The sequence below is a fragment of the Vibrio breoganii genome (assembly GCF_001677275.1).
Taxonomy (GTDB): Bacteria; Pseudomonadota; Gammaproteobacteria; order Enterobacterales; family Vibrionaceae; genus Vibrio; species Vibrio breoganii.
Genome location: NZ_CP016178.1, coordinates 1 through 57671, shown reverse-complemented (window position 1 = coordinate 57671; position 57671 = coordinate 1). Strand labels below are relative to the sequence as shown.

Sequence of the window (57671 nt, the reverse complement as noted above, 5' to 3'; positions counted from 1 at the left end):
CCTTGATCAACACGCGCATAAAGGCTGGCATATGGCAGTTTTTGTAATCGCTCATCAGCAACAACAACATCCTCAGCACCCCATACCGACTGCTCAACTGTCACTCCTACATCTTGAAATTTCTGCGAACACCCTACGATTGATGAAGATAGGATAAAGAGCAGTAATATCCTTTGTGTCATCTTGCCATCCCTGCAAAGTCCAAAGAAATTCTCATTAACAATAGATTACAGACAAAAAAAAACCACTTCCTGGCTGGAAGTGGTTCATATGATTTTTTAGGCGTTACCGATTTTGAACCGTTGTGGAAGGAGAATCATCTCCGGCATCGGCTATCGCTACACCTGCAACAATAACAACAGCACTCACAGCCACAACGGCCCCTATAACCGTGCCCGAGGCGAGAGTTGTGGCGGCAGTCCCTGCAGCAACCCCTCCAGTAGTGGCACCCGTTGTTGACGCAGAGGTTGCGGCTCCAGTTGAAGTGCTCGCACCTTCGGTGCCCGTTGCCACCTCTTCAGCGGCAAAAGATAAACTTGCAAAGCTCACCAGCAATAGTGCTAAAAAACTCTTCACAGTACCTACCTTATATTTGAGCAGGCGCACTCTATTTAGAGTGCTCGTTGAAATCAACGTGTTCAGACATGCTTCTCCACATCTTGGCTTTTTCTGCATCAGCTAACGGGTTTTCCGGCGATTTATACCAATCAGCCAAAAACATCTGCGCTCTAACACAACGCCTGTTTGCTGCGTGCTCAATAAGCTGAATCCCTTTATCCATATTACTACGAATACCGAATCCTTCGAACAGAGCGATACCCTGCTCATACTCGGCTTGCTCATCACCATTCAATGCATCGAGAGCGTTTCTCCAGTAACGATACTTATCTTGAGGAACAACATCATCCGCAGATGCCTCACACACCCTCACAAAGCCTTCTATACCATCTCTGCTATCTTGCAAAGCGGCTTTTTCATACCAATACACAGCCTCTTTAGGGTGTACGTGCTCATTTTCTTTAGCTAATTCAAGTTGCTTAGCCAGATGTCCATTATCAGCAAGAGCGACCTTTTCTTTATGAATTCTTACACGCTCTGCTTCAGCTAAGTGAGCTTGCTGCTCAGCAGCTTGTCGTCGTCTCTCTGCCCGTTCTGTGCGACTTGAAAACCATTTCGCAACACCTAAAAACACAATCATAAAGGCTAAAATCGAGCCGACGGTAGCAATCATCTCAGTAACTGTATCCATACAGTATCTCCGTGCGACAAAAGCTTGGTCTGTCATTCCATCATTGTGATGGTTTGGACATACCAAGCGCGGGTATCATTAGACTAGTATGTTCAACCTAGCCACTAAGATACCGTTAAATTATAGTTCAAGATCTCACTTTCTCAGTCTTAACCATACTTAATTCAACCTTTGTAATCACAAAGTCACCAATACTCGCTATTCTTCATTGTTTAATAACGCAGATCTTTCATCTCGGATTCAGAGCTATGGCACCCAATAAGCTCAATATTTATCAAGTATTTACACGATTGTTTGGCAACAAAAAGACAGCGTATGTACCTTGGGGAACAAAGGAAGAAAATGGGCTGGGGAAATTCAGTGATTTTTCGGATTTAGCGTTATCGGAAATCCGAAAATTGGGCATGACACACGTTTGGTTTACGGGAATTCCGCATCACGCCGTTATTGCTGACTATACGAATATCAACGTTCAAAACGATCATCCACTTGTAGTCAAGGGGCGTGCGGGTTCGCCTTACGCAGTTAAAGACTATTACTCTGTAAACCCAGATCTAACAGACGATCCCGAAGTGGGGTTATCTGAGTTCAAGCAACTTATTCAGCGGTGTCACAAACACAATCTAAAAGTCATCATTGATATTGTCCCCAATCATGTAGCGCGCCAGTACAGAGGGTTAAATAACCCCAAAAACGTCACCGACTTTGGTGTAAATGATGATGCAAGTGTTGAATACGCTCCAGATAACAACTTTTACTACATTCCAAAGCAAAGCTTCGTGATTCCTAATATACCCGCGGAGTTTGAACCTCTAGGGGAAGAACCCCACTTTACTTCACACCCAGAGTTTTGCGAATATCCAGCCAGATGGACAGGCAATGGCGCACGCACTGCTCAGCCTAGTTTTAATGATTGGTATGAAACGGTAAAAATAAATTATGGAATCCGCCCTGACGGCAGTAAGGATTTCGAGGAGCTTCCAGGTCACTACCGACGCCTAAGCTATCAGAAACATTACGAATTTTGGCAAGACAAGCAAGTACCTGATTCGTGGAGAAAGTTTAGAGATATCGCACTCTATTGGTTGGCCCTTGGCGTTGATGGCTTCCGCTACGATATGGCAGAGATGGTGCCTGTTGAATTTTGGAGCTTCATGAACTCCAGCATCAAAAGGCAATTTCCTGGTACTTTTTTATTGGCAGAAATCTATCAACCTAGCCTTTATCGCGACTATATCGAGCTAGGCAAGATGGACTACCTGTATGACAAAGTTGGCCTCTATGACACCCTCAGAGCGGTTATGCGGCGAGAGCAATCGACATCTTCAATCGATAGTGTACAAAAAGAATTGTTCGATATAGAACAGCACATGCTGCATTTTCTTGAAAACCACGACGAACAGCGAATTGCATCGCCGCAGTTTGCTGGCAAAGCAGAATTGGCAAAGCCCGCGATGGTAGTCAGTGCCCTAATGAGCTCAGCGCCTACCATGCTGTATTTTGGGCAAGAAGTTGGCGAACCCGCTAACGAAGATGCCGGCTTTGGCAAGCCTTCACGAACCTCCATCTTTGACTATATCGGAATACCCCACCACCAACGCTGGATGAATGATGGTAAATTCGATGGCGGACAACTCACAGAGCAAGAGAAATCGTTGCGAGACTTCTACTCAAAACTAATGAACTTCACTTTACAGTGTAAATCTCTAGTTGGAGATTTTGATAGTCTACAACAAGCCAATGAAGACCAACTGACCGAAGGCAGAGACCGTGTCTACTTGTTTACTCGCACAGCTGTAGCTACGAAATCCGTTGAGTTTTTAATTGTGGCGGCAAATTTCGACGATGAAAATACCTTTAATAATTCCATCACAATACCGCGAGAACTCATAGCTAAGTGGAGGCTTGACGATGGTAGCTATACACTCCTCGATAACTTAGGAGAGGGCCCGATCTATAAAATGAAGGTACACAATGGTGAAGGTAGGATTAACCTGCAGTTGTCACCAAGTGGGTCTGTAGCGCTGACCTTGGCTTAATTGACTCACCTACTGCGTCAAAAACAGACGTCATACTGGCGAACGCTGGAATGCCAGCCCAGCAGTATCTTAGAGCGCACATACCCAATCCCGAGCCACCTAAGATTCCAGCTCAAGGCTGGAATGACGGACTGCTGGAGGCCACATCACTTCGACCCGATAACCCGTCATGCTGGCGGACGATGGAATGCCTGCCCAGCAGTATCTTAGAGTGCACATACCCAGCCCCGAACCACCTAAGATTCCAGCTCAAGGCTGGAATGACGAACCGCTGGATGGAGCGTCAACATCTGCATTGTTTCAATCATGAAGACAAAAAAAGCCAGAGTAAGGCTTGAACCTTCTCTGGCTAACAGGACAAATACACAAAGTATTTCGGGTTAAAATTTAGTTGGCTTGGCGAGCCTCTAGTGCATCAATGTACACTTGCTGAGCACCTTCTACGTTAAGCTCTTTTGCTTCGTCTAGTAGAGCCAATGCTTTTGGCATGTTGTCTTCTTCTACCGCTTTACGGATAGCGTTGTGATAGTAATCTTGAGTCGACTTCTCTACCGTTGCATCTAGATTTTTGGAGGTTTTGTCTGCTTCTTCTTTTGCAAAGATACCAGCACTTGCACCTGCTACTTCAACAACCAATTTACCCGTTTTAGAGTGCGGAGTTGGAATGTCTTTCAGCTCAGGCATGTAGCCGCCCTGACCTTCTACCATAGCGCGGTACGGGTCAACACGGTCGGTTGTTTTGGCCAGTTCTTCCGGAGTGGTATAGATCAACATTGTGACCGTCTTTTGATCTACCGGCGGTGTAAATCTGATTTCGGCAACTAGACGGTCACCCCACGCTAAACGCGGACGACGATATTCAAATGCTGATGAATCGTATTTTTCAATCACTTCACCATCGTTAGAAACGATCATGATCTCAGGTGAAAAGAACTTCTTGTCTGAAGTCATGTTGCTCGTTACTGAAATATCCAATGGGCCACGGTTTGATGGGATTTCGAAAGCAGCAACAGGGCTATCAATGACATCATTGTTTAATACTTGAGTATTTTGATCAATGGTCACTAATGCTTGACTATCAAGAGCAAAAGGTGATTTAACTAGTGATGCTACTGAAGTGGCGACGGTATCTGATTGCCCCACTTGATGAATAGTATCTTGGGTTGCACAACCAGCAAGAGCCACACAACAACTTAACACTAAGGCTCGTAATTTCATTGGATGTTTCCTTTGTTATTTTTTTAATGACTTTGAAATCTGACTGCCAGTTATATCAAATAGTTCAGAGTAAAGCCCTTAAAAAAATAGCCGACTGAACGTCGGCTATTTGATAAACCTAATTCACACTAGAACGGTTTGATTACCACCATGCTTCAGCTTGGATACCAACAACGTACTCAGTATCGTTGCCTTGACCAAATGCATTGTCATCTTCAGTATCTACGATGTAAGAACCGTACACACGGATTTCAGGACGAGCCCAGAAGCTGCTACCCATTGCCCAAGCTTGAGCCACAGTTACCTTACCGTTACCGAAGTCTTCAGTGCCACCAAGGTTGTCTAGCTGTTCACCTGCGTTATAACCCGCTTCGAATACTGTACGCATAGTGTCATTCCACTTGTACATAGGACGAACAACTACAGAGTATTGGTTAGTGTCGTTAGTAGCACCAGTGTCATCACCGATGTCTTGGCCAGCCATGAATGCTAACTGGTGACCCATTTCCCAAGAGTCGCCCATTGAGATAACACCCCAGTTCAATAGACGGTAACCTGCAGAATCGTTGTAGTTATTAGTACCACGTGCGTAGTATGCGCCTGAACCCCAGAAGTTAGCCGCTTGAACACCATAACCGTTAGTACCGTACTGGAATACAGTTTGGTTAAAGCCGTTGCTTAGGCCTTGTTGAAGAATAAATGTAGCTAGCAAGCCATCATCAGCTTCTTGAGAACCGCCATCTTTTTCATTTGCAAAGTTGTATGCAAGAGCGATTTCAAGATTAGCATCAGACCATAGGCCGATGTTTGCTAGACGAGCATCGAAGATGAAGCCAGCTGAATCATCAGTTTCGCCGTCTTGAATAAGCGCTAGAGAAAGTTTTTGATTACCTACAGATAGGTTCTCAATACCACCACCAGTACCTGATGTGTTCAAGTAGTAGAAGTCAGTGATGTGGATGTCTTTACGTTGGTAGTATGTTTTACCAGCCCAAAGAGTTGCGTCTTTATCAGAAGCAATGATGCCTTTTGCTTTAACAGCAAACTGAGCAACGTTGAAGTCGCTATCTTCCCAGCCATTTGCACCTTCAGTACCAGATGCAATCATTGACTCTAGACGCCAGTTTACTTCACCTGTTTGTAGGTCTTCAGCAAAACCGAACTCATAGTAGTTGTCGTTTTCGTTACCTAGACGACCGATACCGTTCTTGTTGTAAGAAACATCATCACCGCTATTGCCACTGAGACCAGTACCAGCACGCATGTAACCATTGAAATCTACTGCTAGTGCAGAAGTAGATAGTAGGGCAGCTGTAACCGCTGCTGTTAGTAGGTTTACCTTTTTCATTATTCGTTAACTCCCGAAACGATTTTTTTTTGTTTTTCTAATACATTCTTAATTGCTTAACAGTCCATTCCGTTAATACAGCCAACCAAAAATGTAAGTGCGAAAACTGTTCTTATTCGACAGGAGAGATAATAGTTCTAACGATAAAAGTCGGAGTCCTCCTCCTTTGGTTAAATAGCGGGGGAAGTAGGGAGGGGGTGAGGGGGCGTAGATCTAGCTACTTGTCTAGTTGATCACACAATTAAGGAGGAGATCCCTCATTGCTAGAGATAGCGGTCACAGTTGATTGTGTGCAGAGTTAGATCTATGTCTCTATTTAAAAGTTCCATATGATTTTGATTTAATTTCGTTAAATAGTATATTTCGTGATATAGATCTCAATCCCCCTTGTCTAAAGCTCTTTTTAGAGCTTTATTAGTGAGCCCTCCCCTACCAGCCCAATAAAAATGGGTAAGTTAGCCATCCTATAGATAGTGTACGCTGTTCAATATTTTGAATTAAAACCTGCTCAGAACAGGCTTCATCCCACAATCCACTATTGCGTTAACTGGCCAAACCTTTTAACTTAACCCTCAAACCATTCACAAAATAAATAAAAAACAAATGAGTAGTAAGAAATCGCGCCCCTATCCACTAGGCGCTGAATTAGATAAAAGTGGATGTAACTTCTCTATTCATGCACCTAGCTGCAAAGAGATTTCTCTAGCGCTTTTCGACTCCAAAGGTGAGTTCAAAGCCTACCCAATTACCGAAAACTACGCTGGCATTAAACACATCTATATAGAGGGTGTTACTGCGGGCCAAGAATACGGCTACATCGTCATTGACCCAAATGGCGAAAAGATCCTGCTGTCAGACCCATACGCCAAAGCCTTAAGCGAACCTCTCAACTATAAGACGCCATTCTCTAACGAAAAAAGCTGGTCAATGGCCAAGTCTGTCGTCACCTCATCAGAATTTGACTGGCAAGAAGTCGAGCACCCTCGTTTAGCGCGCTCTGAAATAGTGTTGTTCGAGACTCATACAAAGGGACTGACAAAGCTTAATAAGAAGGTTCCTTCTCAGCATAGAGGCAAATATCTAGGCCTGGTAAGTGACGAGATGCTTGCGTTCTACAAAGAACAAAACATCAACTGCTTACAATTGCTACCTGTGGCCGCTTGCATGCATGAACCGCATCTACTTGATATGGAAAAGGTCAACTACTGGGGTTACAACCCGTATGTGTTTATGGCGCCCGATCCACGATATGCAGATACCGATGCGGTTCAAGAACTAAAAACCACGATTCGTGAGCTACATAAAAATGGCATCGAAGTCATTTTAGATGTGGTTTACAACCATACTGCTGAAGGTGGAGATGGTGGCCCTGTCTTCAACCTCAAATTACTAGACAATCAATACTACCTTAAGCATGGTTGCCACTACGCTAACTTCACTGGCTGCGGTAATACGGTCGATCTTAATTACCAACCCGCGCTCACCTTGGTGATGGACACTCTTCGTTACTGGGTACAAGAGTTTAAGGTTGATGGATTCCGCTTTGATCTTGCGGCCACTCTGGGTCGCAACGGCGATAACTTCAATCGTGAAGCTGCTTTCTTTAAGGCGGTAGCACAAGACCCTGCTCTTAAAGAAACGAAGATGATTGCGGAACCGTGGGATATCGGTCCAAATGGCTATCAAGTGGGTAACTTCCCTGATGGTTGGAATGAGTGTAATGATAAATTCCGCGATATTACACGTAGCTTTTGGCGAGGAGATCAAGGCTTCTTGAAAGAGTTTGCCACTCGCATAATGGGCTCACGTGACCTGTACGGCGCCAGTCGTTGGCCGCATAAGATGACCATCAACTACATCACCTACCACGATGGCTTCACCATGCAGGACTTAGTGTCTTACAAAATGAAGCACAATGAGGAGAACGGTGAGCATAACCATGATGGTCATGGTGACAACCGCTCCGATAACATGGGTGTAGAGGGTGAAACACCAAGCGCTGATGTCATAGAGTTGCGAGAAAAGCGCAAGCGTAATTTCATGAGTAGCCTGCTGTTCTCTTTCAGTATTCCTCATATTCTTACCGCAGATGTGGTGTCACACACCCAAAAGGGCAATAACAACGCCTATTGCCAAGACAATAAAACCAGTTGGTTAGATTGGGAACTTGAAGCCCATGAAGAGAGCTTCAAATTATGGCTAGCGAATATGCTACAAGCACGCCGCGAACACATGATCCCATTCATTGAAGCATTTAGCGGAGAAACCCGTAACGACAACCGAGTCAGCTGGCATCGTCCAGATGGCAACTTAATGGAAATGGATGACTGGAATCAACTGAACGCTGTTTCGTTGAAGTTAGGTATCGGTAAAGATGGTGCAGAGCTGCTGTACTATATCAACCAATCGCAAACACCTGCTCGCTTCAAGTTACCTGATGGTGGAACCGATCATTGGACATTGATTTGTAATACCGGGGAATCAGAAACTGGCAAAGGCACCATCAGTCGAGATATGTTGCTCAAGCCTCAGTCTATGGTGATTCTGAAGGCTAAAGGGCCAGCAAAGATACTGCCAGTTAAACAAGAAACCTTAGAAGCCTAGTAGCACTCATCCCTTACACTTAGCCTCAGCCTTTGCTGGGGCTATTTTTTGTCTTCAAAATACATACACAACGAACAACAACCCCTATCCATTTACCAATACTTTATCGCTCTGGTATCAGTCATTCGCCGACAAAAGAGCCGAGATACCCGACCTCACCCTGTTTTATATCAAGGCTACAAATATGGAAACACGTTTTAATATGGCCTTTGTCATTATATGCCAACAAAAAAATGAGAACTTGATCACACATTAAATTGATATACAATCGCCCTTCGTTTCAAAGCGGACAAAAAGTAACCGCGAAACTTAATGGCGTTCAACGCTCAACTAAATTAACAACAACGAACTCAGTATGGCTTTACCAAGAACTATTATTCGGCTTATGCGACCCTATGTGGTTGTGCTCAGTACAATTTTGATTTTCGTTGCTTATCAGCACTATGCCAGTGTTAAAGATGATGCGCTGAAACAAACACAAGCTAACCTCAGAACAGCTTCAAAGCTGATCCAGGCGCAATTGAAAAATAGCGTCAATATTTTCTCATCTCTAAATCGCTCCGCTGAACTCGAAGACTCTAGTGCCGCAAACCTCAATGCTGTCGATATCATCCGTAATACCGAGAATTACAATGATATTTTGCGCTATGACCCAAGCACAAACTCAGCGATATCTGAAACTGCCATTTTTAATGCTAGCATGTATAACAGCGATGCTACTGCGTTTGATATGAAGGACGCTAGCTGGACCGATATCAGTTTTATGGACAATCGATTTCAGATATCGAGCCTTTATCGCAGCCAGAACCGTCGTTGGGTTGTTGGTTTACGTGAGACTAATCCTGCTGGCATTCCACAATACATTATTGAATTTGATCTGATGTATGCAAGTCAGGCGTTCATCGATCTGCGCACCCTAAACAGTGGCAATGTGTTTATTGTTGATAGAGCGACTGGCAAGGTGATACTGCACCCTAATCCAAATAGGATTGGAGAAATAGCGGTTGTTTATAAGTATTCAATAGCCGGTGAGCTCTCTCAAGATGAAAGAACTCAACCCGTTAGCTACTACTTTTCCGATACACCAAGCTACGCCTTTAACCCAGACAGTGCATTGCCGAACAATCAGCTGTACGGTTCAATCAACTATTTCTTCCATGGTGATGCAAAATTGGCATCCTACAACGCTAGAAATAGCATGAACTGGATCTATTTCTCGTCAATATCTCGTTCTGATCTGTTTGCTCACAGCTATTCAGTACTGCTTATTGGCTTCGTAGCACTGAGCTTATTGCTATTCGTATCTATCTTTCATTACCTGAACAAGCAGCTACAGGTAGCACTCGCTGACTTGTCAAAAGCAACTACTTTACTCGAGTTCAAAAAGCAGGTTCAGACTCTATTAGAAAGGTTCTGCACACGTCGACGTGTTCAACTGTGCCTTTACAATCACGAGAGTCAGACGTTTTACACTGTCGACTATCATGGACAAGAGCAATCGCTACTCATTGATAAAGAATACGCTCTAGACTTACTGACAAGTGAAGTGAAGTATCAACGTTCAGGAAGCCAAGATCCGCTGGCCAAACAAATTCAGTTCAGTGCCAAGTATTACCGTGTACCTTTGCATGGACACAATGGGCTTACTGGCGTGATATTCCTTGAGAGTAGATTCCAGACATTCCCAAGTTTGATGAAATTACTACAGAATTTCATCGAAACGTCTCTGTCTAACGTATTGTTTCAACAGCAAGTTCTACAGCGTGATGCGACAACAAATCAAGATAACTTGTTTACACTGCGCAATAAGATCAGTCGCTACAAGGGTCACAGTGATGTGTACCTGCTAACTATTGATGTCGATGACTTGAAGCTGATTAACTATAAGCACGGCTATACCTGCGGCGACCAGTTGATACTGGAGATGTCGAGTGTGATTTCGAAGCACTTCCCTGCCTCATCCACACTATCAACCGCTAGAACAGGCGGCGACGAGTTCTGTGTGCTTTATCATGCAGTGGATCAGCAACACGCATTTAGCTTGGCTGAAAACCTTCGTGAAGCCATTGAAAGGTATAAGCTTGTCTTTGATACCGTCAACGTTAACTTTACTGTCAGCATTGGTGTATCTCACCTACGTGACTCCGTAGACAAGACGCTTTCATCGTCACTACAAGCCACTGACAGAGGCAAGCAAAACGGCAAGAACCTTGCCATCATGAGTGCCGCTTCTTGATGACTGTTTAAGAGATAGGGTAGACCTCTTCAACTACTGAACTCATTAGATCCCCGATAAAACCACTCGGGGATGACAGAGCCCCAACTTTGTCATGCTCGAAGTGTTCTATCGAGCATCTGCTGTTCAGTCTAACTAGCCATGTAATAACTAGATCTCCGATAAGAACACTCGGGGCTGACTATTTTAGCTCTAAACTGATCGCTGAAGGCTGTAAGCTGACAGCTATCAGTTCAAAGATAAAAGAATCATTCTTCAGATGTTCTTTCCCCCATCATCGACTATCCTATGTATCTAAGTGTCTGTTTAAAAAACACTATTTAAGCCTTGCTCTCGCTTTTCTTACCGTCTCTCAGCAAGGTGTATTTTAGGATTGATGATGTATGTATAAAATCTTCGAAGGATTCACCAAAGCCTTCCCAAAAAACGAACCTGAACAGCCGCCGAATACGGTTTTCGCATTTTGTCGTTATTACACCAAGGGATTTGAAAAACCTCTGCTATTGATGGCACTACTCAGTACCATAGTCGCCATTGTTGAGGTGTCCCTATTTGGCATGATGGGTAAACTTGTTGACTGGCTAGGGTCGAGCAATCCTGACACCTTCATGCAGGACAATGCCAGTACGCTGATCACCTACGGTGTGTTGGTACTGATCATTATGCCAATTTTAGTCACCTTGCATTCACTGGTTCAACACCAGACCTTGCTAGGCAATTATCCAATGTCTATACGCTGGATGGCACACCGTTATTTGCTTAAGCAGAGCTTATCGTTTTACCAAGACGATTTTGCAGGGCGTATAGCCACTAAGGTAATGCAAACCTCCCTTTCTGTAAGAGAAACAGTGATGAAGACTCTGGACGTATTTGTGTACGTCTGCGTGTATTTTACCTCTATCATAGTGCTTCTCGCTCAAGCAGATTATCGCTTAATGCTGCCTATGCTAGCTTGGCTGCTCGCGTATATTGGTATTCAGATCTACTTTGTACCTCGCCTAAAACAGGTCTCTTCAGAGCAAGCAAATGCACGCTCAACGATGACGGGACGCATTGTCGATAGCTATACCAATATCGCAACGGTTAAGCTCTTTTCTCACAGTAAACGTGAGACCGAATATGCCGAAGAAGGCATGGAGGGCTTCCTAGATACCGTTCATCGCCAGATGCGTCTTGTAACCGGCTTTAACGTGATGGTTGAAGTGGTGAACTATGTATTGGTGTTCGCTATTGCGGCCATCTCCATCATGTTATGGATGGACAATGCCATCAGCATTGGCGCCATTGCCATCGCAATCAGTTTGGCCCTGCGCTTAAACGGTATGTCGATGTGGATCATGTGGGAAGTGGGCGCACTGTTTGAAAACATGGGCACCACGGTTGATGGTATGGCGACACTTTCGAAACCTATAGACATCAAGGACAAACAAGATGCGAAACCTATTCAAGTAGAGAACGGTGGAATACATTTTGATGACGTTAGCTTTCACTATGGTGAAAATAAGGGCGTCATAAGCAATCTCAGCTTGAATATTAAGCCTGGAGAAAAGGTAGGCTTAGTTGGACGCTCCGGCGCGGGTAAATCAACCTTAGTCAACCTTCTGTTGCGTTTTCACGATGTAGAGGGAGGCAAGATCAGCATCGACCAACAAGACATCTCAGCCATTACTCAGGACTCATTGCGCAGCAATATCGGCATGGTGACGCAGGATACCTCGCTGTTGCATCGCTCCATTCGAGAAAATATCTTGTATGGCAACCCGACAGCAAGTGAGGAAGAGTTGATTGCTGCAACCAAGCAAGCGCATGCCCATGAGTTCATAGAAACACTCACCGACCCGTTTGGTAATCTTGGTTATGATGCTCAAGTGGGAGAACGAGGGGTGAAGCTCTCAGGTGGACAGCGTCAGCGAATTGCCATCTCTCGTGTGCTGTTAAAAGACGCGCCGATATTGGTACTGGATGAAGCAACGTCCGCTTTGGATTCAGAGGTTGAAGCTGCTATTCAAGAGAGTCTGAATGAATTGATGAAAGGGAAAACCGTTATTGCCATTGCGCACCGTCTATCAACCATCGCCGCTATGGATAGACTCATCGTTCTAGATAAGGGGCACATAGTGGAGGAAGGAACCCATCAAGAACTCATACAGGGTAAGGGCATCTACGCACAGTTGTGGGCACATCAAACCGGCGGGTTTATTGCGCAGTAGGTTTATTACGCTTTAAATTATTCGACTCTTCAGCAAATCAGGCCTAGAGAATTTCTAGGCCTTTTCTTTTTACCCTGCCTGCTGAAAGCCTTCTTCTTGAATCGACTGAGTATTGAACACAAAAAAAGCATCAATCCAATGCAACACAATGGCTGAATCGGGCGCTTCTTTTAACTGTTCAAAGGTGGAACGATAATGCTCTTCACTAATTAGGTGTTTACGCATTTCGATGAGTTCGGCGGTAAACTCCATAGAAAACTCAGGGTGCCCCTGAACGGTGAATATGTGATTGTCCTTTGCCAGCATAAAGTTTGGACAAAAATCATTGGAGGCAACAACGCGCATCCCTCGAGGCACGGTAATCACCTGATCTTGATGACTCACTAACATTCTTAGCCTATCGATAGACAGGTTCATCCAGCGCTTTTGGGCAATAATGTTCACGTCATAGTTGCCCAGTCCCCAACCTTTGGATGATTTCTCCACTGTACCACCAAGTGAACGAGCGATGAGTTGATGACCAAAGCAGATACCCACCAAGGGTTTACGCCTTGCTTCACAGCGTTGAATCCAGTCTATTAATCCTAAGATCCAGGGGTCATTATCATACGCATTACAGACACTCCCTGTGAGTATGTAGCCGTCGCAATCTTCTAGCTCAGGCAGCTGCTGATTGAATGCATCATATTCGTAGAAGGTGATTTCATTGTTGACCGCTTTGAATACCGACGCGATCATATTTGAGTACTGACCGTAATTTTCAGAAAGTGCTGGCGCTAAATGCCCGCATACTAGAATCCCTATTTTCATCCATCGCCCTCGCTTATCCTATGAGAATTCCGCCTAGTCATTAACGAGTATAGGCGCTTATTTCTCTCCACTGCGATAAATTGGCAAAGAATCAAGCTCAAAAAACAACCACAAAACCAAAGCACAAACTTGACGACAGATCACACTTTCGGAATGGAATTTGAAATTATTGCTCTATTTATGGGATCTCATAAATAGTCACTCGCTTTCTATAACGTCAACCCTTTAAATCGACAATAACTGAATACCTAGATACCCAAACTGCATAAGGAGTGAATAAATAAAGGGGTTATTCAATCACAATGAATATTTGAGGCTTGCTAAGCCCTTCTAAGCCTGTATTGTGACTTCTCATTTTAGATTGCAAGGGATGCATTTATTATGCTGTTGATACGTCCAATTACAGCAAGCGATCGTCAAGGACTGGCGGAATTAGCGAAACAAACAGGTACTGGTTTCACCTCAATGCAGGATGATCCAAAGCGCATCGACCAGATGATCGAAGATGGCTGTGCTGCGTTTGAGAGCGATACTCCTCTGGAAGATGGATACTATTTGTTTGTTGCTGAAGATCTAGAACAACAAGCATTAGTAGGGACGTGTGCAGTTCAAGCCGGTGTCGGCCTACAGGACCCTTTCTACAGCTATCACCTAGACACTACTGTCCATGCCTCTCGTGAACTTGATGTATACAGCAAGGTGCAAACCCTAAGCCTCAGCAATTTCCATACAGGATGCACTGAGTTGTGCACTCTGTTTTTGCTTCCTGAATCAAGAAAGGGCTACAACGGCCATTTGCTTTCTAAGAGTCGTTTTTTGTTCATGGGACAAAACCAAGAACGCTTTGATTCTACTGTTATTGCTGAAATGCGCGGCTTTAGCGACGAAGAAGGGAGCTCACCATTTTGGGAAGGCCTAGGACGTCACTTTTTCAACCTAGACTTTGCAATCGCGGATAAGTTATCGATGCACGATAAGGTGTTCATCGCTGAATTAATGCCAAAGAACCCTATCTACACCAACTTGCTTCCAGAAGAAGCTCAAGAAGTGATTGGTCACACACACCCACACACTCTGCCAGCACGCAAGCTTCTGGAGTCAGAAGGATTCCGCTTCAATCACTACGTCGATATTTTCGATGCAGGCCCTATGTTGGAATCACAAGTCAGGGATATTAGAGCGGTTCGAGAACAACGCTTAGCCACGGTAAAAGTGGCTGAAGACATCACTCCAAGCGAGATACCTTATCTAGTCAGCAATGGCAAAGTGAAGCACTTTAGAGCCCTAGCAACCAAAGCGATTCAGTTTGACGGTAATACCATCATTATGGATACCAAGCTTGCAGATACATTGCAGCTAAAAGAAGGCGATTCTGCGCCGTTTGTTCCACTGTTTAACGCTCTAGCAGAGCAAGAGTAGAATCCATTCAAGGAGTGAAGATGAACAACTCAACCCAACATGTTGAAGCCAATTTTGATGGTCTTGTGGGCCCTACACACAACTATGCTGGTCTTTCTGACGGAAACCTTGCCTCGAAGAACAATCAAACCAAGGCGTCTAGCCCTAAACTAGCGGCCAAAGAAGGCCTAAAAAAAATGAAGGCGTTGCACGACCTTGGAATGGTTCAGGGCGTAATCGCACCTCTTGCTCGCCCTGATATCGGCACACTTCGTCAATTAGGCTTTACCGGTGATACCGCTTCCGTGTTAAAACAAGCCGCTAAGCATTCTCCTGCACTTTTGGCTGCTTGCTGCTCTGCATCAAGCATGTGGACAGCAAACGCGGCGACTGTGTCTCCAAGCAGCGATACTCACGATGGCAAACTGCACTTTACGCCTGCAAACCTAATCAACAAATTTCATCGCTCGATTGAACACCCACAAACGGGTCGAATCCTAAAGGGGATGTTCAGTGACGCTAACCACTTTGCTCACCATGATGCGCTTCCATCTAGTAACTATTTTGGTGACGAAGGTGCCGCAAATCATACCCGCTTCTGTAATGAGTACGGTGACCGAGGTGTAGAGTTCTTTGTGTTTGGTGAGAGTGCGTTTAATGGTGCTATGCCAAAACCAAAACGCTTCCCGGCACGCCAAACGTTAGAGGCAAGCTCTGCTATCGCTCGCATACATGGCTTAGCGGAAGATAAGGTAGTGTTTGCTCAGCAAAATCCTGATGTTATTGACGCGGGTGTATTTCACAATGACGTAATTGCCGTGGGTAACAGAGACGTCATGTTCTGCCACGAACACGCCTTTTTAAACAAAGACGCCGTTTATAACAGCCTAAGTACCGCGCTAGATAAGCCATTAAATGTCATAGAAGTTCCTGACTCTGCAGTATCGGTTGCCGACGCAGTAGGAAGTTACTTATTTAACAGCCAATTGCTTAGCCTACCAAACGGCAAAACAGCGTTGGTCGTTCCTAGAGAATGTGAAGAAAGCCCGCAAGTCTCTGATTACCTGCAAACCTTAATTGCCAGCAAGCAAGGCATCGATGAATTACTCTGTTTTGATTTGAAGCAGAGTATGCAAAATGGCGGTGGTCCAGCGTGTCTACGTTTACGTGTAGTTCTTTCTCCTGAGGAGCAAGCGGCGATGAACCAGTCTGTCATTATGAATGACTCGCTATTTGCCACGCTAAATCAATGGGTAGATGCGCATTATCGTGACTCTATTTCAGCGCAAGACCTGGTAGACCCTGCATTGTTAACAGAGAGTCAGTCAGCACTGGATGAACTCACTCAGATACTGAAACTAGGTTCGGTGTATGACTTCCAGAAGACAGGAGCATGACCGGAAACGCAAAATAGAGTGCAACAAAGTATGAAATTAGTTGCACTCTATTGATATACCTCGATTTGTTTACAAATTGAGTAGATTTGCGACTAAAATCCAGATAGGATTATTTTGTAGTCACCATTCTCAACGACTACAAAATGAGAAGGCTTAGCTTAAAGCCTCATAAATTTGGTCTTATCTGTATCAGTTGGCTAACTTACATATATCAGACCCACTCTCCATACCCAAGGCTATCCACCTTGGGTTTTTCTTTATTAAAAATAGCTGTCAGCTGCAAGCTTAAAGCTGTCAGAAAAAGAATCTTTTTGAGAGCGGTCATTGCCAAGACTTTTATTGGCAACCTCTATGTCCCAGCATTCCTAGATTCCCGATAGAAACATTCGGGAATGACCTCGTTGAGCACGTCGCTAACTGTAAGCTCGTCATCCTCGAGGTCTCTTATCGAGGATCTCAATGCGCCTTCGTTCCTAGATTCCAGCTAGAAGCACTCTGGAATGACCTCGTTGAGCACATCGCTGACTGTAAGCTCGTCATCCTCGAGGCCTCTTGTCGAGGATCTACATGCACCTTCGTTCCTAGATTCCAGCTAGAAGCACTCTGGAATGACCTCATTGACCACGTCGCTGACTGTAAGCTCGTCATCCTCGAGGTCTCTTGTCGAGGATCTACATGCACCTTCGTTCCTAGATTCCAGATAGAAGCACTCTGGAATGACCTCATTGAGCACGTCGCTAACTATAAGCTCGTCATCCTCGAGGGCTCATATCGAGGATCTACATGCACCTTCGTTCCTAGATTCCAGATAGAAGCACTCTGGAATGACCTCATTGAGCACATCGCTGACTGTAAGCTCGTCATCCTCGAGGGCTCATATCGAGGATCTACATGCACCTTCGTTCCTAAATTCCAGATAGAAGCACTCTGGAATGACCTCATTGAGCACGTCGCTGACTGTAAGCTCGTCATCCTCGAGGGCTCATATCGAGGATCTACATGCACCTTCGTTCCTAGATTCCAGCTAGAAGCACTCTGGAATGACGAAGTCATATTAGTCTTCTGGCTGAAGGCTGATAGCTGACAGCTAAAAAAACACAACCCAACAACAAAACCGCAACAACATTGATCTAGATCATTTTCTGAAATGCTCAGCTGAATTAAGGTGAAGTTGTTAACAAAGTGTGAACAAAGGAGTATTCGCATGGAACTAAAACAAGACCCAAGATGCTACACCGACGTATGCGTAAACGGACTTTGGTATCACTATGATCACTGCGGGACAAAGGCTTATGTACTCAAAGGAGGGGCTTCACCTTCGGTGGACTTTCATAAAGAGCCCAAAACTGAGGACGAGCTGGTAGATATGATCAAAGCATTGGATCAGGCCAAATAGCTAAAGCTACAACTAAATACCAATAAAAAACGCCCTGACTCACATCAGGGCGTTTTATTTTATTCGAATGTTTAGGGTCTGTTGCCCCTAGAAAGCTTATGCGTTGCGACGTGCAGTCACAGCGTCTGCAAGTTGGTGCAGTACCTTCTCAGTGTCTTCCCAACCAATACAAGCATCAGTAATAGACTGTCCGTATGTTGGCGCTTTGCCGTCAACTAGGTCTTGTCTGCCTTCCACTAGGTGTGACTCAATCATAACACCGAAGATAGCTTGCTCACCGTTCGCTAGTTGCGCTGAAACGTCGTCAGAGACGTTGATTTGACGTTGGTATTGCTTACTGCTGTTCGCGTGGCTGAAATCAATCATCACCTTCTGACGTAGCTTAGAGGCTTCTAGCTGTTGCTTAATATCAGCAACGTGCTCAGCACTGTAATTTGGCTCTTTGCCGCCACGAAGAATGATATGACAATCTGGGTTACCACCGGTTTCCACAATTGCAGAGTGACCGTATTTGGTTACCGATAGGAAGTGGTGCGATGCCTCTGCACTGCGAATCGCATCTGACGCAATCTTGATGTTGCCATCGGTACCGTTTTTGAAGCCAACTGGGCAAGATACGCCTGATGCCAGCTCACGGTGAACCTGAGATTCTGTAGTACGAGCACCAATAGCGCCCCAGCTGATCAAGTCACCTACATATTGAGGCGTGATCATATCTAGAAACTCACCCGCCGTCGGTAGGCCCAAATCAGTTAAGTCTAGAAGCAGCTTACGAGCCATTCTTAGGCCATCGTTAAGCTTGAACGTATCGTTCATGTACGGGTCGTTGATTAAGCCTTTCCAGCCAACTGTGGTACGAGGCTTTTCAAAGTAAACACGCATAACCACTTCTAGACGATCACCTAACTCATCACGAAGAACTTTTAGACGCTTGCCATACTCAAGTGCCGCCTCTGTATCGTGAATCGAACAAGGGCCGACGATCACCAATAAACGGTCATCTTGGTCATTTAAAATGTCGTGAATCGCTTTTCGTGAATTATATGTGGTCGCAGCAGCCGTTTCTGTTGCTGGAAAGCGTTCCAAAATAGCAATTGGCGGTAGTAGTTCTTTTACTCTTTTGATGCGAACGTCATCGGTTTGGTACATAGTAGATTATCCTTAAATTCTTACCGCTTACAGAATAAGCACTTAGCATTCTAATTGTATGCAGTGCAGTAACGGCATCTGTTTTGCTTGTGTCCATGCAACTTAACTAAGAAGAAAACGAGTTTCAATCACTTTTTTAATTAAAAAGCAATATTTCGACAATATATAAATTTTACGCAAGATGTATAATTTGGTTTACACCCATTATTAGGGAGTATTTAAGAGGCCTAATACACTCTTTAACATACTAATTTATAATGACTTAACAATAATTCAGCACTACGCTCCGCGTGTAAACACTTTTCTTCTTGCGTAGGGAAATCTCTCATTCCTACTAACAACGGCCAGAAATAATATCCTTTTATCAATGCATAGGCTTGCTCAGTAAATAAGCTAACCTCGCACTCCTTCAGTTTACCATCTGCCATCCCTTGTTTTGCCCAAACCGCGATCGCGCTATCTTCTTTGGAAAACTTTGCCACCTGCAATTGCAGCTCTTCAGGAGAATAAAAATAATGACCGATAGCAACACGAGCCAGCTCAATATAGTCAGGCCCGCAACTCGCCTCAATTTCTGCCAGTAACACTTTTTCTAGCTGCTCTTCCAGCGGCATATCTGGCTGATAGTCGAGGTTAATCTCTTGGACCGCTTCTCGCCACATAATGCCCACCAGCTCTATCACCAATGCTTCTTTAGAACTGAAGTGATTGTATACGGTGCGCTTAGACACATTGGCAAGGCTAGCAAGCTTATCCATGCTGGTGTTCTTAACGCCAAACTCAAGAAAGGATTGCTTTGCTGCGGTAAGGATCGCTTCGCGCTTTAATTCACTACGTGTCTTTTTCATTATTTATCAGAGTCTTATTTATGGTGGAGAAATAACCATTACTTTATTTTACACTAAGCAGTTTACTTTTAAAGCACCGCATGTAAACTACACCGTATAGTTTACTTTAACTAGTGGCATTTACATGAAACGATTTGTATTAGGAGCACTGCTTATGTCTGCAACAACCATCAACGCAGCTGAATTTTCATCGGTTGAGAAAAACGGTAAATTTCAAAACAGCGAGATCGAATACAAAAGTGGTTTTGGTGATCTTTACGGCATCATTAAATCCTATGTTACTGCCGATCGTGAACACCCAACTCCGCAACAGGCTTTGCCAAGCGTTCCCCTATCCCGAGAGGAGATTGAGAATACCACTAACCCTGCAGTTGCACGCCTAGGCCATAGCAGTATGCTCATTCGCCTAGATGGTAAAACGATTCTCACTGATCCCGTATTTAGTGATCGTGCATCACCAGTGCAATGGGCTGGCCCCAAGCGTTTCCAACCTGCGGCTATCACCATTGAAGCGCTTCCCGCTATTGATATGGTTGTCATCAGTCATGATCATTACGATCACCTAGACAAACACGTCATCAAATCGATACACACCAAGGTTGAACATTTTTTGGTTCCACTGCGTATTGGCAAAATCTTGCAAAGCTGGGGCGTTCCACAAGAAAAGATCACAGAATTAGATTGGTGGCAGGAAAAGACGATAGGCTCAATTACCTTCGCCGCGACACCAACCCAGCATTTCTCTGGTCGCAGTCTGTTTGATAGAGACCAAACCTTGTGGGCCAGTTGGGTAATAAAAGGCGAGCAAGCAAACCTATTCTTCAGTGGCGACTCTGGTTACTTCTCTGGATTTAAGGCTATTGGAGAAAAATATGGCCCCTTTGATCTGACCATGATGGAAACGGGTGCCTACAACGATGCCTGGAGTGATATTCATATGACGCCAGAGCAAAGTGTTCAGGCGCACATAGACCTTAAAGGCAAGGCAATGCTACCTATCCATAACTCCACTTTCGATCTTGCTCTGCATGATTGGTTTGAGCCACTTGAGCGCGCTCTTATCCATGCCAACAGTAAGCAGGTTCAATTGGTCACTCCACTATTTGGCCAAATGGTCGATGTAGAGTCACCAAGTAGTCATGCTCAGTATGCATGGTGGCGCGAATTGAAGCCTTACAAAGAAGAGTTCAAGACAGCGCTAGCAAATACCCACTAATATTGAGCAAAGAGCAGAAGCTAGGAAGCGTTCTGCTCTTCTTCTAAACGTTGCTGCAAGTACTCTAGAAACAGTCGGGTACGCGTATGCTCATAATCAAGCTTAGGGTAATATGCGTACACCATAGTGTCTTTTGCTTGCACATCTGGGAGGATCTTAACTAGGCTTCCCTGCATCAATTCTTGTTGAATCATCACGGCATTGGAAATCAGAATACCCATTCCACTCTTGGCAGCGTGAAACATCGCCTCCGGATTAGTCGAAGCAAAATTTCCATTGAGAGAGAGTCGTTTCCCATCAGCAAGTTTCAACTCTCGATGAAGCTGCTCACCAAAAATCAATACATTGTGCTGTTGCAGTTCAGTGGTATCTTGCGGCTCGCCGTGCTCGAGCAAGTATTTCGGCGAAGCATAAAAACCCAAGCGATCTTCAAATAATGGCTTAGATTTGAAGCTCAGTGAATTCAGATGTTCGAGCTCTCGGGTGATAAACAGATCTAGACTCATTTCCGGCATCTGTCCGGGCGTCGTGGTAATGAGTTGAATTCGAATATCTGGGTATTTCTTCAAGAATCCATCAAGGTAATGAACTAAGAATTTCGAACCTACTGCGATGGTCGCCCCAATCTTCAGCATCCCATTCGGGCTTTCACTAACAGAACGAGTTTCGTCTACTACCGACTGGAGTTGGTCGAGAAGTTGCTTGGTTCTATCATAAAACAAGGCGCCCGCTTCTGTCTGAGTGACCGAACGAGTGGTGCGCTTCAATAGCTGCACGCCTATTCTATCCTCTAGCCATTGTATGCGCTTGCTTACGGCAGAACTGGTCGTCGATAAACGTCTGGCAGCCCCATTAAAGCTCCCCTCTTCAACCACCAGCACATAGCTTTTCAGGCTCTGAATCCAATCCATATTATATCCTTACAGGAATCAATCTAATTCCTAATCGGGCAATTATCATCCACTGCATTTTAATCTAAACTATTCGGCATGAAATTAAAACACTCTTCAAAGATGAAACTAGGCCCATTAGTCTTGGCAATGATGATCATTGCTACAGGACAGATGGGGGTGAGCATTTACTTACCGTCACTGCCTTTAATTAGCGAAAGCCTGCAGGTGGACAAATCTCAACTGCAGTCGATCGTTACCCTATTCTTGGTCGGTTTTGGTGTCTCACAACTCTTTTATGGTCCCTTATCAGACGCCATTGGCAGACGTCCAGTATTCTTACTTGGGCAGTTTATCTATCTTATCGGCACCGTGATCTGTCTTGCGTTCTCCGATAGCATCACTACTCTTGAGGCCGGTCGATTATTTCAGGGACTAGGAGCAGGTAGTGCTTCAGTACTGGGCCGTAGTGTGCTTAGAGACAGTTATGACGGCGGACAATTAACAAAAGCCTTGGCTTATTTGTCTGTAACAGCATCTATCATGCCAATCTTCTCCCCTGTGCTTGGGGGATGGATCGCCTTCCATTTAAGTTGGCATACTGTCTTCGCTTTCGTACTGGTTTATCTCGGCGCTACCTTTGTTATCGGTTGGTATGTGATGCCAGAAACCTTGCCGTATGCTAAGCAAAAATTCAGGCCATCTTCAGTTCTTAGTAAGTACTTACAACTCATTAAAAACCCGCAAGTCATTGGCTCTGCATCCTACAATTGGTTCAGCTATCTGGCGGCAGTGGTATCGCTATCCATCATGCCTTACTTGATGCAGCAAGAAATGGGGATGAGCGCCGCTGACTACGGCACCCTAATGATCATACCCTCGGCCGGTCTGCTTGGTGGCAGTCTGTTGCTGAACATGCTGAATAAGCGATACAGCGCCTTTCAATTGCTCGCTCTCAGCATTGGGCTATTCTTCTTTGCTGGGCTTTGGCTACTCATTACCCCATTTACTGTCTTCAATCTGATCTGGGCATTTACCTGGCTCACCGTGGCGCAGGGGCTTTCCTTCCCACTGTCAATCACGCTACTGCTACAGCCACACAAAAAAGACGCAGGTTCAGTTTCAGCGCTTTCTGGGTCGGTGCAGATGTGTATTGCAGGCTTTTTTGGAAGCTATCTAGTGGGTAATTGGGTGACGAATCAGATGGAGCTTGGGGCTCTTTACTTGTGCATTGGGGCAAGCATGGGCGCCGTATTGCTGTGTTCAGTGCTGAAGAAGAACCTTCAAGATAAAGCTCTATTGCAAGAAAAATAGTGGTATTAATTGGTCGCTAACGTATTGCGACCGTTCTGCTTGGCCTGATACAAAGCGTTATCAGCATCAGTAATAAGCTGCAGCAGTGAGTTATCTTCACTCGGTACGACACTTGCAATACCTAAGCTCACAGTCACATGGGGTGCCACGTCGCTCATTGGGTGTGGCAGTTGCATAGCTGCAACCTTGTCCAATACCGTCTTAGCCAGATGTGTGGCACCATCAAGACCAGTACTCGGCAATAAGATAACAAATTCCTCTCCCCCGTAACGAGCAACCAGATCCGCTGGACGGGCCACACTGTCCTCCAGAGCTTTCGCAATACTGACTAAGCACTGATCACCTTCAACATGCCCGTAATGATCATTGTATTGCTTAAAAAAGTCCACATCGCACATGATGATTGAAATAGGCAACTGTTCACGCTGCATCCGGCGCCACTCCATTTCAGACACTGAATCAAACTTTAAACGGTTAGAAATTTGAGTGAGGGCATCGGTCATTGAAAGCTCTTTCAGCCTCGCTAAAAGCTCCTCTAGGCTTGCCTCTCTATTCTCAATAACATCGAGCATTTTGTTGAGTTGTCGAGACAATTCCCCTATCTCGTCACTTGTTTCTACCTGTGCACGCTTTTTATAGTCTTTAGTATTAGTGATTGCCGTCGCTTTCTGTGTGAGGTGAGTTACTGGCTCCAGCACTACCTTCCGCAAAGTAATCCACAATGCAAACAACAGTAAAAACCCAAGTAAAACACTCGTAAAGAGAGCCGATTGGACCGCCACCTTACCCTGCGCACTGATGTCTCTAGGGAAGAAGGATTCTACTAACATAATCGGCACGTCATAACTAAACACGTAACTAGAAACCTCAATGGTTTCATCATCAAGTTCAGTCACAACAATTTCATCACTGTAGGTTTTAGTCCTATCCGCAACAGGCGTTATCTTAAATCTTACATGAGTTTGTTTGATGAAGTTCGAAACAAGGCTTGGGTCGATATAACGTCCACGAAGGACAAAGCCCTTAGAGGGACCAGTCTCTTGAGAGGTTAGGATAGGACGAATAGAGTAAACAACAGGTTTGTTTTCCAAAAGAACAAGCCCAGTGTAATGAGCTTCTGCACTGAACAAATCCAGATCTGTTTTTATCAATTTATCTTCTAAGCGATCAACAACACGCTGTACAAAACTACCATCATAAACAAGTGAATCAGTATCAGGGTCATAAATGCCATGCCAATGCAGGTGTTTTGCAAGGTCGAAGAAAAATAAGAAATCAAACTGACCATTTCGAAATGACTCAACGCCTAAATTTGCATCAATATAATCGAGGTTTTCTCCCTGGATAAACTCATAAGTATCATCCCAAGCCCCCCAATCTTTGTTTTGTAGGTCTAGATCAACAATATCCTCATTGAAACGAGCCGCCACTCGCTCAAAGTTTGTAATGGCATCTTCTCTTTCTAGCTGTTTAAAGACAGGAAAAACGTACTGCCAGTGCGCAAAATAGCTCACAGCTACCATGGCAGCTAAAAGTGGCAACAGTATGTAGAGGATTTTTTTTGATAAGGACATTTAGTGCTTAAATACCGTTGTATGACGAAAAACACCAACTATCTAGATAGATTTATCAGTTGGATCAAGGGATTATGAACATTATTACTGTGCTTATAATAGACTAAAATTATGCAAATGGGTGAATGAGCGCCCCTGAAGCAAGCACATCACACAAGGATCGTTATGTCTCGAGTCAACATCTACAATGTACAGCCTGCCGCTTATAAAGCTTTTTTTGCGGTAGAAGCTTATCTAAAGCAATGCGCTTTTGACCCTATTATCGAAGAGATCGTTCGCGTGCGTACCTCTCAGATCAACGGTTGCGCCTACTGCATACACGTTCACACAAAAGGGGCACTGCAACATGGGGAGACACAAGAGCGTATCTTTGCATTGTCAGTGTGGAAGGAATCGAAGCTATTTACCGGTCAAGAAAGAGCCGTGTTAGCGCTGGTTGAAGAGATGGTTCATATCTATGCGCAGGGGATTACCGATGACACCTATAAAGCGTTAGAGCAACACTTTTCGGAAGACGAAGTTGCTCAACTCATCGTTCTTTGTACCATGATGAATGCTTGGAATCGCTTAGGTGTTGCAACCCATGCTAATGAGTTGACTATATACAAATAGTAGAGAAAGGAAATCGAGGCCTGATGCTACTCTCAGGCCTCTGAAAATCGGCTTTATAACACTATAGCGATAGCTTCACTGCAGGCTCAGCTATACCTTTACCCACTCCGGTCAATACCAAAGTTTTACCTTCATTGGCCGAACGGTCTTCAATACCGACTTTAGCTGAGGTCACATACAGCGTATCGAGGTTCTCTCCACCAAATGCAGGACAAGTGGGTTGTTTAACGGGAACAGGATAACGTTCAACAATCTCACCCTCCGAAGAATAACGTACTAGCTCTCCAGCGCCCCAATGCGCACTGATCATATCACCATTGGCAGCCACAATTGCTCCATCAGGCTCTCTAAAGTTTTCTGAATGATCGATAAACAGCTCCGGCTCAGCGATAGGCCAACCCGTGTCTTGATCTAGCTTCATTCTCATTATCTGCGCCGTAGGAGAATTCGTGAAATAGACCCAATGTTTATCCGCAGAAAAGCAGCAGCCATTAGGTATCGTGATATTTGAAATAACCTTGGTAAGCTTGCCCTGAAAGTAGCGATAAAACGCTGCTTCTCCCTCAATGGCATCGCGATGCATCGTACTTATCCAAAAACCGCCCCAAGGATCTGCGCGTCCATCGTTGCTGCGGTGCGTCAATGGATCATGCTCAAAACCAACAACCAGCTTAAGCGACTGTTGTTCAATATCCAGCAAATGAAGACCAACCTCATCGGCTAAAAGTAAAGAGTCTTTATCTACCCATCCAAGAGCTGATGGAGTTCGTTCTAGTGGGGTATCGACAATTTCTTCACCCTTAAGTGATAACAATCGATGCTCAATAATATCGATCCAAAACATTTGTTGACGTTCAGGGTGCCAAAGAATCCCCTCCCCTAAACCACAAGGGACATGCTGCAGTGCAGAAACCGTGATCATAACTTCCTAGCTTTTCATTTTTATAGTGGGATAGAGGAAACCATAAACAAGTAAAAAATGCCGATAGACGGCTCGCAGTTATTTATTTTCTTACAAACTAACTTGATTTAAGCGTGGCGCAAATTGGACATCATAATAAACCTCAAAGGTTAAAATGCACGCAATTCGAACAATCTAACCCGTTTGCGAGTGAGTCATACTATGCCGATATCCATCAAAAAAGCCGCCACTACAGTCGCCCTACTTTCAACGCTGTTTGCGCTTCCTGTATTAAGCAGCGAACAAGATACCGACAAAAAAGCCTTAGCGGATGAGGTGGCTAAAGAGTTAGCCAACCCAAACACTGCGTTAGCAAGCCTGAACTTTAAGTTTCAGTATTATTCTGGTTATGAGGGTGGCGGCGATAGCTCAACTATCTTATTCCAACCTGCACTGCCCTTCCCGATGGATAACGGCGACAAGGTGATATTCCGCCCTGCACTGCCTTATGTCATCAACAACGATGTGGGCAACTTGAACAGGGACGACTCAGGCTTTGGCGATATCTCTTTCGATCTGGCGTATGCACCAAAAGCAGCACCGGGAAACATCACCGCCTTTGGTCTTATCGCGCAACTACCTACAGGTAGTAGTGGCTTTAGTTCAGAGCAGTTTGCTGTGGGCCCTGAGATGCTGTTAGGTAAGGCAAGTAAAGAGCGTATCTTTATCTTCTTCCCTAATCACCTATGGGGGGTTTCTAATAGTTCTGACAAGATAAATGGTGAACATGTCATTGAAGATATTAATCGCACCTCTGTGCAGATTGGCTGGGTAGAATTGCTGGGCAATGGCTGGACTATCGCCTCCTCTCCAACAATGACTTATGACTGGAACACAGACCAAGCAGAGATCCCGCTGAACTTTCAAGTGAGCAAGACCGTCATTATGGGCAGTCGCCCTTGGAAGATTGGCTTAGAGGCTAACTACTACATCGAGAAAGACGAGAAGACACGTCCAGACTTTATGATTGGCTTGAATATTACGCCGGTGGTAGAGAATAAGTTTGCTGGGTTGTTTTAGGGGTAGTATTTAGACCCCCGATAGGAGCGCTCGGGGGTGACGGAATTTGGGGCTCGGGAGGATGGGGGACGGGGTTATAGCTTCTGGGTTCTGGGTTCTGGGTTCTGGGTTCTGGGTTCTAGCTTCTAGCTTCTAGCTTCTAGCTTCTAGCTTCTAGCTTCTAGCTTGTAGCTTGTAGCTTGTAGCTTGCTAGTATTATTTTTCACAATTGTTCACGCATACTCAATTTAGTAAGCTAGGGTAGAATAACGTCATCCCCGAATTGTTTTATCGGGGATCTCGCCGACTTTAGTTGAATACGAGACATAGCAGGAATAACCCGTGAACAGCACAGCCCATACCGACATCCCCCTGATCAGAGTCGAAACCATTAGGCTGGTATTGAACTGTGCTCAAGATTACTTTCCTGCGCCTCTGATGGCTAAAGCAATAGAATTGTTACCTTCAAATCTTGAACGCCCCTATTTAGAGTCAATTCCTGAATACGCCTTCATTCACTTTATGCAAACCTTGTATCAAGAGTCTGAATCTCAAACGTTTGTTGATTACTTGGTCGACTGCACCGCGCAGTTGAGCTTTATGTGGCCTATCCCTATTGCTCCTAAGCACAGCACACTGGTCTCAGTTCTCAACCAAGTCACAGAGCAATTTAAAACTCGCTCTAGTCAGTCAGAGATCCAGCTTGAACTGGAGGGCTATCAAAACCAAGTTAAAATCCACATCTCTACGGCTAACCACTATGAAAATCGTTATCAAGGCTCTGCATTTTGGCTAGAAATGAAGAGTTTATTCTTCTTGGTTCAATACATTCGACGACTGTTAGGTAAGGATTGGCTTCCCCTTTCTGTAGGCTTACAGCATGTGGATATCAATAGATTAGGCGGTGAGTTGAAGTTAGCAAAACAAGGCGTGTTTGTTGATAGAGAGAGTACGTACATTATCTTGTCAGAAGAAGAAGCCTATCAAGAGCTCAATGTGACCCCTTACCAGTATTCTCTGCCAGAGTACGATGTGCTCGCCACCTATCATGAACAGTTTGCATCCGCGTTAATGCCTTACATTGGTGAGCGTAAACTCGACCTTGATAGCGCCTCTGAGATCCTCAATACCTCCAGACGCACTATTCAACGAAAACTAAACAATGAACACATCACATTTCGAAAGGTCATTGAACAGCTGCATATGCAGTTTGCAATTCGAGTACTAGAAGATGGTCGATTCAGTATCTCTGATATTGCCTCGCACCTTGGGTATGCCAACTCGTCAAAGTTTATCCGTGCCTTTAAGCGCATTACCGGTTTGCCACCCATGCAGTATGCCCAACAAAATGGGCTGAGCCCGCGTCCAGCAGCGAACGCGAGCAAAGCCTCTAACTAGCCTAAACCTTAAAAGACCGAAAGTAGAACGCCATAACCAATGAAGCTTGCTACCAAGGCGACAATCGGCAGTTTCATCTGTTTTAGCAAGAAATAGCCAATAAGCACGATAGCAAAATCTTGCGCGCCGCTTACTGCACTGACAAAAATGGGTTGGTATAACGCGGCAATCAATAGTCCTACCACACCTGCGTTCACGCCTTTTAGTGCAGCAGAAACTCTTGGAATAGAGGCCAGTGCCTGCCAGTTGTTGATCACACACAACACCAGTAAGAACCCCGGTAAGAACACCGCCATCGTCGCCACTAATGCTCCGACGATAGGTTGCTGAGGCAATAATTCATAACCTAGGTAAGTAGCGAAGGTAAACATAGGCCCAGGAACTGCCTGTGCGGCCGCATAGCCAGTTAAAAAGCTATCCGTTGTGAGCTGATCACCAATCAAGTTTTGTAGCAATGGAAGGACAACATGCCCACCACCAAATACCAAAGAACCTGCATAAAAGAAGTCATGGAAAATCTTTAGTATAGGGGTTTGGCTTGCAACAAAAGGACCAATCAACAGCACAGACACAAAAATCACTAATGGCGTAACAGAAAGCTTACCTTTGACTGAGCTCGTTTCAGGTTGATTCTGTTGTTTGAACCACACCGAACCCAGCATAGCACACAGCAATAGCACAACAATTTGAGCCGCAATACCGCTGAACAACAACATGGTGACCGCCACAAAGAGACACAAGCCAATAGACTGTTTGGTCTGACAAAAATTCTTGTACATCCCCACAATAGCGTCAGCAACCACCACAACAGCCAGCAATTTAAGAGCGTGAATAATGGCAATAAATAGCGACGTTTCTAACAAGCTACTGCTTAGTAGCGCCAGTGCTAACATCAAGATCACAGATGGCAAGGTAAAGCCGAAAAAGGCAGCAAAAGCACCACCTATACCGCCTTGCTTATAGCCGAGAGCAAAGCCTACTTGGCTAGAGCCAGGGCCGGGAAGAAACTGACTCAGCGCAACCAGCTGCGCATATTCCTCATCCGTTAACCATTGCTTCTGCTCTACAAAGGTTTTTCTGAAATAACCAATATGTGCTGCGGGCCCGCCAAAGCTAACCCACCCCAATGCAAAAAATATTTTAAAAATAGAAAACATAACCAATCACCAGCGATGAAATTTGTTGATACCCTAAGCGAAGCAACTCTATGACTCAAATTAATAGTATTGATATATTTCATGAATGAAATAGGATTAAAGAAACAAAGCACATCATGGAGGCTCAATGGCGGAGATAAATTGGAAAGGCGTTGACCTGAACTTGCTGGTCGCGTTTCAAGCCCTGCTAAGAGCTCGCAGTGTTTCTGCAGCGGCAAGCGAGCTGCACATTAGTCAATCGGCGATGAGCCACAGCCTATCTCGACTTCGCACTTTATTAGGAGATCCACTATTTCATCGTAGTGGACATAAAATGGAGCCGACAGAAAGGGCTCTCAACTTGGGGAGTGATGTCGAACAAGTTCTGTCTGTGATTAAAAACAATATCCTGTCACCAGAAAAGTTCGATGCTGAAACCTTTAGTGGCACCTGCCGCTTGGGGCTCACCGATTACGCCGAGTTTGTCTTTGCCCCTCTTATATTCGACGCATTAACTGAGCAGGCCCCTAATGTTAAGGTCAGTTTTATCAATGTAAATCGGCACAACTTTGTCGACATCATTGAAAAAGAGCGCTTAGACTTGGTTATCGGAAGCTTTCCTGAACTCGGCGAGGGCTTTGAATCTCAAGAGCTTTACAAAGAAAGCCACGTTTTCTTATTCGATCCAGTCGCAACAGGGCTGAGTACACCGGTGAGCTTAGAAGATTTTTGTAGTCTTCCGCACGCATTAGTGAGTCCAGATGGTCGATGGGTGACCCCGACTGATAGCATGCTAGCAAAGCAAAACCACCAGCGAAACGTGCAGGTGATTTCTCGAAACTTCTTAACCATTGGTCAGTTAATAAAAGGGCGAAATCTCATCTGTATTGTGCCAAAACTGATGTCGATGATCCCCTACATTTCTGATGGGCTCACTCGCGCAAAACCCGCTATTGAGGTGAGTGACTTTACCATTAGCATGGTTTGGAAGAGCGGGCTGGCAAGCAATGATAAGCAACAGTGGCTACAATCTCGAGTAGCAACGGCAGTGCAAAATAATCAACTCAAGGAAAACAAGCAATAATGGAACATACCAAAGCTGAATGGCTTAATCTCTTCAAGTTAACCGACAGTGCAATCATCAATGAGATAATTTTGATCACCACCCTGAGCTTAGTTTTCTGGTTGGTTTGGAAGTTATTAATTGGAAGACTCGAAAGCATTGCTGAAAAAACTAAGATCACGTGGGATAACGCCGTTATTCACGGTCTTAAGGCTCCTGTCAGTACCTTAATCTGGCTCTGGCCTGGTACCGTTTCTATGGGATTATTCCTTGAAGAAAACTTTACCCATGATTTTAATTGGCTCTCTACGCTTAAGCTAATTCTGGTTATTTGCATTGCGATTTGGACTCTATCTCGAATCATTACAAACTTTGAAAACCAGCTGCTTGAGAAAAAAAACCGAGACGTCACTACAGTGCAAGCAGTCGCTAAACTCGCGAGATTGCTGGTCGTCATTATCGGTGTGCTTACGGTAATGCAAACCCTCGGACTGAGTCTTTCTGGCCTACTTACCTTTGGTGGTGTCGGTGGCTTGATTGCGGGTCTTGCTGCAAAAGACCTGCTCTCTAACTTCTTTGGCGGCATGATGATCTACTTTGACCGCCCATTTAAGGTAGGGGACTGGATTCGCTCGCCAGATCGCAGTATTGAAGGCACGGTTGACCGTATTGGCTGGCGAATGACCAAGATTATCACCTTTGATAAGCGCCCACTCTACGTACCCAACTCTGTGTTTAGTAGCATCGTGGTAGAGAATCCTTCGCGTATGACCAATCGCCGAATCTACGAAACCATAGGGCTTCGCTATAGCGATTCAACTAAGGTCGATAAAATCATTGAAGATGTGCATCACATGCTAAAGAACCACCCGGATATCGATGCCAATCAAACATTAATTGTGAACTTCAATACGTTTGGTGCGTCGTCCTTAGACTTCTTTGTCTACACCTTCACTAAGACAGTAAACTGGGTTCGATTCCACGAGGTGAAACAAGATGTGCTACTGCAAATTATGCAGATTATTCGCAACAACGGCGCTGATGTCGCCTTCCCTACTCAGACCTTAAAACTGGATCATCCACCTGAGCAGGCACTTATGCAGAAGTCATTGTAACCAGCAATACGTAACAAACCTAAGTGATGCCCTCGGGCATCACTTAATCAATCCCACAATCACTCTTCCATTTTCATTGATCGACCTACGCAAGCTAAATTGCAACGTCAGCGTGACCGAAATACTCATCATCACAAAGATAGCGATCAGTATCATCATCTGATATTTAATGGCGACCATAGGTGAAGCGCCGCCCAATATCTGACCCGTCATCATGCCTGGTAAAGTCACTAAGCCTGTTGTTGCCATCGAAGCCAGTATCGGAGCAAACGCCTTTTGCATAGCCGCTCTCACAAAGGGCAGCGCCGCAAATAAAGGCGGAGCACCCAACGCAATAGCGACCTGATATTCTTCATTTCTCTCGTCAAAAGCGGTATAGAGATTCTGCAATGCGACTATGTTGCCACTTAAGCTATTTCCAAGAAGCATCCCCGCCAAAGGGATCATATATTGCGCACTGTAGATTGGAGTGGGTTGAACCACCAGCCAACACAGAATGAAAAGTATAGGAGCAAGGCCAATAACCAAGCCGCTCACAACAGGCGTAAACAGTACCTTACGAGGGAGCTTTGCTTTACCCACAATTGCACTGGCACCCACTCCAAGCATCACTGCAATCCAAGCTAAATTTAGCCATAGATTATTGGTCGAAAATACAAACTCTAGGTACGCCCCTACAAGAGTCAACTGCACAAACATTCTTGCGACAGACACTCCCATATCTTTTCCTAGCTCAAGCCTATAAAAGCGATTAATAGCAAAAGGGATAACAAGAAGAAGAGAAAAGGTGGCGAGGTGCCACCAATCAATATCGTGAGAAGGCTGCATAGTTGAGACCGTTGTCGAAGCTAAATTAACTTGGCAGGTTAGATAAAAAGTCTTTGCCTGCCAATACACCTGACTCATAGTCTGCAAAGATATCGTCTTTGTGGCTCAACAAACCTGTGCAGTTAAGAGGCTTATGTGGTGCGATCTCTCTGATGGTAACCCCCTCTGGAGGCTGATTCATAAACTCAGAAATACTGGAATGATTCATGTAATGAGCAAATAACATTTCCATCGAGCGGGGTGCATGTGCTTTGAACTGCTTATGTGATTGATGGGCAATCATTTCTGTCAGTTTCTCTGTATCCGGCAGCCAGTTTTTAGGCAAGGAGTTGAGCGCGGGAAACTGATGGCTTTGCTTAAGCTGACTGACTCGATTTAGGAACACGTCACTCAATTGTTTCATGCGTTCATTCTTGCTTAAAGGAGCAATTCGATTGATGTAGGGCTCTATACCTCGAGCCAATTCTAGTTTGAGCTTTTCAAGTGGCTCTGCTTTTATCGCTAATTTACTTGCAGACGTTTTTTCAATCATGGGCTCTGTGGTAATCACCACCATGTTACACGCTCCACGTCGATATGCCTCGTGAACAGGAACAGTGGCGGTAACACCGCCATCAACCCAGTTTGCTCCATCTATATTAATCTCTTGATGGTATAACAGAGGGATAGCACAGGTGGCCCTTAGTACGTCATACCAATTTTCAGAAAAGATAGGAAAGTAATAGTCCTTCATCTCTTCAACATGGGTAACACAGGCCAACGCCTGTTTTTCTGAACCTAGGTTCTTAGCGCCCTTTTCCAGATCTAATGGGAACTCACCGCTGTGCACAAACTGAAAGGCCCAGTCGAGATCCATAGCCACCAGCTCCTTGTTAACCAATCTATTAAAGTCAAAGAAGCGATTTTGCGTGGTGTAATTAAGGATGAAATCTAAACCTAAGCCAGGCTGTTTGGTCACAAATGAAGAGACATTGAGCGCGCCAGCAGAAGTGCCCAAATACAAAGAAAACGGGTCATAGTTGGCGGCAATAAAGGTATCCAAGACGCCAGCAGCAAATGCCCCCTTTTGTCCCCCGCCCTGAACCACTAGCGAATACTTATTCGTACACTCAATTTCCATGTTCCAATTTCCTTAAATACGCCAGATAACAAAATACCGAGTGAAGCCAAAGGTTTCAACTCGGTATTATGGTATTTGAGCGTTGCCGTTACTTCTACATTATAAGACGGGTATACCGACCTTAATGTTTAGCGCTAATGTTCAGCACTGCCTAACTCTAGCAAGGTCGCATTTCCGCCAACCGCAGTAATATTTATCGTTCGTGTACGCTCTGTAATGTAGCGAAGTGACAATTTAGGATCTTGCGCTACTGGCATATTGTACAAATCAATCTCAGCCACTAGCGGAGCAATGGCTCCAGCCTTACCCGCCAAGCGACGATTAACTGATTGCACTAGCACTTCTTCACCCAACACGCAGACAACACGAACATCGCTATCCAACAGTTGAGCATACTGATCATATTCCACCAAGCTAAGCACACCCGCTGGAAGTGATAGATTGTTGATAAGCGTCAATACTTGCTGAGCTAACTCACTGTCTTGCACACACAGCAACACACAATTTCCCGACATCAACGCGACCGATAACTGTGCATAGAGTGCTTTTGCACAGCCGAGATCCACCGACTTATCAGCAACGATCAGCGCGACGCCACGACCTGCAGTATACAACTCATTGGTTTCACCCGTAGGACCCGGCATCAATTCAGGTTCAGTTAATAACTGAGCGCTGTGCTTATGGTGAAATGCCAGTGGAACCTTAAAGCTCTCCAAAGCAAGTTCAGTAGCTACCGAATTAAGAAGTTGGTAGCGAGTAGCGTATGGCGTTTGATTCCACAGTGCCCATGCGTGTTGTGCTTCTGAGAAGCAAATAGATGCTTTTTTCATTGCTATACCCCTTGCTCATCAGTTTGCGAAGATTGTTGCGTCTGTGCTGAATCCGCCACCTGGCGGTTTCGACATACATGCTCCGTAAAGCGATACAAATAGTTTGGCCCACCCGCTTTTGGACCTGTGCCTGATAGCCCTTGTCCACCAAAAGGTTGAACGCCTACCACAGCACCCACCTGATCACGGTTGATATAGCAGTTGCCCACTCGAGCATTTTCCTCAATCCAACGATAAGTGGTTTCATTGCGAGAATGAATACCCATGGTTAGACCAAAGCCCGTAGTGTTAATCTTGTCTACGACCTCTGCGATCTGGCTCGCCTCGAATTGTACGATATGCAAGATTGGACCAAACTGCTCTTCTTCCAACACAGAGATATCACTGATCTCGATTGCGGTAGGTGGTACATACATACCGGCATTGCATTGCTCGTCTAATTCAACTTCAGCAACCACTTTCTGGGTTTTGCGCATCGTCTCGATATGTGCGAGTAATTTCTGCTGTGCAAGCTCATCTATTACAGGACCCACATCTGTACTGTGCAAATAAGGTAGGCCTACGCTGAGCTCTTTCATTGCACCTTGAATCAGCTTAGTAATTCTTGGCGCTATGTCTTTTTGTACAAACAATACGCGTAGCGCCGAGCAGCGCTGGCCTGCCGAAGCAAACGCACTGCGTACTACATCGCGAACCACTTGCTCAGGAAGCGCCGTTGAATCGACAATCATTGCATTTTGACCGCCCGTTTCAGCAATGAACGGAACCGGTTGGCTATCACGCTCAGCCAAAGATAGATTAATTCGCTTAGCGGTTGCGGTAGAGCCAGTAAACGCCACACCGGCAATGGCAGGATGAGAAGTCAAGGCAGAGCCAATCTCTGCACCGCGCCCGGGTAGGAATTGAATGACATCAGAAGGGAAACCAGATTCCAGCATTAACTCAACAGTTCGAGCCGCAATCAAGCTGGTTTGCTCAGCCGGCTTGGCCACAACGGTATTGCCCGCAACAAGTGCTGCCGATATTTGACCTAGGAAGATAGCTAGTGGGAAGTTCCATGGACTGATACAGACAAACACGCCACGCCCATGTCTCTCACACCATTGCAGATTGCCATCAAAGCCTTGAATAGATTCAGGACCAAGATGAGTGGCATTGTCGGCATAGTAACGACAAAAATCAACGGCTTCTCGCACCTCATCAATGCTGTCATGAATGGTTTTACCCGCTTCCATATGACAAAGGGCAACCAATTCAGCAAGATTCTCTTCTAGCTTATCCGCTAGATTTCTCAGACACTCAGCACGGTGAGCAACCGGTGTATATCTCCAGTGCTCAAGGCCAGACTGGGCTGAGGTAATCGCATCGGAAACATGATCAAGGTTTGCAAACCCGATCTTACCTACCGTTACACTACGATCAAAAGGCGCAACAACGCTTTCTTCCTTGATCATAGTTCCAGAGATCATAGATCCATTGATGATTGGAGCGCCTTGCCATTGCTTAGCAAGGAAGCTAACCACTTGCTGTTCAAAAGGCATCGCTTCACTCTCAACATCCACATTGATACCGATAGAGTTCACGCGCTCACCGAAGATCTGCGGTGGAAGCGGGATCTGATCATTGTGCAAGGTTTCATTACCTAACAAGGTATCAACAGGGTGGTGCGTTAGGTCTTCAACCGGACAACGGGCATCAACCAATCTATGTACAAACGAGCTGTTAGCACCATTTTCCAGTAGGCGGCGCACTAAGTAAGGCAGCAAGTCTTTATGGCTTCCTACTGGCGCGTAGATGCGTACAGGTTGGCCATATTTTTCCATCACATGGTAGTAGAGCGAGTCGCCCATGCCATGCAGGCGCTGGAACTCATAGTCGGTATGCTCAGCCATCTCTGCAATAGCGGTAACGGTATGAGCATTGTGGCTCGCGAATTGCGGGAAAATATTGCCACGCACACCGTCGCTCAATAAAAAGCGAGCACACGCCAGATAAGACATATCAGTGGCTTCTTTGCGAGTGTAGACAGGGTAGTTTGCATAACCCGCCTGCTGTGACCATTTGATCTCACTGTCCCAATACGCGCCTTTAACCAAACGCAGTGGGATAAGATCGCCTTGTTCTTTGGCTAAGGCATTCACCCATACCAGAACCGGTAAGCAGCGCTTAGAATACGCTTGGATCACCAGACCAAACTTACCCCAGCCTTTAACAAGATCGTTGGTGTAGACCTTCTCAAACAGCTGTAGAGACAATTCAAGACGATCTGCTTCTTCTGCATCAATGGTGATGGCGACATCCAACTCGATAGCGCGAGTTAATAGCTTGATCAAGGTATCATGAAGCTCGTTAAGGACGCGCTCTTTGTTTGCCACCTCATAGCGAGGATGCAATGCGGACAGTTTGATCGAAATAGAGGGCGCAGGGCTTGAGTCATCATTTTGTTTGTTTCGACCAACAGACTCGATCGCCATCAAATAATCATTGAAATACTTTTGTGCATCTTCTGAGGTTAAAGCAGCTTCACCCAACATATCGAAAGAGTGAGTAAACCCCTTCTTACGCAATGGCGCACCGTTTTTCTGTGCTTCTTTAATGTCACGACCCAGAACAAACTGGTGTCCCATGACCTTCATCGCTTGGTGCATTGCCTTACGAATTACTGGCTCAGACATTTTGTTCACTAGCTTCGACAGCGCAGAGCTTGGGCTGGTTGTTTCTTGGTTGTTAACGCCAACCACCTTACCAGTCAGCATTAAACCCCAAGTAGAAGCATTAACAAATACAGAATCAGACTGGCTCAGGTGAGACTTCCAATCGGCTACAGTAAGCTTGTCTTTAATTAGGGCATCGGCGGTTTCAGAGTCAGGAATACGCATCAATGCTTCGGCAAGGCACATCAACAAAATGCCTTCTTGCGTATCTAGGCTGTATTCCAACAATAGGGCGTCAATCATCTGGATTGAGCGCTTATCGGCGCGGATCGCTTCAATTAGCGCCGTAGTTTGACGTTTTGTGCGCTGTTTTTCCTCTTCAAGAGGTGTCGCTAGCTTTAATAACTCATTCAACCAAGCCGATTCATCCACCATATACATAGGTGAAATGAGAGACCAAAGTGTCTCTTTGGGTTGGTTAATGAAATCGGGATTTAAAACACTAGATGCTGTAAACATTGCTTTTCCTCAGCTCTATAAAACCACCATGAATTTGGCGACAATCCTACAGAGCAGCACTAGCCATAGCAAAGAATACGGAACAATGATCAAGAGAAATGTGATTACAGCCACTTAACATTACATTTCGTCACATTTAACAAGTGTTTCAGGGAACTAGACACCCCCTTTAACACTCTATAAAATCTCCCCCCGCTGGTGTCATGAAATCAGAGATTTCAGGCTTAAAAGGGAATTTGGTGTGAATCCAAAACTGACGCGCAGCGGTATTTGAGAACGAACGTCTTAAGGGGTAACCCAGCACACTGCAATAGTCTATTGCGGGAAGTGAGACGCTAGGTTGTAGGGGTTCCTCTACAGTGCTCATTAGTCCGAATACCTGCCAGTAAGAAAAAACGCAAACATAAGCGTTTTTATCACTACGCGTATTAGGACTCAAAATGAAAAAATCCATTCTGGCAACAGCTATTGTTTCGCTGTATGCCCCTGCACTTTTTGCTCAAGATACTGATTCAACAGAAGTTGATGAAACCATCGTTGTCACAGCAAACCGCTTTGAACAAACTCAAACCTCTGCATTGGCCTCTGTTAGCGTTGTTGAACGTGAACAAATAGAGCAACTGCAAGCGGATAGCGCCTATGATGTGTTAAAGACACTACCTGGTGTACAAGTCGTTTCTCAGGGAACCAAAGCCTCCACTAGTAGCATCTTTATTCGTGGTGCCAATAGTAACCAAACACTAGTGCTGCTCGATGGCGTGCGACTCAATACCGCAGCTGGTGGTACAACCAACACCCTTGGCTTGATACCTGCTTTTGCCATTGAACGAATTGAACTTGTTCGAGGGCCACGTGCTGCTGTTTACGGAGCCGATGCCATCGGTGGGGTCATAAGTATCACGACCAACAATAAAGAGTCTTCTGTACATGAACTGACATTAAATGGTGGCTCTAATAACTACCATCAAGAAGGTTGGCGCTCTGCAGGTGAACTTTCTGACACCAGCCACGGCAGCTTTGTGGTAAGCAACGAAGGAAGCAAGGGCTACAATATCACCAGCCAGCCAACGGATAACGACTATGGCTTTGACTCTCAGTTTCTAACAGGTGGCGTGACCAAGCATATAGACTCGAATTGGTCTGCTGGCTTTAACGGTGTTTATCAAAACTATGAGAATCAATATGTAGGAAATGATCCTGTCAGCCTGCCAAACAAACAAGAAACTGAAGCCTACATTATCTCTGGTAATGTCGATTATGCTCGAGATGATTTCAACTCAAACTTGCAGGTAAGCTTTTCTCAGGAAACTCAGACTGACGGCCCAGATAGAACTAACTCCCTCAAGTCCTTCATCGAATCAAAACGAACATCTGTACTTTGGGTGAACCATTATAAGGGTATAGAAAATACCGACCTTATTGGTGGCGTTGATTACTCATATGAAGAGGCGAGCAATACAGGGGTATCGGGTGGTTTCCCCGTAAGCGACTTTGATGAAAACACGCGCAACAACACCGCCGTTTTTGTTGGGGGCAATGTCAACTTAGACCCTGTTACATTGGAAGCGAATGTAAGACATGACGAAAACAGCGCGTACGATGGCAACACCACATGGGGCGCAGGACTTGCTTGGTTTATCACTCCAGAGATACAGTTTACCGCTAACTATGGAACAGCGTTTAGAGCACCTACCTTCTTCGACCTTTATGGTCTGGGTGGCAACAAGGATCTAAAGCCAGAAGAATCAGAATCACTTGAAGTTGGTTTCTCTGGTTATCACTCATGGGCGTTTTGGAGCGTAACAGCATACCAAACAAACACCGATAACCTTATTATCTGGGACAGTTCGAGCTTCTCACTTAAAAACATCAACGAAGCCGAGGTAAAAGGAATTGAGGTTTCCGTCGATTTTGATACCGGTCCTGTTAATCATGTATTAAGTGCTGATTGGAGCGATCCTGAAGACAAAACAACGGGTCAGCAATTAATAAGACGTGCTAAACAGAACTACAAGTGGATCGCGGCGTATAGCTACGATGCATTGAATATGAGCTTAGCCACTATCTATGTCGGCGAGCGCCCAGACGCAACCAAGACTTTAGATAGCTACATTACTTTTGACTTCGCGGCGCAATATGCAATCACCAAAAACCTAGATGCTAAGTTCAAGGTACTGAATATGCTGGATGAAGAATACGAAACCTCTGAAGGTTGGGGTGGCTTCGATTATGTAGGCCCTGAGCGTAGTTACTATGCGGGTATCGACTACCGCTTCTAGTATTAAATAGTTCATTGTTAATAAAAATCCCGACGCTTGTGTGTCGGGATTTTTGTATTGAATGCTTTTGTAGATACGCTACTGGCTAAACTCATTAAGAGCTTGTAGCGCTAGCTCAGCCTTTGCAGCCTGAACGAAGATATGGTCATGATAATAAGCAGCTACCACATTTGCGCTGATTCCCTTTGAAGCCAACTTGTTGGAAACTGCGGCAGTTAACCCCACAGCCTCAAGGCTAGAGTGTACCGTTAATGTAATCATGCAAAAGTGGCCATCGAATGACAATTGATGCTCCTCTGCGGCACTTCGTTCAAGTACTAAGGTTAAGCCTTCAGATTCAACAAAAGTGCCAACAGGATTTAGCTCAATATAGTCACTGAGCTTGCCCTGTACGGTACAAAACACAAACTCACCGTCTACTAAGTGTGGCCTCATCGACTTAAGCAATTGATCTAACTCTTTAATTCCTGACATTGTGTTTCCTTAGGGTTGGAGGTTCTGGGTTCTGGGACCTAGCACCTAGCACCTAGCACCTAGTGTAATCTTTACACTGTAAATTAAGGCGCTAAACGCTCTATTTCCCAATCATGCTCTTTGTCGGCGGTATAGATAAATCTATCATGCAGTCGATTCGCACCGCCCTGCCAAAACTCAATCGACTCGACCTTTACTCGATATCCGCCCCAAAAAGACGGCATTGGAATTTCTCCATCAGCAAACTTCTTTTTCAGCTCAAGGAATTTACCCTCAAGAATGCCTCTAGCAGAAATACGCGAACTCTGCTTACTCGCAATAGCGGCAAGCTGGCTCTCTTTTGGACGAGAAGTGAAGTATTTGAAATTTTCGGCTGCGGTAAGTTTTTCCGCTACACCTGTAACATGAACCTGACGCTCTAGTGGGTGCCAAGGGAAATGTAGGCTAATTCGATTGTTCTCTTTCAGCTGAATCGCTTTGCGGCTTCCAAGATTGGTGTAAAACACAAAGCCACGATCATCCAAACTCTTAAGCAAAACAATTCTCTGATAAGGCTGGCCGCGCTCATCAACCGTCGCCACTGTCATTGCGGTAGGATCCGTCAGCTTTGCTTCAACCGCTTGCTCTAACCATAAATTAAACTGATCAACAGGGTTTGCTTTCAAATCCTTTCTGCGAAGACCACCTAAGGTATAGTCTCGACGAATATCCGTTAACTTCATTTCACATCCTCAAATCGATTTTGTTAAATTTTGCGCGCCAATGCCAAAGAACTCAAGGGCGTTTTTAGTTGAAACATGCATGATACGCGTATCTCCCCTAGTTTGAGTCACTTTGTACATGCATTGGTGCAATTAACAACCGATTCACTCGAAAAGATTACTTCGAAAATTCAATAACCTACTGCACATTATAATGTTGTGAACACCGAGTGAATCAATTGAACGTATACTTAACATTCACAACAAATAAGAATACTATAGAGAAAACATTCGCTATATCTCAGCGCGATAATATCAGACTAGTTATAGATACAATTTCCCTCGTTCACTCAATGCGCAAATGGATGGCCTATGAGTCAAGAGAAACTAAAAAATCTCGGTCGTACCGAGTTAGAGTATGTGGATGATAAAACCGCAGCTCTGCTGTTAAACACCCCATCAAATGCCAGATTACTGCTCTGGTTTGTTCTTCTATTCTTCAGTTGCGCTATCGGTTGGGCAAGTTGGGCTGAGTTAGACAAAGTTACCGTAGGCAGTGGCAAGGTTATCCCTTCCAGTCAACTACAGGTGGTACAAAACCTAGAGGGTGGTCTTGTTAAAGAACTTCTAGTAAGAGAAGGTCAGCAGGTCACTAAGGGTCAACAACTTCTGCTCATCGACGATACTCGCTTTCGTTCTGATTTTCGTGAACGTGAACAGCAGATCTACAACCTAACCGCTAAGGTTCTGCAATTATCGGCTTCTGTCGCCAGTATCGAAGTAAAAGAGAATGTCACTCTTAGAAATTGGCGCAACAGTGTCACTATTAGCACAGACAAGCTTGTTTACCCTGCCAATTTTGAAGAAACCCAACCCAGATTGGCCGCTAGGCAACGTTCAGAATATCGACAAGACCTTAATAATCTTAGAAACCAGTTAAGGGTGCTAGATCAACAAGTTGATCAAAAAATTCAAGACCTTAATGAGGTAAGAAGCCGCATCTCTAACCTTAAACAAGGCTACGACTTTGCTCAGACAGAATATGAGCTAATGGCGCCGCTCGCCGAAGAAGGCATCGTACCGCAGATTGAATTCATCAAATTGAAACGACAAGTCAACGACACCAAGCGTGAACTAGACTCTGCTCGAGGACGTGTGCCCGTACTTAACGCCGAAATCAGAGAGGCATTACTCAGTCGAGTCGATGTTGCGTTAGGTTTTCGATCGGAACAGCAAGAGAAGCTCAACCTCAGCCAAGATGAGCTTTCAGCAATTACACAAAGCACTGTCGGCTTAGAAGATAGAGTAAGCCGAACGATAGTGACTTCGCCAGTAACAGGAACCATCAAGAAGCTTCACACCAATACCGTAGGCGGTGTTATACAGCCAGGTATGGACCTTGTCGAGATTGTCCCTACTGAAGATATGCTGGTGGTTGAGGCAGAGATCGCCCCTCAAGATATTGCTTTCCTGCGCCCCGGCCTGCTAGCTATCGTCAAATTCAGTGCCTATGACTTTACTAAGTATGGTGGTCTTGTAGGTCGCTTAGAGCACATCAGTGCCGATACCATTCAAGATGAAGAAGGAAACAGTTTTTATCTAGTTCGAGTTCATACCGACCAAACGGGTTTTGGTAGTGATGGAGAGTTGCCCATCATCCCAGGCATGACGGCTTCTGTGGACATCATTACAGGTAAGCGAACCGTGCTGGACTATTTGCTCAAGCCAGTGTTAAGCGCCAAAGGGCGCGCCTTGCGTGAATAGAAGAAATGACTAGACCCTTAATCATTTCACTACTAGCAGGGACGCTTACATTTAGCGTTCCTGCGCTCGACAAAGAAGAACTGCTCTGGAAGTCCAAGGTAGAGGCAGCCTATGGAGAACGAGCAGGAAAACGAGTCGTCGCATGGCGCAATGCCGTATCGGATGCGGCGGGTAAGCCAGAATTGGAACAGTTAAAGCTCATCAACGACTTCTTCAATCAGTTCATGTTTGTTGATGATATCTATTTATGGGGAAAAAAGGACTATTGGGCGACACCGATGGAGTTTGTTGGTGTGGGCGCGGGAGACTGCGAAGACTTCACCATAGCTAAATACTTCAGCCTCCTAGAGCTTGGTATTGATGAAAACAAACTCAGGCTTATCTATGGCAAAGCTGTTGAACTGAATCAGTTTCATATGGTGGTTGCCTACTACCCTACTCCAAACTCAGTTCCTCTCGTTCTAGATAATTTGGATTTTCGTATTTTACCCGCATCGCAGCGCCCTGACATTGTGCCTATTTACAGTTTTAACGGCGACCACTTATGGCTCGCAAAAGAAAGTATCCAAGGAAAAGTGGCTGGAAAGTCCTCTCGATTAAGCTTGTGGAATCAAGTTCGAGAACGACAAAAAAAGCTCGTATTAAACCAGCCTTTGGTCAATTTGGACGAATAATATTATGACTTTATATACAAAACTGCTTATCAGTATCTCACTTACCTTCAGTTTATTGTTTGTAGGTTTGTTCTACGTCGATTATCACCAATCCCGTCAATTCATTGCACAGAAGCAATTTTCAGAGGTGAAGAATGCGATCAATACTGTCGGTCTCGCTCTCTCTCCCTACCTAGAAGACAATGATCCGGTCGCTGTAGAAACAGCGGTCAATGCCCTATTTGACGGGAGCTCTTTTTCTTCTGTCAGAGTGGTAATGCTACAAACGGGTGATGAGATAGTAAGAAGCTATCCCATTAGAGGTGAGAATGCACCTAACTGGCTGGTTGAACTAGATATCTTTCAAACCATTCATGAGAAACGTGTCGTTACCAGTGGATGGTTACAGCTAGCAGAGATTGAAATAATAAGCCACCCAGGCGTCGCTTATGCGGCGCTTTGGAGGAATATGGAATTTACCCTGGGTGTGGGTATCGCAGCCTTTCTTTTTGCTCTACTGCTCACTAGTTTCTTCGTCAAACGATCTCTTGAGCCCTTGAATCAACTTTCAGGCGCGGCAACTCAAATCGCTAATAGGGATTTCAATATTTCATTGAGTAAGCCTGATACACAAGATCTAGTTCCTGTATTTAATGCATTTGAGTCAATGGTCATTCGTATAAAAGCCTTTGTTGAAGAACAAACCAGACAAGCCGATATTCTGCGCATACAAGCCTTTATCGATAAACCCTCCACACTGGGTAATCGCAATTACTTTACCAGTCAACTTGAGTCCAAAAACTCTGAAGGACAGACGCTGGTAGTAGCGGTTATCCGTTATGAAGAAGCAACTCAAGCCAAGACAAGGCATGACTTTGAAGCTGTAACCGAACTCATGCAGCGAGTTGGTCCTGCGCTTAAGACATTGACCAACGACAGTTCCATAGTCTGTGCTCGCCTGCTCGATGATGAAGTAGGTGTCATTGCCCCTTATGAAGACGAACAGCAATTAAGCGAACTTCTAGCGCAACTCTCCAGCCTCTCCAAGTCCGCAAAGGAAACAAAGTTTGAAATTGGCGCTGTCATTACTGACGGCTTTGCAGATTCTAAATCCATTCTAAGCTCAGTAGATATCTCTTTAACAAAAGCTAAGCTGGAGCCGAGTAACCAATATATTCACCATGAAAACAAAGGGTTAGCGCTTTCAGCTACACAATGGATAGAGTTAGTAGAAGGTGCAATGTCTCGCAATGCAGTAATGACCAAATCACAACTGGTCAAAGGCATAGCCAGTGATGCGTATCATCGAGAAATTTTCTCGGGTATTGAACATGAAGGAAACTACACTCCTGCGATTATGTTCCTTGCGCCTATGGAAAAAATGAACAAAGCACATATCTACGATCAACACATTATCGAAAGCATGATCAAGGAGCTTAGCAATGACAGTTCACCAGTTCCTGTTGCAATCAATCTAGCACCTGCCACGGTAACGTCACCAGAGTTCATTACATGGCTAGAGGATAGACTGCAGAAACACCCTCTGCTTGCTGCGTATCTGCACTTCGAACTGCATGAAGCCGTGTTCATTTATCACAAAGAGATGACTCGACTATTGGTGTCTACCATTCGTCGCAGCGGCGCTAAATTTGGCGTAGACAACTATGCGCACCACCTAAAATCTCTCGATTACTTACAAGAGTTTTCACCTGATTACGTCAAACTAGACTACTTATTCACTCTGAATCTAGACGATGAAAAGACCACAGAAACCTTATCTTCAGTTGCCAAGCTCGCGCATGATATTGGCGCATTTGTCATAGCCACAAGAGTAGAAAACCAAAGACAAATTAATAAGTTAGCCATGCATAACGTCAATGGACTGCAAGGCTTCGCTATTGACACCAAGGATGACAATGAATGAAAGACTCATTACTTCACTCTCTGATTTACGTCAGTCGCTACTACGGCCTTTCAAATTCGCCGGAAGCACTGATCAACGGCTTGCCTCTTCCCGAGGGCATGCTGACACCGATTCTGTTTCCTAGAGCGGCCGAAAGAGCAGGCCTAGTCGCTAAAGAACAATCTGCGCCTTTGAAAAAGGTCTCCGATCTGGTTCTTCCCGCCGTTCTTCTTACCGGTGAAAACGAAGCCTGCGTATTACTCAGTGTGGATCACGAAAAAGGACAAGCAGAGATTGTAGGTCGGGATACTGGTTTTGTAGCCACAACTGTAACGTTAAAAGACCTAGAAGAAGATTACAGCGGACGTTACTTTCTCATCAAAAAACAATTTCGCTTTGATCAACGTTCTCCTGAAATATTGAAAACACGCAAGGGGCACTGGTTTTGGGGAACCTTGAAAGAGTCTCGGTCTATCTATCGAGACGTCCTCATCGCCTCCATCTTGATCAATATATTCGCTATTGCTACACCTCTCTTTACTCGAATTGTGTATGACAAGGTTGTGCCCAACCTCGCCTTTGAGTCGTTATGGGTACTGGCAAGCGGAATTGCCGTTATCTTTATTTTTGATTTATTGCTTAAATCTCTTCGCAGCTACTTTATCGATGTTGCGGGAAAAAAATCAGACATCATTATCTCGTCCAAGCTGTTTAGCAAAGTAATGGGAATAAGAATGGAGGCTCGCCCTCCATCTGTAGGTGCTTTTGCAAGGCATCTACAAGAGTTTGAATCCATTAGAGAGTTTTTCACGTCTGCCACCATCGCCGCTCTCATTGATTTACCCTTTGCTGTGCTTTTCCTAGTAGTGATTTGGCTAATAGCAGGCAACGTCGTATTAGTACCTATCGTCTGCGTTACTTTATTGATTCTCCATTCTCTACTGATTCAACGACCACTTAGAAACAGTATCGAAGAGGGCTCACGTCTAGCCTCGCAAAAATATGCGAATCTAATCGAAGCGCTTTCCGGTTTAGAATCATTGAAGATGTTTGGGGCTCAAAGTCAGTTCCAGTATCGCTGGGAAGAAGCGGTCGCGCATATGGCTAACTGGAATATTAAGAGCCGCCGCATTACTGACAGCGTTCAAAATTCAGCAGGCTTCCTTCAGCAATCGTCAAACGTCGGCATGTTGATTATGGGGGTATACCTGATTTCAGAGGGAGAGCTAACCATGGGTGGCTTGATTGCCGCCACTATGTTGAGTGGTCGCGCCATAGGTCCTTTGGTGCAAGTAGCCTTGCTATCGACTCGCTACAACCAAGCTAAGTCTTCAATGACCATCATCGAGCAAGTGATGAGCATGCCAGATGAGCAAGAAGAGGATAAGCGCTACATTCACCGTCCTGTGCTACAAGGCAAGATTGAACTGGATAAAGTCACGTTCAACTACCCTGACGCTCCTGTCTCTTCGATTCGAGATGTGAGCTTAACTATTCGACCAGGAGAGAAGGTTGCCATCATCGGACGTATCGGGTCCGGTAAAACAACCCTAGAACGGTTGATTATGGGGCTTTACAAGCCAACAGAAGGTCATGTACGCATTGATGACACCGATATCCAACAATTGCACCATACCGATGTGAGAAGCAATATAGGCTGTGTCCCGCAAGACATTACCCTCTTTTACGGTTCCATACGCGATAACATCACCCTTGGTAAGCAACTTGCTGAAGACAACGAAGTCATGATCGCAGCCAAACGCGCAGGTGTGACAGAATTTACGATGAAAGACCCTGCTGGACTGGAAAGACAAGTGGGTGAAGGTGGCCTATTACTATCAGGCGGTCAACGTCAGGCGGTAGCGGTAGCACGCGCATTACTAGGAAGGCCCCCTATCCTTCTTCTTGATGAACCCACCAGTGCCATGGACAACCGCGCCGAAGCACTGTTTAAAAACGAACTAAAGAATTTATCCAACGAAGAAACTTTAGTTCTAATCACTCACAAAACATCGATGCTAGAAGTGGTTGATAGATTGATAGTGATGAGTGCTGGCTCTGTTGTCGCAGATGGCCCGAAAGAAAAGGTACTGGCTGAATTACAAAAGGGAAACCTTAAATCAGTCAATAAGTAGATGATTTACAGTGTAAATCGAGGGCAGTAACTTTGAAAAGTTACTGCCCTTTTCATTTGAACTTTACACCCTGATAGATTGCAAAAAGCACGCCTTCGATTAATACACCAACGCCAGCAATTGCCAGAAACTCTTCAGATGATATGTGCTGGTTCTTATGAAGTAGCCCTAAGCAAAGCACAACAAATAAAACAACGATTCCCAACAAGACAAATACCAGTTTTGTAAGCTTGTTGAAGATTTCCTGAGTTGTTGACAGCATAAGTCGACTAGCCTCAATAATATAAAATGCGGATAGCAACAGACTAACGAACTGGGCGACCGAAAAACATGAACAGTGCTATTGGCTATATTCATGTTTTTAAGAGAGACAGTTTGGTGAGAGGTGAAATTTACAGTGTAAATTGACCTATGAGACAGAAATTATTGAATTTACACTGTAAATCACCAGCTTATCGAGTGCTAAGTAGGTGTTCTTGGATGGCTTGGCGGTAATTCGCTTCCGCTTGCTTTCGTCCTGTGAAGCCATGATTCTTACAAACGTCAGACCAACTCAGCTTCTTTATGACCAAGTCAGAGATAAGGCTTACTTTCTCAAACTTTACGCTATGCAAATTAGCGAGCAATAATTCTCGAATTTTTAACCGGGTACCTTCAAAGCTTGCTCCACCCTGAACGTAATTTTCCAACACTCGTAAATGGCATTCTTGTTGATGAGAAGGGTTCACGCCTCTGTCACTGAGCAGCTGCATTAAAACGTCGCTAGATAGATTGCGGTGAATATCGGATGCCGTATCCAGCAAGCCCTCTTTTAGTTGAAATCTAGCACCGTCCAACCATGAAAGAGAACGGCTCAAGGGCTTAACCATAGTGACGGAGAAACAGCCACTGGCTTGGTCTTGTTTGCTACCTAAGCGCACAGACTGAAAATGATTGCTTACCCAAAAGTTTGCCAGTTCCCCAGTCACGCCAAAGCTCGTTGATAAATATTCCACGTCTGTTTGCTTTTCAGATAACTGAGACAACATCCAGCCTCCAATGCCTTGTCCCTGAAGATCAGGGTGGACTGCTATTCGCATAATTCGTAGGCTTTTAACCCGTGCAGGTGCGTTATCGGCAAGTTGAGAAACCAAAGAGACCGGCACCATATGTCCTGCAGGACGTCGTCGACCTAGCTGCACGTCAGCAAGTATCGATTCCTCTAAGCCCCCTTCCAAATACCCAACAATAACCCCGACGACGTGCTCACCCTGCAGTGCTTGGTAAAATACAATATTGGGGTCATCCAAAAGCTGAAACAGATCGTTTGGCGTCGTTTGATAGTGAGCATTGACCAACAAGCCAAATCCTTTTCTCAATATCTCTGGCGAACGAGCGTAACTGTCTGCCTCAATTTTTTGCAGATGAATGGTGAGGTCAGTATCTAGTGGCGCAGATTCAACCTCCGCATCGAGTAAGAAGGTATCAAATAACCATGCTTCCATTGGATCGTCTGGGTTCCAACGTATAGGTTGAGTAAGCTTAACTGAGTTCCAACCTGGTCGATGCTCGCTTAACCACGCTTCAAACTTAATGCCAAAGCCTCGCCCGCATCCTTCATAGCCGTGCACAGTTGTGGCAAAACACACTCTATGATAACGCTCGACGATAGACTTAAGGATTGGCAGCGGTATCGCAGCAGCCTCGTCAACTAACAGCAAATCACAAACCTGCTGCTCACGTAGCAATTCATCAGGTGCAATAAACTCAACGCTCCCACCTTTAATGGAAGAAGCGATATTAGGCTTTTGATTACTACAACCAGATGCAGACTTCGCGTGTTCAAATAATGTTTTAACCGCTTGAGTATTCGGAGCGGTCACCAAAATCTTCTTAGTCTCATCTTTAATGATTCGTCCTGCCGCCATTCCTAAAGCCGCCGATTTCCCTCTTCCTCTATCAGCAGTTATAATCAAAGGTCGTTTCCTGTGTCCGCTAAGCACACGCGAGATAGCCTGAATGGCCTGTTGCTGTTGCTCGTATCGGTCAAAGCTTGCAAGGGGCTCTACTTTCTTGATTTCAGGGAAAGTGTCTCCATTCTGTTTGATACGATGAAAAGACTTAAGTGCTCGTTCAAGCCACAACGATGAGTAGTTATCACCCTCATTTTTGCTCGAAGGCAACACAATCAACATCCCACCCCCCTTTAATGTGCCACTTGCAGCGGTAAAGCCATTGGCATCAAAAGGTGAATTTAAGTCAGCCACTATCAGGTCTGACTCTTGTCCTAGCTTCTGACGCGCCTGCTTAAACGTAAGACTTTCACCATAGCTCAAGCCATGGTTACCTATAATTAGCGCCCTGTGGTGCTCTACAGCCGCTCCAAACGCTTCTAATAGCTCCAACTGCCACTCTCTACTTCCATCAAGCACGACGCCGCAGCGATGCATAGATTGAGAGGCATTGAGTTTTAATGAGACCAAGGTTTGAAGATGAGGGTGATGTGACAAGGTAATCGCCTAAGTGACTGAATAATCAATGTGCTTAGAATAGCAGAATCAAGATCAGAGTGACTATTACTACGCCCCTCTTCATCAAAATAACTGTAGCCATAGAACATACCTATCTAGTGCTAAGAATTTGCAACTTAATACATTACTTCGAGCTAGCTTGATATACGATAGAGTAAGAACACGGAGGTTTTAACTTATGGAAAATGAGCAAGTTGTAACAGAGCCCATTGTCGAGCATCTAGGAGCCTTTTAATTGATCTGCTGTCATTATTTTCTATCACATTTGATAGAAGTAGCTTAATCGCAGACGTAGCGTTATTTGTCGTTACCTTGTTAGTTGCAACGTTCACCTATCTGGTGGCGCGTCACTTCATGCGAAGATTCATTCATACAAGTAGCCAACATTACAACGCCAAAACAAAGCTCACTATCAAACGTAAGCACCTGCCTGAAAAAGTATCGGTTCTATTCCCTTATTATTTGTTCATGTCCACAAGTGAGCTTATCGTCCCCAAAACCACTATTCCGGGTCAACTCATTGATGGAGTATTGGAGATTGGCGCTGCGATATTGGTGCTACGAACTCTGTTTGCGGCGTTTGATCTCTTGCTCATTATGGTTGCCAACAAACATTTCGCGCATCGTTTGCCGCTACACGGCATTGTGCAATTCTTTAAACTCAGTTTTGTAGCACTGGCAGCACTCATTGCGACGTCACATATCCTAGACAGAACCCCTATTTATCTTATCTCTGGCGTCAGCGTAATGGCCGGTATGTTGGCCTTTATTATGAAGGACACCATTCTAGGGTTCATTGCCGGCATTCAGTTGGCCGCCAATAAGATGATATCAACGGGGGAATGGATTCAATTAGATAACCACAAAGTAGATGGCACAGTACAAGAAGTAACGTTAACCACGGTTAAAGTAAAAAACTGGGACAACACCATTGCCATGATCCCTTCTCAAACTCTCGTTTCAGAACCATTTATCAACTGGTACGGGGTAGATGAAACTGGGGCAAGACGCATAAAAAGGGCCATATTCATTGATGCGGAGACGATAAACTTTGTGGATGCCGATATGCTTGAACACATGGGTAAGTTCAGATTGCTTAAGTCTTATATTGTGCGTAAACAACAAGAAATCCAAGAGTACAACCATACTCTTCCTGATAATGCGGACCCCATAAACTTTAGACGACTCACCAATCTAGGTTGCTTTCGTGAGTACATCGCCAGTTATCTAGCCACCCACCCTGCAGTAATTAAAGATCTAACGATTGTGGTGAGGCAACTGGAAAGTAACCGCTTTGGATTACCGGTAGAGGTGTACTGTTACGTCAACAAGACCAATATCAAAGACTACGAGCGTGCACAGGCCGATTTGTTCGACCATATATACTCAATCATGAAGGAGTTTAACCTAAAAACGGTTAAGCCAATTTCCGCTATTCACTAACAAAAAAAGCGGGTACCAAACTAATGGTACCCGCCCTACTCTATCTACTTAGCAAAAACTTACTTAAGCTTATCTTCGATAAACTGAATAATCTCTTGTGCCAATGCGTCGTCGACTTTCTTAAGGTTCAGCGCCAAAGATTGACCCTTTCTTACGTAACTTGCCTTACCTTTCACTAGTTCCACTGGCTTCTTAGCGGGTTTTTCGACCGTTTGATTAACCTCAGAAATCCAGCCTTCAAGTAGCACCGAAACTTGCTTAGTGATTTTAGCTTCGCTCATGTCGCCAAAGCGTTGCCAAACATACGCGCCGTCTTTCTGACACTTATCTAGAATGCCTTGCTGAGCGGTTTCATCAAGCTCATTAAAATGCTTATGTAGCTTAACGATGGTTGGTCGACCGAGTTCAGTGACATTAGGGTAAGCTTGAAGCAAAGGCAGAGGCAAAGATGCCGCCTTAAGTGCACCACTCACAAGTGCCTCACTGCATTGGAACAGAGCTGCAAGTCCCTTCTGATCTGTCACCTCGCCAGAATCAAGCTTTGCTTGCATCTCACGGCCTCTTTCATACAAAGAGAGAGGCTTATGTGCGTTAGCCACGTCAGACAAGAACTTAGCGTGTTCGCCGTTAATGTCTTCTGCCACATAGATAAGAAAATCTTTCTCAGCCAAGATACAAGACATTCTACGACGGCTACCATCGAGAACTTCAATCTTGCCTTCACTGTTTTTTCTACCTACTGCTGGATATTGTTGGCCGCGCTCTTTAAGGGTGACCAAGATATCAGACAATGCGTGTTCGTTTAAAAACGATTGCTCACGAGAATTGTCAGAAAAAACAATGGTCTTTTGCTCGATTTCCGTTGCAGGGATACGCTGCAACTCAAAAGAAACCATGTCCTGCCCTGCTACTGCCAACTCAATAACTTGAGCATTATCTTTAGCTGCAGTTTGAGCCTCAGCAGGCGTTGTTGCCCTGCGCTTATTTGCTTTACCAAATAGCTTGGCGTTCAAATCGGAAGTTTTTATCGCCATACTCTTAATCCTCCTTGCTCAATGACGCCCAGTTACTGTGTAACACTCTCTCTAACTCTAGTGCACTTTTTTGCACGGCATCTTGAGCAACCGCGAGGGTCTTTTTGCCCCCCTCAAAGTCACCTGGAGTGAGGTCAAATACGGTGCTGTAGGTATCTGCACAGGTTTCAAACGCACGACTTCTTGGAATCGTTGCCATCATCACCTGATCTTGCAGCAAATAGTTCATCTCAGTAAGAACAGAAACCTGCTTCTTGTTGTCATCCTCAAACATGGTTGGCACCATACGAACAAACTCCAAGCCATGCCAATCTTCAGGGAACATCTCATAAACGGTAGGTAGATGCTGGAAGAAATTAACCGTCGATGCCCAGTCAAGACGCTTAGCTGCACAAGGAATTAATAACGCATTGGATGCGTACATTGCATTCCATACCAACGGGTCTACGTGAGGGCCAGTGTCGATCATAATCACGTCAAAATCGTCTGCGATCTTATCAATCAGCTTTTCTTTAAGCAGTTTAACGATATCTAAAGACTGGTCCTGAGAAAGAGATTGCCACGCTTCCGCGTTAAACATTGCATCTTCAGGGAAAGCTGAAATGGTTTTCAAGTTTGGATACTGAGTAGGAAGCAATACGTTCTTACGCAAGAACTCTAAGTCTACCTCGTCTTCATCTGGCACATTGTCTAGCATAATATCAACGGCAGAGTAGATATTGTCATGCTCGCTGATACTGATTTGTGGGTTCAAAAACAGACGCAAAGAGCCCTGGGGATCCAAGTCAATAAGACATATACGGTAGCGTTTATCCAAATTCAACGCCAAACAGGCAGCAAGGTGAACTACAGTCATTGATTTACCTGTACCCCCCTTCTGGTTCTGAACGTTTACTACCCAAGGTTTATTGTTTTGATTGCGCTTACGTTCGTGAAACTTCTCAACGCCGGCAGACTCCATCAAAAGATGGGCCTCATCAAGTGAGATTGAATAGTGATTGGCGTTGTTTTTAGTAAACTGGTGGCCCTTGGCTTCCATCTTGCTAATAGCGTCGTCTAGTTTTCTTCGAGTCAAACCAGAGCGAGTTTCCATCAATGCTTTTGACATAGGCGGGAAGTGCTCGTCATTTCGCTCTTCCAACACTATTTCAATACGATCAGCTTGAACTTGTTTAGTCTGTTCAGCCAGTTGGTAAAGATTATCTATCGTTGATTCTCTTTTCATCATTCTTCCCATAAATGTATGACTTAGATAATTGTACAGCGAATAGATATAATTACAATAAAGTGCTGAACAATTATTAATGAGTTGAATCACATAAATAGCCTGTTAATTAGCCATACTAACGCACAGTTTTTAATGAATAACCACAGGTAAAGTATTACAGATTTGAAAAGTTACAGGAGTCACGTATTTACATTGTAAAGAACTCATTTTTAGTGAAATAAGCGTGGGGTAGGGGAAAAGGGCAAAATCTAGAGTCAACCCACTCAATAACATAGATTACGTAGAAACGTTCTCAGGATGTTTCGGAGCGTTTTCGGAACGATGTTAAGAACTGTATGAATTACGGTCATTTGCAAATCAATGCTCCTTTGTTAGCTAGCGGTTCGATATTCCCCCAAATCAGCCTGAAACTAAACTGACTGAAAATTACCATAAGTGGATTACTACCAGTATCGGCTAATTATTAATCTCATTAGAATTTATGGAACGATGATCAAGGATATATCTTGATCATCGTTCCTTGAGCAAAATTTTTATTTATCCACAAAAACCGGAGATCTTGGATCAATGATCAAGGAACTCGTACTGTAAAAAAGGGGATCGACTTTAACGGGCTATTTCATGAATATGAAGGATCCTTTACGGATCGATGATCAAGTGTTTTTAATCCTCGGAAGCATGTAAATGTTCCGCTAGATTACGGTCAACATTAGGCAGAATGGGCAATGGAGCGGAATCCAGACAAAATCACCATGAATTCAACTGCATTGGGCATAGAAACTCATCTATCCGAAGAACTCTTGATCATGCTTCCAACATTTGAGCCGCTATTGCTGCATCTATTCACAATAAAAAGAAAATGGTTTGTCGCAATCGTTCGCCAGTGACTCCGTAAATGGAATGATTGAAAAACACAGCAATCATCGAAACGATAGATCAACACGCCACTTGATCATTTTTCCGAAATGAAAAGACAATTAAAATCACAAAAAATAAACGATAGGGTAGGGCACTAGAGAAACGATCATACTATTAGAGAGTACCAACAAGGTAATTCGAACACTTAATAAACAATGCAGATGTGGATAAGTTGTTTGTATTCAATGATCATGCTTTCAATGCTCTCTTGATCATCTATCAATAATTACGTTGATCACACTTCCAACATTCTTTGATCATGTTTACAGACTTTGTTTGATCATGCTTACGTCTTGCCTATGATCATCGTTCCGATCCAGTGGGAAATAAATACCTTTTAAAACATGCGCTTACAGTGGTTTCTGCGCCCGGATCATTAGATCACTATATCAATAAGATCAGTTTTAAACATAAAGATCAGTCTTAGGAGCAACAAGATTTTTTTCTTTCTTTTTAAAAGAAATTTTCTTAAGCTATACGGAACAATGATTAAGTTACGATAAAGTGTAGACGGATACTAAATGACCAACGAAGACAAGATCCTGATAAAACAACCTCGAAGTCATAAAGATGGACATTTATTTGAAGTTAACAACAACGCCGTTGAATGGATAGAACAGTATCAACACTTCAAGGGTGTTACCAAAAGCATAGTTGAATTACTTAATCTGATTTCTCTACGTGGCATGACTAGCAAAGACGGTCTTGTTTCGACAACAGAGTTAATTGATGCCACAGATGGACAAATCACTAGGGCTGCAATCCAACAACGCCTTAGAGCCGCAGTAAACATTGGTTTATTCAAACAAACACCGGTTAGGTTTGAAACTGGCCTAGCGGGCAAGACTATGCTGCATCACTTCGTCAACCCATCATTGCTTATCACTGCATTAGGTACCGGAAGCTTACAAACCGAATCCACCAAGACGACGGCCAAGAAGAAAAAGACCCAGGCGCTTGCTCAAACACACGTTAACAAGCAGCTGTTAAGCGAGCATGGATTGAATAATCCACCAGCAATGTTGGACGAAGCTGAACAGTTTGTTGTTTCACCGACTAACTGGGCTGGCATCATTGATCAAGCGTTAGCGCCACCAAGAACACGGAAAAATTACCAGAAATCAATGGTTTCGATCTCTGGTACACGAGCTGTTATCGAAACGAGATCGTCAAAAAACATCATGACAGTTGATGATCTTATGACGTTATTTGCCTTGTTTACGCTAACCGTGCAATACCATGATCATCACCAAGATAACTACCACATTAATGCTCAGGTAGCGCCTAATAAAACCCCTTTGTATATCACGGATATTCTCTCTTTGAGGGGAAAAAAGGACAGCGGACCTGCACGCGATTCTATTCGCGATAGCATTGATCGCATCGAATACACGGACTTCCAACTGCACGAACTCACAGGCCAGTGGTTAAGCGAGAACATGCCCGAAGGCTTTAAGAGTGATCGCTTCCGTTTTCTAGCGCGAACCATTACCGCGTCTGAAGAGGCTCCAACCGAAAATGAAGCTGGTGAGATAAAAATAAAACCAAACCTGTATATCTTGGTATGGGAGCCATCGTTTTATGAGGAGTTGCTGACTAAAGATTACTTCTTCTTGTTCCCACCAGAAATCCTTCGCCAGCATACCTTGGTGTTCCAGTTGTATTCCTACTTCAGGAGCCGTATGTCACGTCGCTCTTCTGATATGATGCTACTTAGTGAGTTAAATCAAAAGCTTGCGCGCAATATCGAATGGCGGCGCTTCTCAATGGATTTGCTTAGAGAGCTGAAGAAACTCTCTAAAGGCAAGGGTAACGACGAACTGTTTGTGGTGAATTTATGGGGTTATCACCTGACGTTAAGCGCATTGGAGCCAAAAGGTAAGGTCAAAGATTACCAAGTAGATATTAAGTGCAACGCAGAAGAAGTGGTTCGCTACGCGAGGGCTCGTACTACCAACGCGGGTAAACGTAACATGGCGCCAACGCTGCCCAATCCACTTAGACATGAAATGGTGTCTAAGCAAAAGCTTGAGGAATTGGCGGAGATCATCGATGGCGAGTTTGAACCTATTCAACGTAAAAAGTCGTCACCAAGAGGGAATCTGGGTCGTCGCGTGAAGCTGCGTAAGCACCTGGTTGAAATCAATGCTGAAGAGATCACCATCAGCTTAACCAAATATACCTCTCCAGAAGCTCTAGAACGCAGTATAACGGCTTTATCAGCAATGACCGGACACTCACCTACTTCTATCAGAGAAGAGTGTCAGGAGCTGTTAGAGAAGCTAGATTGGCTGAGGGTAGGGGACAAGGTTGTCAGCTATGAGGCGCTGAGTCGTACTATCGAGTTGTACAATCAAGATTCTTCGGGCGCACATCTAACGATCGAGCGATTGATTTTGGGATTAGCGGTTAGGCGTAAAGTGTGTCGCCAGATCCTAGAAGGCCATTATGATGAAACCGTTATGCGAGTGCTGAGAGAGATCGCATCAGGCACTTGA

At 44.7% G+C, this 57671-nt stretch carries 42 protein-coding genes and 1 riboswitch (1 of these 43 running past the window's edge); of the genes, 21 read left to right on the top strand and 21 right to left on the bottom strand.

Features of this window, described 5'->3' with window-relative positions:
- The 3 genes from A6E01_RS13265 to A6E01_RS13255 all read right to left on the bottom strand — a co-directional run.
- A protein-coding gene (locus tag A6E01_RS13265) for a YjbF family lipoprotein (RefSeq protein ID WP_017028021.1) crosses the window boundary here: on the bottom strand, positions 1–182 show its 5' portion. It extends 469 nt beyond the left edge of the window; 182 of the gene's 651 nt are visible here — the first part of the coding sequence; it begins with the start codon at positions 180–182; its stop codon lies off the left edge, out of view.
- Positions 183–285: 103 nt separating this feature from the next.
- Complete coding sequence (locus tag A6E01_RS13260) at positions 286–576, bottom strand: hypothetical protein (RefSeq protein ID WP_065210399.1); 291 nt, start codon at positions 574–576, stop codon at positions 286–288.
- Between the two features lie 31 nt (positions 577–607).
- A complete protein-coding gene (locus A6E01_RS13255; RefSeq protein ID WP_065210398.1) occupies positions 608–1249 on the bottom strand; it encodes an SEL1-like repeat protein in 642 nt (213 codons plus the stop codon).
- A 248-nt stretch (positions 1250–1497) separates the two neighbouring features.
- Here A6E01_RS13255 and A6E01_RS13250 point away from each other — a divergent pair, with 248 nt between their 5' ends.
- A complete protein-coding gene (locus A6E01_RS13250) occupies positions 1498–3288 on the top strand; it encodes an alpha-amylase family protein (protein WP_065210397.1) in 1791 nt (596 codons plus the stop codon).
- Positions 3289–3675: 387 nt separating this feature from the next.
- Here A6E01_RS13250 and A6E01_RS13245 read toward each other — a convergent pair whose 3' ends face one another.
- Positions 3676–4506, bottom strand: a complete 831-nt coding sequence (locus A6E01_RS13245; protein WP_065210396.1) for a MalM family protein — start codon at positions 4504–4506, stop codon at positions 3676–3678.
- A 142-nt stretch (positions 4507–4648) separates the two neighbouring features.
- Positions 4649–5854: a maltoporin LamB gene (gene lamB, locus A6E01_RS13240; RefSeq protein ID WP_065210395.1), complete on the bottom strand. Its 1206-nt coding sequence runs from the start codon at positions 5852–5854 to the stop codon at positions 4649–4651.
- A 603-nt stretch (positions 5855–6457) separates the two neighbouring features.
- Here lamB and glgX point away from each other — a divergent pair.
- The 3 genes from glgX (at position 6458) to A6E01_RS13225 (ending at position 12904) form a co-directional block, all read left to right on the top strand.
- Positions 6458–8458 (top strand): glycogen debranching protein GlgX, encoded by a 2001-nt coding sequence (gene glgX / locus A6E01_RS13235; protein WP_017028536.1) that lies wholly within the window; start codon positions 6458–6460, stop codon positions 8456–8458.
- A gap of 403 nt (positions 8459–8861) precedes the next feature.
- A complete protein-coding gene (locus tag A6E01_RS13230) occupies positions 8862–10694 on the top strand; it encodes a sensor domain-containing diguanylate cyclase (protein ID WP_237334536.1) in 1833 nt (610 codons plus the stop codon).
- A gap of 383 nt (positions 10695–11077) precedes the next feature.
- Positions 11078–12904 (top strand): ABC transporter ATP-binding protein, encoded by a 1827-nt coding sequence (locus tag A6E01_RS13225; RefSeq protein ID WP_017243667.1) that lies wholly within the window; start codon positions 11078–11080, stop codon positions 12902–12904.
- A gap of 69 nt (positions 12905–12973) precedes the next feature.
- Here the strand turns inward: A6E01_RS13225 and A6E01_RS13220 are convergent, their stop codons facing one another.
- Positions 12974–13714, bottom strand: coding sequence for a glutamine amidotransferase-related protein (locus A6E01_RS13220; RefSeq protein WP_065210393.1), 741 nt, complete (start codon positions 13712–13714; stop codon positions 12974–12976).
- 381 nt (positions 13715–14095) lie between these two features.
- Here A6E01_RS13220 and astA point away from each other — a divergent pair, with 381 nt between their 5' ends.
- The 3 genes from astA (at position 14096) to A6E01_RS13205 (ending at position 17905) form a co-directional block, all read left to right on the top strand.
- Positions 14096–15133: an arginine N-succinyltransferase gene (gene astA, locus A6E01_RS13215; protein WP_017028540.1), complete on the top strand. Its 1038-nt coding sequence runs from the start codon at positions 14096–14098 to the stop codon at positions 15131–15133.
- 20 nt (positions 15134–15153) lie between these two features.
- Complete coding sequence (gene astB, locus A6E01_RS13210) at positions 15154–16509, top strand: N-succinylarginine dihydrolase (RefSeq protein ID WP_065210392.1); 1356 nt, start codon at positions 15154–15156, stop codon at positions 16507–16509.
- Positions 16510–17713: 1204 nt separating this feature from the next.
- On the top strand, positions 17714–17905 hold the full coding sequence (locus A6E01_RS13205; protein WP_017029021.1) for a hypothetical protein: 192 nt from the start codon (positions 17714–17716) through the stop codon (positions 17903–17905).
- A 96-nt stretch (positions 17906–18001) separates the two neighbouring features.
- On the opposite strand, the gene aroG is transcribed toward A6E01_RS13205, so the two are convergent.
- The gene (gene aroG / locus A6E01_RS13200) at positions 18002–19054 is read right to left on the bottom strand and encodes a 3-deoxy-7-phosphoheptulonate synthase AroG (protein ID WP_065210391.1); all 1053 of its coding nucleotides are present in this window, start codon (positions 19052–19054) and stop codon (positions 18002–18004) included.
- 239 nt (positions 19055–19293) lie between these two features.
- Positions 19294–19902, bottom strand: a complete 609-nt coding sequence (locus A6E01_RS13195; RefSeq protein WP_065210390.1) for a TetR/AcrR family transcriptional regulator — start codon at positions 19900–19902, stop codon at positions 19294–19296.
- 124 nt (positions 19903–20026) lie between these two features.
- Between A6E01_RS13195 and A6E01_RS13190 the strand changes: the two genes are divergently transcribed.
- On the top strand, positions 20027–21118 hold the full coding sequence (locus tag A6E01_RS13190; protein WP_026026202.1) for an MBL fold metallo-hydrolase: 1092 nt from the start codon (positions 20027–20029) through the stop codon (positions 21116–21118).
- 20 nt (positions 21119–21138) lie between these two features.
- On the opposite strand, the gene A6E01_RS13185 is transcribed toward A6E01_RS13190, so the two are convergent.
- Positions 21139–22029 (bottom strand): LysR family transcriptional regulator, encoded by an 891-nt coding sequence (locus A6E01_RS13185; RefSeq protein WP_017029017.1) that lies wholly within the window; start codon positions 22027–22029, stop codon positions 21139–21141.
- 78 nt (positions 22030–22107) lie between these two features.
- Between A6E01_RS13185 and A6E01_RS13180 the strand changes: the two genes are divergently transcribed.
- Positions 22108–23322, top strand: coding sequence for a multidrug effflux MFS transporter (locus A6E01_RS13180; RefSeq protein ID WP_065210389.1), 1215 nt, complete (start codon positions 22108–22110; stop codon positions 23320–23322).
- Positions 23323–23327: 5 nt separating this feature from the next.
- Here the strand turns inward: A6E01_RS13180 and A6E01_RS13175 are convergent, their stop codons facing one another.
- Positions 23328–24896 (bottom strand): diguanylate cyclase domain-containing protein, encoded by a 1569-nt coding sequence (locus A6E01_RS13175; protein ID WP_065210388.1) that lies wholly within the window; start codon positions 24894–24896, stop codon positions 23328–23330.
- A gap of 165 nt (positions 24897–25061) precedes the next feature.
- Between A6E01_RS13175 and A6E01_RS13170 the strand changes: the two genes are divergently transcribed.
- On the top strand, positions 25062–25508 hold the full coding sequence (locus A6E01_RS13170) for a carboxymuconolactone decarboxylase family protein (protein WP_017029014.1): 447 nt from the start codon (positions 25062–25064) through the stop codon (positions 25506–25508).
- A 61-nt stretch (positions 25509–25569) separates the two neighbouring features.
- On the opposite strand, the gene A6E01_RS13165 is transcribed toward A6E01_RS13170, so the two are convergent.
- Complete coding sequence (locus tag A6E01_RS13165) at positions 25570–26430, bottom strand: SMP-30/gluconolactonase/LRE family protein (protein ID WP_017029013.1); 861 nt, start codon at positions 26428–26430, stop codon at positions 25570–25572.
- A gap of 201 nt (positions 26431–26631) precedes the next feature.
- Here A6E01_RS13165 and A6E01_RS13160 point away from each other — a divergent pair, with 201 nt between their 5' ends.
- Positions 26632–27489, top strand: coding sequence for a hypothetical protein (locus tag A6E01_RS13160; RefSeq protein WP_065210387.1), 858 nt, complete (start codon positions 26632–26634; stop codon positions 27487–27489).
- A gap of 321 nt (positions 27490–27810) precedes the next feature.
- On the top strand, positions 27811–28866 hold the full coding sequence (locus A6E01_RS13155; RefSeq protein ID WP_065210386.1) for a helix-turn-helix domain-containing protein: 1056 nt from the start codon (positions 27811–27813) through the stop codon (positions 28864–28866).
- A gap of 8 nt (positions 28867–28874) precedes the next feature.
- Here the strand turns inward: A6E01_RS13155 and chrA are convergent, their stop codons facing one another.
- A complete protein-coding gene (gene chrA / locus A6E01_RS13150; protein WP_065210385.1) occupies positions 28875–30023 on the bottom strand; it encodes a chromate efflux transporter in 1149 nt (382 codons plus the stop codon).
- Positions 30024–30150: 127 nt separating this feature from the next.
- Between chrA and A6E01_RS13145 the strand changes: the two genes are divergently transcribed.
- Together A6E01_RS13145 and A6E01_RS13140 are read left to right on the top strand one after the other, a co-directional pair.
- A complete protein-coding gene (locus tag A6E01_RS13145; protein WP_065210384.1) occupies positions 30151–31086 on the top strand; it encodes a LysR family transcriptional regulator in 936 nt (311 codons plus the stop codon).
- Positions 31086–32180 carry a mechanosensitive ion channel family protein gene (locus A6E01_RS13140; protein WP_065210383.1) on the top strand — a complete coding sequence of 365 codons (1095 nt, stop codon included), beginning with the start codon at positions 31086–31088 and terminating at the stop codon, positions 32178–32180. The genes A6E01_RS13145 and A6E01_RS13140 overlap by 1 nt, the downstream gene beginning before the upstream one ends.
- Positions 32181–32219: 39 nt before the next feature.
- On the opposite strand, the gene A6E01_RS13135 is transcribed toward A6E01_RS13140, so the two are convergent.
- The 4 genes from A6E01_RS13135 to putA all read right to left on the bottom strand — a co-directional run bounded on the left by A6E01_RS13135 (position 32220) and on the right by putA (position 38131).
- The gene (locus A6E01_RS13135) at positions 32220–33008 is read right to left on the bottom strand and encodes an ABC transporter permease (RefSeq protein ID WP_065210382.1); all 789 of its coding nucleotides are present in this window, start codon (positions 33006–33008) and stop codon (positions 32220–32222) included.
- A gap of 25 nt (positions 33009–33033) precedes the next feature.
- Positions 33034–34128, bottom strand: coding sequence for a patatin-like phospholipase family protein (locus tag A6E01_RS13130; protein WP_017028415.1), 1095 nt, complete (start codon positions 34126–34128; stop codon positions 33034–33036).
- A 134-nt stretch (positions 34129–34262) separates the two neighbouring features.
- Positions 34263–34958: a hypothetical protein gene (locus A6E01_RS13125; protein WP_017028416.1), complete on the bottom strand. Its 696-nt coding sequence runs from the start codon at positions 34956–34958 to the stop codon at positions 34263–34265.
- Positions 34959–34960: 2 nt separating this feature from the next.
- Positions 34961–38131, bottom strand: a complete 3171-nt coding sequence (gene putA / locus A6E01_RS13120; RefSeq protein WP_065210381.1) for a bifunctional proline dehydrogenase/L-glutamate gamma-semialdehyde dehydrogenase PutA — start codon at positions 38129–38131, stop codon at positions 34961–34963.
- Positions 38132–38310: 179 nt separating this feature from the next.
- Positions 38311–38532, top strand: a riboswitch (cobalamin riboswitch).
- A gap of 39 nt (positions 38533–38571) precedes the next feature.
- Here putA and A6E01_RS13115 point away from each other — a divergent pair.
- Entirely contained in the window at positions 38572–40410 is a 1839-nt protein-coding gene (locus A6E01_RS13115; protein WP_065210380.1) for a TonB-dependent receptor domain-containing protein, read from the top strand.
- Between the two features lie 78 nt (positions 40411–40488).
- Here A6E01_RS13115 and A6E01_RS13110 read toward each other — a convergent pair whose 3' ends face one another.
- Together A6E01_RS13110 and pdxH are read right to left on the bottom strand one after the other, a co-directional pair.
- Positions 40489–40884 carry an ACT domain-containing protein gene (locus tag A6E01_RS13110; RefSeq protein WP_065210379.1) on the bottom strand — a complete coding sequence of 132 codons (396 nt, stop codon included), beginning with the start codon at positions 40882–40884 and terminating at the stop codon, positions 40489–40491.
- An 83-nt stretch (positions 40885–40967) separates the two neighbouring features.
- Positions 40968–41606 carry a pyridoxamine 5'-phosphate oxidase gene (pdxH, locus tag A6E01_RS13105; RefSeq protein ID WP_017028421.1) on the bottom strand — a complete coding sequence of 213 codons (639 nt, stop codon included), beginning with the start codon at positions 41604–41606 and terminating at the stop codon, positions 40968–40970.
- 351 nt (positions 41607–41957) lie between these two features.
- On the opposite strand from pdxH, the gene A6E01_RS13100 reads away from it, so the two are divergent.
- From A6E01_RS13100 to A6E01_RS13085, 4 genes are read left to right on the top strand one after another with little or no spacing between them, the layout of a single operon-like run.
- Complete coding sequence (locus tag A6E01_RS13100) at positions 41958–43349, top strand: HlyD family type I secretion periplasmic adaptor subunit (RefSeq protein ID WP_065210378.1); 1392 nt, start codon at positions 41958–41960, stop codon at positions 43347–43349.
- Between the two features lie 5 nt (positions 43350–43354).
- The gene (locus tag A6E01_RS13095) at positions 43355–44023 is read left to right on the top strand and encodes a transglutaminase-like cysteine peptidase (RefSeq protein ID WP_065210377.1); all 669 of its coding nucleotides are present in this window, start codon (positions 43355–43357) and stop codon (positions 44021–44023) included.
- A gap of 4 nt (positions 44024–44027) precedes the next feature.
- On the top strand, positions 44028–45926 hold the full coding sequence (locus A6E01_RS13090; RefSeq protein WP_065210376.1) for a bifunctional diguanylate cyclase/phosphodiesterase: 1899 nt from the start codon (positions 44028–44030) through the stop codon (positions 45924–45926).
- Positions 45923–48040 carry a type I secretion system permease/ATPase gene (locus tag A6E01_RS13085; RefSeq protein WP_065210375.1) on the top strand — a complete coding sequence of 706 codons (2118 nt, stop codon included), beginning with the start codon at positions 45923–45925 and terminating at the stop codon, positions 48038–48040. The genes A6E01_RS13090 and A6E01_RS13085 overlap by 4 nt, the downstream gene beginning before the upstream one ends.
- Positions 48041–48492: 452 nt before the next feature.
- Here A6E01_RS13085 and A6E01_RS13075 read toward each other — a convergent pair whose 3' ends face one another.
- Entirely contained in the window at positions 48493–50529 is a 2037-nt protein-coding gene (locus A6E01_RS13075; protein WP_065210373.1) for a tRNA(Met) cytidine acetyltransferase TmcA, read from the bottom strand.
- Between the two features lie 375 nt (positions 50530–50904).
- Here A6E01_RS13075 and A6E01_RS13070 point away from each other — a divergent pair, with 375 nt between their 5' ends.
- Positions 50905–51993: a mechanosensitive ion channel family protein gene (locus A6E01_RS13070; RefSeq protein WP_237334535.1), complete on the top strand. Its 1089-nt coding sequence runs from the start codon at positions 50905–50907 to the stop codon at positions 51991–51993.
- A gap of 59 nt (positions 51994–52052) precedes the next feature.
- On the opposite strand, the gene A6E01_RS13065 is transcribed toward A6E01_RS13070, so the two are convergent.
- Together A6E01_RS13065 and A6E01_RS13060 are read right to left on the bottom strand one after the other, a co-directional pair.
- Positions 52053–53027 carry a ParB/RepB/Spo0J family partition protein gene (locus A6E01_RS13065; protein WP_065210372.1) on the bottom strand — a complete coding sequence of 325 codons (975 nt, stop codon included), beginning with the start codon at positions 53025–53027 and terminating at the stop codon, positions 52053–52055.
- A 4-nt stretch (positions 53028–53031) separates the two neighbouring features.
- Positions 53032–54252, bottom strand: a complete 1221-nt coding sequence (locus A6E01_RS13060) for an AAA family ATPase (protein WP_017028430.1) — start codon at positions 54250–54252, stop codon at positions 53032–53034.
- A gap of 1442 nt (positions 54253–55694) precedes the next feature.
- Between A6E01_RS13060 and A6E01_RS13055 the strand changes: the two genes are divergently transcribed.
- Positions 55695–57671: a replication initiator protein RctB domain-containing protein gene (locus tag A6E01_RS13055; protein ID WP_017031744.1), complete on the top strand. Its 1977-nt coding sequence runs from the start codon at positions 55695–55697 to the stop codon at positions 57669–57671.

What these genes read in the sequence shown, in the direction of transcription:
- A6E01_RS13255 (WP_065210398.1), bottom strand. Translation starts at nt 1,249, where the DNA reads ATGGATACAGTTACTGAGATGATTGCTACCGTCGGCTCGATTTTAGCC.
- A6E01_RS13250 (WP_065210397.1), top strand. Translation starts at nt 1,498, where the DNA reads ATGGCACCCAATAAGCTCAATATTTATCAAGTATTTACACGATTGTTT.
- A6E01_RS13245 (WP_065210396.1), bottom strand. Translation starts at nt 4,506, where the DNA reads ATGAAATTACGAGCCTTAGTGTTAAGTTGTTGTGTGGCTCTTGCTGGT.
- lamB (WP_065210395.1), bottom strand. Translation starts at nt 5,854, where the DNA reads ATGAAAAAGGTAAACCTACTAACAGCAGCGGTTACAGCTGCCCTACTA.
- glgX (WP_017028536.1), top strand. Translation starts at nt 6,458, where the DNA reads ATGAGTAGTAAGAAATCGCGCCCCTATCCACTAGGCGCTGAATTAGAT.
- A6E01_RS13225 (WP_017243667.1), top strand. Translation starts at nt 11,078, where the DNA reads ATGTATAAAATCTTCGAAGGATTCACCAAAGCCTTCCCAAAAAACGAA.
- A6E01_RS13220 (WP_065210393.1), bottom strand. Translation starts at nt 13,714, where the DNA reads ATGAAAATAGGGATTCTAGTATGCGGGCATTTAGCGCCAGCACTTTCT.
- astA (WP_017028540.1), top strand. Translation starts at nt 14,096, where the DNA reads ATGCTGTTGATACGTCCAATTACAGCAAGCGATCGTCAAGGACTGGCG.
- astB (WP_065210392.1), top strand. Translation starts at nt 15,154, where the DNA reads ATGAACAACTCAACCCAACATGTTGAAGCCAATTTTGATGGTCTTGTG.
- A6E01_RS13205 (WP_017029021.1), top strand. Translation starts at nt 17,714, where the DNA reads ATGGAACTAAAACAAGACCCAAGATGCTACACCGACGTATGCGTAAAC.
- aroG (WP_065210391.1), bottom strand. Translation starts at nt 19,054, where the DNA reads ATGTACCAAACCGATGACGTTCGCATCAAAAGAGTAAAAGAACTACTA.
- A6E01_RS13195 (WP_065210390.1), bottom strand. Translation starts at nt 19,902, where the DNA reads ATGAAAAAGACACGTAGTGAATTAAAGCGCGAAGCGATCCTTACCGCA.
- A6E01_RS13190 (WP_026026202.1), top strand. Translation starts at nt 20,027, where the DNA reads ATGAAACGATTTGTATTAGGAGCACTGCTTATGTCTGCAACAACCATC.
- A6E01_RS13185 (WP_017029017.1), bottom strand. Translation starts at nt 22,029, where the DNA reads ATGGATTGGATTCAGAGCCTGAAAAGCTATGTGCTGGTGGTTGAAGAG.
- A6E01_RS13180 (WP_065210389.1), top strand. Translation starts at nt 22,108, where the DNA reads ATGAAATTAAAACACTCTTCAAAGATGAAACTAGGCCCATTAGTCTTG.
- A6E01_RS13175 (WP_065210388.1), bottom strand. Translation starts at nt 24,896, where the DNA reads ATGTCCTTATCAAAAAAAATCCTCTACATACTGTTGCCACTTTTAGCT.
- A6E01_RS13170 (WP_017029014.1), top strand. Translation starts at nt 25,062, where the DNA reads ATGTCTCGAGTCAACATCTACAATGTACAGCCTGCCGCTTATAAAGCT.
- A6E01_RS13165 (WP_017029013.1), bottom strand. Translation starts at nt 26,430, where the DNA reads ATGATCACGGTTTCTGCACTGCAGCATGTCCCTTGTGGTTTAGGGGAG.
- A6E01_RS13160 (WP_065210387.1), top strand. Translation starts at nt 26,632, where the DNA reads ATGCCGATATCCATCAAAAAAGCCGCCACTACAGTCGCCCTACTTTCA.
- chrA (WP_065210385.1), bottom strand. Translation starts at nt 30,023, where the DNA reads ATGTTTTCTATTTTTAAAATATTTTTTGCATTGGGGTGGGTTAGCTTT.
- A6E01_RS13145 (WP_065210384.1), top strand. Translation starts at nt 30,151, where the DNA reads ATGGCGGAGATAAATTGGAAAGGCGTTGACCTGAACTTGCTGGTCGCG.
- A6E01_RS13140 (WP_065210383.1), top strand. Translation starts at nt 31,086, where the DNA reads ATGGAACATACCAAAGCTGAATGGCTTAATCTCTTCAAGTTAACCGAC.
- A6E01_RS13135 (WP_065210382.1), bottom strand. Translation starts at nt 33,008, where the DNA reads ATGCAGCCTTCTCACGATATTGATTGGTGGCACCTCGCCACCTTTTCT.
- A6E01_RS13130 (WP_017028415.1), bottom strand. Translation starts at nt 34,128, where the DNA reads ATGGAAATTGAGTGTACGAATAAGTATTCGCTAGTGGTTCAGGGCGGG.
- A6E01_RS13125 (WP_017028416.1), bottom strand. Translation starts at nt 34,958, where the DNA reads ATGAAAAAAGCATCTATTTGCTTCTCAGAAGCACAACACGCATGGGCA.
- putA (WP_065210381.1), bottom strand. Translation starts at nt 38,131, where the DNA reads ATGTTTACAGCATCTAGTGTTTTAAATCCCGATTTCATTAACCAACCC.
- A6E01_RS13115 (WP_065210380.1), top strand. Translation starts at nt 38,572, where the DNA reads ATGAAAAAATCCATTCTGGCAACAGCTATTGTTTCGCTGTATGCCCCT.
- A6E01_RS13110 (WP_065210379.1), bottom strand. Translation starts at nt 40,884, where the DNA reads ATGTCAGGAATTAAAGAGTTAGATCAATTGCTTAAGTCGATGAGGCCA.
- pdxH (WP_017028421.1), bottom strand. Translation starts at nt 41,606, where the DNA reads ATGAAGTTAACGGATATTCGTCGAGACTATACCTTAGGTGGTCTTCGC.
- A6E01_RS13100 (WP_065210378.1), top strand. Translation starts at nt 41,958, where the DNA reads ATGAGTCAAGAGAAACTAAAAAATCTCGGTCGTACCGAGTTAGAGTAT.
- A6E01_RS13095 (WP_065210377.1), top strand. Translation starts at nt 43,355, where the DNA reads ATGACTAGACCCTTAATCATTTCACTACTAGCAGGGACGCTTACATTT.
- A6E01_RS13090 (WP_065210376.1), top strand. Translation starts at nt 44,028, where the DNA reads ATGACTTTATATACAAAACTGCTTATCAGTATCTCACTTACCTTCAGT.
- A6E01_RS13085 (WP_065210375.1), top strand. Translation starts at nt 45,923, where the DNA reads ATGAAAGACTCATTACTTCACTCTCTGATTTACGTCAGTCGCTACTAC.
- A6E01_RS13070 (WP_237334535.1), top strand. Translation starts at nt 50,905, where the DNA reads ATGCGAAGATTCATTCATACAAGTAGCCAACATTACAACGCCAAAACA.
- A6E01_RS13065 (WP_065210372.1), bottom strand. Translation starts at nt 53,027, where the DNA reads ATGGCGATAAAAACTTCCGATTTGAACGCCAAGCTATTTGGTAAAGCA.
- A6E01_RS13060 (WP_017028430.1), bottom strand. Translation starts at nt 54,252, where the DNA reads ATGAAAAGAGAATCAACGATAGATAATCTTTACCAACTGGCTGAACAG.
- A6E01_RS13055 (WP_017031744.1), top strand. Translation starts at nt 55,695, where the DNA reads ATGACCAACGAAGACAAGATCCTGATAAAACAACCTCGAAGTCATAAA.